At 68.5% G+C, this 56445-nt stretch carries 61 protein-coding genes and 2 pseudogenes (2 of these 63 running past the window's edge); 37 read left to right on the top strand and 26 right to left on the bottom strand.

Features of this window, described 5'->3' with window-relative positions:
* The 4 genes in view from FKR81_RS32335 to FKR81_RS32350 are tightly spaced (at most 12 nt apart) and all read right to left on the bottom strand, a layout consistent with a single transcriptional unit that may run on beyond the window.
* A protein-coding gene (locus tag FKR81_RS32335) for a hypothetical protein (RefSeq protein ID WP_146357828.1) crosses the window boundary here: on the bottom strand, positions 1–76 show its 5' end (the start). Its footprint begins 551 nt before the window's first position; the window shows 76 of its 627 coding nt (coding positions 1–76); the start codon lies at positions 74–76; the stop codon falls past the left edge of the window.
* Complete coding sequence (locus FKR81_RS32340; RefSeq protein WP_146357830.1) at positions 60–1217, bottom strand: MAB_1171c family putative transporter; 1158 nt, start codon at positions 1215–1217, stop codon at positions 60–62. Before FKR81_RS32340 ends, FKR81_RS32335 begins: the two co-directional genes overlap by 17 nt.
* Positions 1218–1229: 12 nt before the next feature.
* Positions 1230–1793 carry an ImmA/IrrE family metallo-endopeptidase gene (locus FKR81_RS32345; RefSeq protein ID WP_146357832.1) on the bottom strand — a complete coding sequence of 188 codons (564 nt, stop codon included), beginning with the start codon at positions 1791–1793 and terminating at the stop codon, positions 1230–1232.
* Between the two features lies 1 nt (position 1794).
* Positions 1795–2268 (bottom strand): hypothetical protein, encoded by a 474-nt coding sequence (locus FKR81_RS32350; RefSeq protein WP_146357834.1) that lies wholly within the window; start codon positions 2266–2268, stop codon positions 1795–1797.
* 357 nt (positions 2269–2625) lie between these two features.
* Here FKR81_RS32350 and FKR81_RS32355 point away from each other — a divergent pair, with 357 nt between their 5' ends.
* From FKR81_RS32355 to FKR81_RS32375, 5 genes are all read left to right on the top strand, one after another.
* The gene (locus FKR81_RS32355) at positions 2626–2946 is read left to right on the top strand and encodes a hypothetical protein (protein ID WP_146357836.1); all 321 of its coding nucleotides are present in this window, start codon (positions 2626–2628) and stop codon (positions 2944–2946) included.
* Complete coding sequence (locus FKR81_RS32360) at positions 2943–3431, top strand: hypothetical protein (RefSeq protein ID WP_146357838.1); 489 nt, start codon at positions 2943–2945, stop codon at positions 3429–3431. Before FKR81_RS32355 ends, FKR81_RS32360 begins: the two co-directional genes overlap by 4 nt.
* 81 nt (positions 3432–3512) lie before the next feature.
* The gene (locus FKR81_RS32365) at positions 3513–4727 is read left to right on the top strand and encodes a hypothetical protein (RefSeq protein ID WP_146357840.1); all 1215 of its coding nucleotides are present in this window, start codon (positions 3513–3515) and stop codon (positions 4725–4727) included.
* On the top strand, positions 4724–5326 hold the full coding sequence (locus tag FKR81_RS32370) for a zinc finger domain-containing protein (protein WP_146357842.1): 603 nt from the start codon (positions 4724–4726) through the stop codon (positions 5324–5326). The genes FKR81_RS32365 and FKR81_RS32370 overlap by 4 nt, the downstream gene beginning before the upstream one ends.
* Positions 5323–6036, top strand: a complete 714-nt coding sequence (locus tag FKR81_RS32375) for a DUF7341 domain-containing protein (protein WP_146357844.1) — start codon at positions 5323–5325, stop codon at positions 6034–6036. The genes FKR81_RS32370 and FKR81_RS32375 overlap by 4 nt, the downstream gene beginning before the upstream one ends.
* Before the next feature lie 243 nt (positions 6037–6279).
* Here FKR81_RS32375 and FKR81_RS32380 read toward each other — a convergent pair whose 3' ends face one another.
* Complete coding sequence (locus FKR81_RS32380; RefSeq protein WP_146357846.1) at positions 6280–6615, bottom strand: hypothetical protein; 336 nt, start codon at positions 6613–6615, stop codon at positions 6280–6282.
* Positions 6616–6930: 315 nt separating this feature from the next.
* Here FKR81_RS32380 and FKR81_RS32385 point away from each other — a divergent pair, with 315 nt between their 5' ends.
* The 7 genes from FKR81_RS32385 (at position 6931) to FKR81_RS43895 (ending at position 10999) form a co-directional block, all read left to right on the top strand.
* Positions 6931–7485, top strand: coding sequence for a hypothetical protein (locus FKR81_RS32385; protein ID WP_146357848.1), 555 nt, complete (start codon positions 6931–6933; stop codon positions 7483–7485).
* Positions 7486–7724: 239 nt separating this feature from the next.
* The gene (locus FKR81_RS32390) at positions 7725–8066 is read left to right on the top strand and encodes a hypothetical protein (RefSeq protein WP_146357850.1); all 342 of its coding nucleotides are present in this window, start codon (positions 7725–7727) and stop codon (positions 8064–8066) included.
* 200 nt (positions 8067–8266) lie between these two features.
* Positions 8267–8560, top strand: coding sequence for a hypothetical protein (locus FKR81_RS32395; RefSeq protein ID WP_146357852.1), 294 nt, complete (start codon positions 8267–8269; stop codon positions 8558–8560).
* Complete coding sequence (locus tag FKR81_RS32400; protein WP_146357854.1) at positions 8557–8994, top strand: hypothetical protein; 438 nt, start codon at positions 8557–8559, stop codon at positions 8992–8994. The genes FKR81_RS32395 and FKR81_RS32400 overlap by 4 nt, the downstream gene beginning before the upstream one ends.
* Positions 8995–9070: 76 nt before the next feature.
* Complete coding sequence (locus FKR81_RS32405) at positions 9071–9367, top strand: hypothetical protein (protein ID WP_146357857.1); 297 nt, start codon at positions 9071–9073, stop codon at positions 9365–9367.
* Between the two features lie 312 nt (positions 9368–9679).
* On the top strand, positions 9680–10840 hold the full coding sequence (locus tag FKR81_RS32410) for a DUF932 domain-containing protein (RefSeq protein ID WP_268891591.1): 1161 nt from the start codon (positions 9680–9682) through the stop codon (positions 10838–10840).
* 3 nt (positions 10841–10843) lie between these two features.
* Positions 10844–10999 carry a hypothetical protein gene (locus tag FKR81_RS43895; RefSeq protein ID WP_186763302.1) on the top strand — a complete coding sequence of 52 codons (156 nt, stop codon included), beginning with the start codon at positions 10844–10846 and terminating at the stop codon, positions 10997–10999.
* 627 nt (positions 11000–11626) lie between these two features.
* Here FKR81_RS43895 and FKR81_RS32420 read toward each other — a convergent pair.
* Positions 11627–11872 carry a hypothetical protein gene (locus FKR81_RS32420; protein ID WP_146357861.1) on the bottom strand — a complete coding sequence of 82 codons (246 nt, stop codon included), beginning with the start codon at positions 11870–11872 and terminating at the stop codon, positions 11627–11629.
* Positions 11873–11931: 59 nt separating this feature from the next.
* Here FKR81_RS32420 and FKR81_RS32425 point away from each other — a divergent pair, with 59 nt between their 5' ends.
* The 5 genes from FKR81_RS32425 (at position 11932) to FKR81_RS32445 (ending at position 18084) form a co-directional block, all read left to right on the top strand.
* A complete protein-coding gene (locus tag FKR81_RS32425) occupies positions 11932–12654 on the top strand; it encodes an adenine nucleotide alpha hydrolase family protein (protein ID WP_146357862.1) in 723 nt (240 codons plus the stop codon).
* Positions 12635–13420, top strand: coding sequence for a hypothetical protein (locus tag FKR81_RS32430; protein ID WP_146357863.1), 786 nt, complete (start codon positions 12635–12637; stop codon positions 13418–13420). Before FKR81_RS32425 ends, FKR81_RS32430 begins: the two co-directional genes overlap by 20 nt.
* A gap of 137 nt (positions 13421–13557) precedes the next feature.
* Positions 13558–14013: a phage terminase small subunit P27 family gene (locus FKR81_RS32435; RefSeq protein WP_146357864.1), complete on the top strand. Its 456-nt coding sequence runs from the start codon at positions 13558–13560 to the stop codon at positions 14011–14013.
* Positions 13979–15676: a terminase large subunit gene (locus tag FKR81_RS32440; RefSeq protein WP_235921883.1), complete on the top strand. Its 1698-nt coding sequence runs from the start codon at positions 13979–13981 to the stop codon at positions 15674–15676. Before FKR81_RS32435 ends, FKR81_RS32440 begins: the two co-directional genes overlap by 35 nt.
* Before the next feature lie 914 nt (positions 15677–16590).
* Positions 16591–18084 (top strand): phage portal protein, encoded by a 1494-nt coding sequence (locus tag FKR81_RS32445; protein ID WP_146357866.1) that lies wholly within the window; start codon positions 16591–16593, stop codon positions 18082–18084.
* Between the two features lie 38 nt (positions 18085–18122).
* Here FKR81_RS32445 and FKR81_RS32450 read toward each other — a convergent pair whose 3' ends face one another.
* Positions 18123–18701, bottom strand: coding sequence for a hypothetical protein (locus tag FKR81_RS32450; protein ID WP_146357886.1), 579 nt, complete (start codon positions 18699–18701; stop codon positions 18123–18125).
* Between the two features lie 65 nt (positions 18702–18766).
* On the opposite strand from FKR81_RS32450, the gene FKR81_RS32455 reads away from it, so the two are divergent.
* Entirely contained in the window at positions 18767–19807 is a 1041-nt protein-coding gene (locus FKR81_RS32455; RefSeq protein ID WP_456319423.1) for a VG15 protein, read from the top strand.
* On the opposite strand, the gene FKR81_RS32460 is transcribed toward FKR81_RS32455, so the two are convergent.
* Positions 19797–20183: a hypothetical protein gene (locus FKR81_RS32460; protein ID WP_146357890.1), complete on the bottom strand. Its 387-nt coding sequence runs from the start codon at positions 20181–20183 to the stop codon at positions 19797–19799. The two genes, FKR81_RS32455 and FKR81_RS32460, sit on opposite strands and share 11 nt — an antisense overlap.
* A 101-nt stretch (positions 20184–20284) precedes the next feature.
* Here FKR81_RS32460 and FKR81_RS32465 point away from each other — a divergent pair, with 101 nt between their 5' ends.
* From FKR81_RS32465 to FKR81_RS32480, 4 genes are all read left to right on the top strand, one after another.
* Positions 20285–20887 (top strand): hypothetical protein, encoded by a 603-nt coding sequence (locus FKR81_RS32465; protein ID WP_146357892.1) that lies wholly within the window; start codon positions 20285–20287, stop codon positions 20885–20887.
* Between the two features lie 32 nt (positions 20888–20919).
* Entirely contained in the window at positions 20920–21921 is a 1002-nt protein-coding gene (locus tag FKR81_RS32470; RefSeq protein ID WP_146357894.1) for an SU10 major capsid protein, read from the top strand.
* Positions 21918–22097 (top strand): hypothetical protein, encoded by a 180-nt coding sequence (locus FKR81_RS32475; protein WP_146357896.1) that lies wholly within the window; start codon positions 21918–21920, stop codon positions 22095–22097. The genes FKR81_RS32470 and FKR81_RS32475 overlap by 4 nt, the downstream gene beginning before the upstream one ends.
* Before the next feature lie 229 nt (positions 22098–22326).
* Positions 22327–22659, top strand: a complete 333-nt coding sequence (locus FKR81_RS32480) for a hypothetical protein (RefSeq protein WP_146357898.1) — start codon at positions 22327–22329, stop codon at positions 22657–22659.
* 510 nt (positions 22660–23169) lie between these two features.
* On the opposite strand, the gene FKR81_RS32485 is transcribed toward FKR81_RS32480, so the two are convergent.
* On the bottom strand, positions 23170–23430 hold the full coding sequence (locus FKR81_RS32485) for a hypothetical protein (protein ID WP_146357900.1): 261 nt from the start codon (positions 23428–23430) through the stop codon (positions 23170–23172).
* Between the two features lie 149 nt (positions 23431–23579).
* On the opposite strand from FKR81_RS32485, the gene FKR81_RS32490 reads away from it, so the two are divergent.
* The 10 genes from FKR81_RS32490 (at position 23580) to FKR81_RS45280 (ending at position 33162) form a co-directional block, all read left to right on the top strand.
* On the top strand, positions 23580–23837 hold the full coding sequence (locus tag FKR81_RS32490) for a hypothetical protein (RefSeq protein ID WP_146357902.1): 258 nt from the start codon (positions 23580–23582) through the stop codon (positions 23835–23837).
* Positions 23838–23840: 3 nt separating this feature from the next.
* Positions 23841–24161 carry a hypothetical protein gene (locus FKR81_RS32495; RefSeq protein ID WP_146357904.1) on the top strand — a complete coding sequence of 107 codons (321 nt, stop codon included), beginning with the start codon at positions 23841–23843 and terminating at the stop codon, positions 24159–24161.
* A complete protein-coding gene (locus FKR81_RS32500; RefSeq protein ID WP_146357906.1) occupies positions 24158–24583 on the top strand; it encodes a hypothetical protein in 426 nt (141 codons plus the stop codon). The genes FKR81_RS32495 and FKR81_RS32500 overlap by 4 nt, the downstream gene beginning before the upstream one ends.
* A gap of 100 nt (positions 24584–24683) precedes the next feature.
* Entirely contained in the window at positions 24684–25334 is a 651-nt protein-coding gene (locus FKR81_RS32505) for a phage tail tube protein (protein WP_146357908.1), read from the top strand.
* Positions 25331–25606 carry a hypothetical protein gene (locus FKR81_RS32510; RefSeq protein ID WP_186763303.1) on the top strand — a complete coding sequence of 92 codons (276 nt, stop codon included), beginning with the start codon at positions 25331–25333 and terminating at the stop codon, positions 25604–25606. The genes FKR81_RS32505 and FKR81_RS32510 overlap by 4 nt, the downstream gene beginning before the upstream one ends.
* 449 nt (positions 25607–26055) lie before the next feature.
* Entirely contained in the window at positions 26056–28947 is a 2892-nt protein-coding gene (locus FKR81_RS32520; RefSeq protein WP_146357910.1) for a phage tail protein, read from the top strand.
* Between the two features lie 5 nt (positions 28948–28952).
* Entirely contained in the window at positions 28953–29750 is a 798-nt protein-coding gene (locus FKR81_RS32525; protein WP_146357912.1) for a hypothetical protein, read from the top strand.
* Positions 29737–31944, top strand: coding sequence for a hypothetical protein (locus tag FKR81_RS32530; protein WP_146357914.1), 2208 nt, complete (start codon positions 29737–29739; stop codon positions 31942–31944). The genes FKR81_RS32525 and FKR81_RS32530 overlap by 14 nt, the downstream gene beginning before the upstream one ends.
* 79 nt (positions 31945–32023) lie before the next feature.
* On the top strand, positions 32024–32755 hold the full coding sequence (locus FKR81_RS32535; protein ID WP_146357916.1) for a peptidoglycan-binding domain-containing protein: 732 nt from the start codon (positions 32024–32026) through the stop codon (positions 32753–32755).
* Complete coding sequence (locus FKR81_RS45280) at positions 32752–33162, top strand: DUF389 domain-containing protein (RefSeq protein WP_235921884.1); 411 nt, start codon at positions 32752–32754, stop codon at positions 33160–33162. Before FKR81_RS32535 ends, FKR81_RS45280 begins: the two co-directional genes overlap by 4 nt.
* 373 nt (positions 33163–33535) lie before the next feature.
* Here the strand turns inward: FKR81_RS45280 and FKR81_RS32545 are convergent, their stop codons facing one another.
* The gene (locus FKR81_RS32545; protein ID WP_186763304.1) at positions 33536–34963 is read right to left on the bottom strand and encodes a recombinase family protein; all 1428 of its coding nucleotides are present in this window, start codon (positions 34961–34963) and stop codon (positions 33536–33538) included.
* A gap of 108 nt (positions 34964–35071) precedes the next feature.
* A pseudogene (locus FKR81_RS32550) lies at positions 35072–35245 on the bottom strand (nucleoside-diphosphate kinase); the annotation flags it as partial.
* Between the two features lie 269 nt (positions 35246–35514).
* On the opposite strand from FKR81_RS32550, the pseudogene FKR81_RS32555 reads away from it, so the two are divergent.
* A pseudogene (locus FKR81_RS32555) lies at positions 35515–35930 on the top strand (YciI family protein).
* Positions 35930–37144, top strand: coding sequence for an RNA polymerase sigma factor (locus FKR81_RS32560; RefSeq protein WP_146357922.1), 1215 nt, complete (start codon positions 35930–35932; stop codon positions 37142–37144). The pseudogene FKR81_RS32555 and the gene FKR81_RS32560 overlap by 1 nt, the downstream one beginning before the upstream one ends.
* Before the next feature lie 74 nt (positions 37145–37218).
* On the opposite strand, the gene FKR81_RS32565 is transcribed toward FKR81_RS32560, so the two are convergent.
* The gene (locus FKR81_RS32565; RefSeq protein WP_146357924.1) at positions 37219–37563 is read right to left on the bottom strand and encodes a hypothetical protein; all 345 of its coding nucleotides are present in this window, start codon (positions 37561–37563) and stop codon (positions 37219–37221) included.
* A gap of 83 nt (positions 37564–37646) precedes the next feature.
* Here FKR81_RS32565 and FKR81_RS32570 point away from each other — a divergent pair, with 83 nt between their 5' ends.
* A complete protein-coding gene (locus FKR81_RS32570) occupies positions 37647–38150 on the top strand; it encodes a SigE family RNA polymerase sigma factor (protein ID WP_146357998.1) in 504 nt (167 codons plus the stop codon).
* A gap of 4 nt (positions 38151–38154) precedes the next feature.
* On the top strand, positions 38155–38544 hold the full coding sequence (locus FKR81_RS32575) for a hypothetical protein (protein WP_146357926.1): 390 nt from the start codon (positions 38155–38157) through the stop codon (positions 38542–38544).
* Here FKR81_RS32575 and FKR81_RS32580 read toward each other — a convergent pair whose 3' ends face one another.
* Entirely contained in the window at positions 38545–39036 is a 492-nt protein-coding gene (locus tag FKR81_RS32580; protein WP_146357928.1) for a cupin domain-containing protein, read from the bottom strand.
* A gap of 25 nt (positions 39037–39061) precedes the next feature.
* Between FKR81_RS32580 and FKR81_RS32585 the strand changes: the two genes are divergently transcribed.
* A complete protein-coding gene (locus FKR81_RS32585) occupies positions 39062–39703 on the top strand; it encodes a hypothetical protein (RefSeq protein WP_235921885.1) in 642 nt (213 codons plus the stop codon).
* Here the strand turns inward: FKR81_RS32585 and FKR81_RS32590 are convergent.
* The 13 genes from FKR81_RS32590 to FKR81_RS32650 form a co-directional block, all read right to left on the bottom strand.
* Positions 39700–41133 carry a DHA2 family efflux MFS transporter permease subunit gene (locus FKR81_RS32590; protein WP_146357932.1) on the bottom strand — a complete coding sequence of 478 codons (1434 nt, stop codon included), beginning with the start codon at positions 41131–41133 and terminating at the stop codon, positions 39700–39702. The genes FKR81_RS32585 and FKR81_RS32590 overlap by 4 nt on opposite strands.
* Positions 41134–41201: 68 nt before the next feature.
* On the bottom strand, positions 41202–41684 hold the full coding sequence (locus FKR81_RS32595) for a MarR family winged helix-turn-helix transcriptional regulator (RefSeq protein WP_222598479.1): 483 nt from the start codon (positions 41682–41684) through the stop codon (positions 41202–41204).
* A 65-nt stretch (positions 41685–41749) separates the two neighbouring features.
* The gene (locus FKR81_RS32600) at positions 41750–42166 is read right to left on the bottom strand and encodes a type II toxin-antitoxin system VapC family toxin (RefSeq protein ID WP_146357934.1); all 417 of its coding nucleotides are present in this window, start codon (positions 42164–42166) and stop codon (positions 41750–41752) included.
* On the bottom strand, positions 42159–42401 hold the full coding sequence (locus tag FKR81_RS32605; protein WP_146357936.1) for an AbrB/MazE/SpoVT family DNA-binding domain-containing protein: 243 nt from the start codon (positions 42399–42401) through the stop codon (positions 42159–42161). Before FKR81_RS32605 ends, FKR81_RS32600 begins: the two co-directional genes overlap by 8 nt.
* A 32-nt stretch (positions 42402–42433) precedes the next feature.
* Positions 42434–47869 carry a pullulanase-type alpha-1,6-glucosidase gene (gene pulA, locus FKR81_RS32610; protein ID WP_146357938.1) on the bottom strand — a complete coding sequence of 1812 codons (5436 nt, stop codon included), beginning with the start codon at positions 47867–47869 and terminating at the stop codon, positions 42434–42436.
* An 84-nt stretch (positions 47870–47953) separates the two neighbouring features.
* The gene (locus tag FKR81_RS43900; RefSeq protein ID WP_186763305.1) at positions 47954–49711 is read right to left on the bottom strand and encodes a hypothetical protein; all 1758 of its coding nucleotides are present in this window, start codon (positions 49709–49711) and stop codon (positions 47954–47956) included.
* 22 nt (positions 49712–49733) lie between these two features.
* The gene (locus tag FKR81_RS32620; protein ID WP_146357939.1) at positions 49734–51242 is read right to left on the bottom strand and encodes an alkaline phosphatase D family protein; all 1509 of its coding nucleotides are present in this window, start codon (positions 51240–51242) and stop codon (positions 49734–49736) included.
* Between the two features lie 86 nt (positions 51243–51328).
* On the bottom strand, positions 51329–51715 hold the full coding sequence (locus FKR81_RS32625; protein ID WP_146357941.1) for a DUF4233 domain-containing protein: 387 nt from the start codon (positions 51713–51715) through the stop codon (positions 51329–51331).
* Complete coding sequence (folC, locus tag FKR81_RS32630) at positions 51712–53052, bottom strand: bifunctional tetrahydrofolate synthase/dihydrofolate synthase (protein ID WP_235921886.1); 1341 nt, start codon at positions 53050–53052, stop codon at positions 51712–51714. The genes FKR81_RS32625 and folC overlap by 4 nt, the downstream gene beginning before the upstream one ends.
* A 108-nt stretch (positions 53053–53160) precedes the next feature.
* On the bottom strand, positions 53161–54363 hold the full coding sequence (locus FKR81_RS32635) for an MAB_1171c family putative transporter (RefSeq protein ID WP_146357943.1): 1203 nt from the start codon (positions 54361–54363) through the stop codon (positions 53161–53163).
* The gene (locus tag FKR81_RS32640) at positions 54353–54883 is read right to left on the bottom strand and encodes an ImmA/IrrE family metallo-endopeptidase (protein ID WP_146357945.1); all 531 of its coding nucleotides are present in this window, start codon (positions 54881–54883) and stop codon (positions 54353–54355) included. The genes FKR81_RS32635 and FKR81_RS32640 overlap by 11 nt, the downstream gene beginning before the upstream one ends.
* Positions 54873–55310, bottom strand: a complete 438-nt coding sequence (locus tag FKR81_RS32645) for an XRE family transcriptional regulator (RefSeq protein ID WP_146357947.1) — start codon at positions 55308–55310, stop codon at positions 54873–54875. Before FKR81_RS32645 ends, FKR81_RS32640 begins: the two co-directional genes overlap by 11 nt.
* A 63-nt stretch (positions 55311–55373) precedes the next feature.
* On the bottom strand, positions 55374–56445 hold the 3' portion of the coding sequence (locus FKR81_RS32650; RefSeq protein WP_146357949.1) for an AfsR/SARP family transcriptional regulator. Its footprint extends 1850 nt past the window's final position; 1072 of the gene's 2922 nt are visible here — the last part of the coding sequence; the start codon falls outside the window, past its right edge — the gene reads right to left on this strand; its stop codon occupies positions 55374–55376.

The following is a 56445-nucleotide window of genomic DNA, read 5'->3' on the forward strand; positions in this document are numbered from 1 at the left end:
TCTCGGTAGCGAGGCGAGCAATTCGAGTTGCAGCCGTGCGGGTTGCGACGCTCTCCGTGTTACTTGGCGTGATCATGAAGGTTCAAGTACTCCTCGACGATGGCGGATACGAGCGGTGATTCGGTGAACGCCTGCGCGACGCGGACGAGCCGTTGTCCTTCGGAGGCGTCATCAAGATCGTCGTCGTTGCCGATGACAACTGGCGTGGACGTCAGCGGCGGCAACTCGAGTCGCGTGGCTTCCAGTGCGACTGCGATGACCGCGGCCTCTGCGACGGCACGGGCATCCTCACCAACGAGTCCGTCTTGCTCAGCCCGTTGTTGAGCGTGCTCAAGCACCAGCGGATCCAGATAGGCGTGTAATGGTCCAATCAGGACGTCCTGGATCTCGGTGATCTGCATCCGCAGTAGCGGTCCCCGGCGGCTGCCGAAAACCAGCTCGGGTGCGACGGCGGTGACGGCGCTCCACAACGGACGCACGACCGCCACGGCTTGTCGCGCTTCTCGTCGAGCGCCAAGCGGCGGGGCCATGACGCCGCTCATCAGGAACACGATGGCCAGCGTCACGAACCACAAGCTTGGTCCCAGCGGTCCGTTTTCGTCCCACGGCGGGACGATGCCGAAGGCGCGGGCGAACCCGTAGCCGAGCCTGTGGATCACGTAGAGCAGTCCGAAGATGCTTCCTATGCCGAGCAGTCGAAGTCCGATGCGCAGGAACCGACGAGGAACGTGGGAAGCAAGGCGGGACATCCACAGGGTGTCGAGCATCGCCAGACTCAGGTACCCGCCGTACATCGCCAGGTACTGAGGGACCCATGGTTGGTCACCGGCCGACGACGGTATGAACACCAGGTCTGATTGCAGAGGACCCAGTACGTAGAAGGTGCTGAGGCCGATCAGCGCGACGGCCAACGTGATGGCGCGTCGCCGCGTGAGGGGTGCCGTCTCGTCCGGGCGATGAGTGAGGTGCAGGCAGAACACCTGCAGCCAGTAGGCCGACGTGAGAACGCAAACGTGCTGAATGAACTGCGCGAGCCCAGGAACTCCGATGCCGGCTTCGACAGGTCCGCCCTTGACGCCGAGACACAGAGCGAGGTCGAGCAGGAGCAGTGACAGGCACATTGCCCGAACGCCGGGCTTGCGGCTCTGCTGATACGAGCGGACCCAGAACGTCAGCGCGGCCGTCACCGATAGCACGGTGGCGAAGAAGAAGATCATGACGTTGGGGAGTCACCCTTCGAGGATGGAGCCGTACCTGTCGACGGCTTCCTGGTAGTCGGGGTCTGCCGATCGGCGGTCGCCGAGAACCCGCATCGGTCCCATGCGGTCCTCAAGGGCGTAGGCAAACGCCTCCGCTGCCCGCTCTTGATCGTCTTCGTACAGGCTGCGGTGCGTCGCTTCTCGCACGACTTCGGCGGAAAGGTTCTCGCTGTCGACGACCGCACTGGACGCGATCACGTGCCGGGCACAGATGTGTCCGAGCTCGTGCAGGATCGAATGACGCTGGTGGGCCGGTGATGTGTCCTGTCGGTAGAACACGTAGATACGAGCCTGACCGCCGACGCACATTGCCGCAGGCAGGCTCTCACCTGCCGTCCTCCACGCGAGTACAACGTGCTCAAGGTATGGCCGGACCACGATCGGTACACCGGCGATCTTCTCGGCTTGCTCGAGGAGACCGCTGAGGTCGAACGGCTCGGTGACTGGCAGTCGGCGGGCGAGTTTTCGCGCAGCTCGTTCGGTCAGGACCGGGCCCGAGTTCTGACTTCGCTTTAAGCCGCAACGGAACTTCACGTCAGGCCCCGTCGCCGTTCTGCGCGCTGCCCTGCTCCAACACGCTCACCTGGTCGATCAATCCCTGTATGAGCGCCTGACTCTCGGGCGACATCTTGGCGACCTTGCGCAGCATGACCCGAGACGCGGCAGGCTGACTCGGAACGTCGACCTCTGCGTCGCCAGGCGCGTGCCGGTCGCGGGCGATCCGTCGCTCGACCTCCCAGTACACCTGCGGATCGATGAAGTACCCAGGTTGATAGCCGAAGAACTCGCCAATGATCTTGATGTGGCTGACCCGCGGGTCACTCGGTCTGCCGAGCTGACGGAGGTTCCAGACGTGCGTTTGCGACATCTCGATGCCCTGGCTGCGCGCCCAGGACGCGACGTCCTCGTTGCTGTACGCCTTCCTCTTGCCGTCCTTCGTGTGGCGTTGGAACAACGTGTTCAGGACCTCAGCCAGGCTCGGCATCCCATCTGAGCCGCGATCGCTCACCACTCACCCCCATCGTCTTCACGCCCGTGAAGAAAGTGAACAGATTTCACTATAGCCGTTGACAGCGCAACCATCTCGCACCCTATGCTGCCTCGCGGGTTGATCTCAACGCAGATGAAGAAGAGTCTTCACAGCAGTGGAGATCGAGGGGGGAATCGGTGCGGAGCACCGTCCGAGGGGGGACGTTGGCGCGCCGGGTGACAGGGCTCACTGCCACCCGGCCGCCACGTCGGGAGTCTCAAGCAATGCTGTCGAAGTGGCTCGCCGTGATAGCGAAGCCGGGCCTCCAAGGTTGGATGCCCGGCAAACCCAACTCCTTCTGTTCACTGGGTTTTCGCGGTCAGGGGGCCGCAAGCCATGTCCAACATCTACAGCACCACAGCCGTTGCCGACTCGATCTCGCTGGACGACCTGGCGTATAACGTCGAACTACTGCGCATCGTCGAAGATCAGATCGGCCGACTCACCGCCCTGAAGAACACCTTGCGGAGCACACTCAAGGTGCGCCTCGGCGAGCACGAGATCGGCACCGTCAACGGTGTGCCCGTCGTCAGCTACACGACGGAGCTACGGGTCATCACCGTGGTGAAGACGCTCAAGGAGAGGTATCCCGAGCAGGCCCGCGAGTGCGAGGACATCATCCCGGTGCGGAAGTTCCGGGTGCTGGACGCCGCATGACCCGCAGGACTGGGTCCGACCGGTCTCGGGGGACCGGTCGGACCCGATCTGATGGCGCCCCGGCCGCACTCGGCGAACTGTCCGCCGAGATCGCCCAACTGCTCGTCGGCCTGCCGTTGGACTACGGCACGACGGTGGAGCAGATCGCCGCGCTGCTCGCGGGCGAGCCGCGCAACACCTCGCACGTGTCCGCGGTGATCGCGGTGATCGTCCATGACGCACTCGCTGATCCGTTCCGCGAGACGACCAGCAACCGCTGGCGTGAGCACCTACCCGCGTGGCTGCGGCCGCAGATGGTCGGCGCGACCGTGCGCCGCCTGCTGTCCGCCGAGGTGCTGATACCGACTGGCCGCTACGTCCGGTCGACCGACACCCGTGGCGGTAACGGCGGGAAGTTGATGCCGGTCTACGCGCTCAATCTCGCCGCGCCCGCGCTGCTCGCGCGCCGGGACGCCGCTGCGTCCGGTCAGGCCGTCTCGGCCTGATCTTCGCCGTTGCCATCGCCGCGCACCGTCGCGCGGCCTGTTCGTGCTGTCCGCACATCGTCTTGTTGGGGGATCACTTCCGTGGCACGTGACCACGCCCGCTTCTACTTGAGCATCTGGTCCGATGAGGACTTCATCGCGCTGTCCGCGCTCGCCAAGATCGTGTACGTCCAGCTCTGCACTCAGCAGAAGCTGACCTACGCCGGAGTGCTGGACGTCTCGGTGAAGCGCTGGACTCGGGCGCACCCAGACCAGAACATCGACGCCGTCCGGGCCGCGCTCGCCGAGCTCGACGCCGCCCGCTTCGTCGTGATCGACCACGACACCGAAGAGCTGCTGGTCCGCTCGTTCATCCGGCGCGATGGGCTCTACAAGCAGCCCAACGTGTTGCGCGCCGCGCTGCGGTGCGCGTTCGAGCTCGAATCGCCGCTGCTGCGCAAGGCGTTGGCGGTCGAGCTGCGCCGCCTGCCCACCGAGATCACCGGCCCCGCCCCGGCCGTCGCCGCGACCGAGCTGGAGGCCGGGGCGCGGGAGCTGCCCGCGTCGGTGAAGGCCGCGATGACGATCCGTGGCACCGGCCGCCCCGCGCCCGCCGAGCAGGCCCCGGTGCCGCCCGCGCCCGCCACCACGACGGACGTGCAGGACGGGGGTCCGCCGAGCCCTTCCGCGAAGGCCCTGGGAGAAGGGAGTGGGGAGTTGGAGACTGGAGTAGTCCCTCCTGCGTTGGAAGAAACTCAAGTGGGTGTCCCCGCGCCTACGCCCGCGCACACGGGCGCCCGCCCGCGTACACGCGAGGCAGCCCCGGCCAGCCCGGCTGCTTTCGCCGGCGTGGACGACGAGCTCGAGCACGGCTCAGTCCGGCAGATGCGTCGAGCCGAGGCCGACAGGCTGGTCACCGCGTACTGCCCACAGCAGCCGGGCCGGGTCCTCGACCGGCTTCGCGGCGAGGTGATCGGCCTGCTGCGTGACGAGATCACCCCCGAGGTCATCGCGGCAGGGCTGCGGCAGTGGTCGGCCAAGACCCTGCCGGTGACGTTCCTGCCCGAGCTGGTCGGCGAGCTCATGCGCGCCGAGTCCGTGCCGGGCACGCCGCAGGATCGGCAGCGGGACCTGGCGGTGGTGCGCAACTTCGAGGCGATGCGCGCCGACGCCCTGGCTGAGGACGACACCACGCCGATCGGGCGGGCCGTGCGCGCCGAGCTGCCCGCGCACACCGACGCCGCGACGCTGCAAGCGATCCTCGACCGCGCGCTGGCCGAGACCATCGCCGCCTCCGGGCTGGAGGTCGCGGCATGAGCCCGCAGCCGCCGCTGACCCGCAGCGAGGTCCGCGGACTGCTGGCGCACTACCGCCTCGCTGGCGGGGACCAGGTCCCCGACGGCATGGTCACCGCCTGGCTGCGGGACCTGCGCGGCTACAGCGCCGGGGAATGCCACGCCGCGCTGTCCTCGTTGCCGCCCAACAGGGTCACCCGCACCACGGCCGTCGAGATCACCCGCCTGGTCGACCACGCCCGCTCGCACCCCGCAACCACCGGCACGCCCAGCTCCGCCCGCCCACCCGCGCCGCGCGACCAGGCCGCCGAGCAGGCCGCCGGAGCCGCTGCAGGAGCGCGCGGCATCCGCGATGTCTACGAGGCGATGGGCTGGACCTGGAACCCCGAGCACGTGCTCGCCCGCTCGGTGCGCTGCCCGTTCTGCCGCGCGCTGGCCGGTCAGGTCTGCGGCCCGCTGACCCGCAACCGCAACGGGAAGCGGGAGCTGCGCGACCCGATCACCCGGATGCACCCGTCCCGGCTGGAAGCCGCTCGCGCCAAGCAGAAGCAGGCCGCCGAGGACCACACCACTCGCGGCCCGGCCGCGTCCGCCGCCGTCCCGCAAGGAGCCCACGCATGATCGAGAACCCGCGTCCGGACCAGTCGGTCTCCGACCACGCCCGCCTGATGCTCGAAGTCGCCATCGACCAGCTCGTCCAGCCCGGCCACGTGCACGTCGAGCGCCAGGCCCCGGACGGCACCGCCCGCAACGAACTGGCCGAGGTGCTGCCGCTGCTCGACCAGGTCGCCGAGGCCGTGCACCCCGGCAGTGAACGCACCGGGAAGTCCGTGCACGGCTCACGCCCTCCGGCGTCGCTGGCGCCCCTCGCGCTGGTCTCCGAGATCCGCGGCGTGGTGCGGCAGGCGTGCCGTGGGCACGACCACGACCAGCCCGGCGAGCTGCGCGAACGGCTGGCGTTGTGGGCCAGACACGCCGAGCAGTGGCAGCTCACCGCCTTCGACTACCTCGCCTGGGCCGCCGACCGGGCCACCGAGTGGGTACGCGAAGCGAGGCTGCTGCTCGACCCGCCGCCGCGTTTCCCATTGCACGGCAAGGCTTGCCCGATGTGCCGGGCCACCGCCGTGCAGGTCTGGTCCGACGACGAGAACGACTACCTGCGCCGCCCCGCCCTCTCGATCGACCCCGAACGCGTCGAAGCGGTCTGCGCCGCCTGCGACGCACGCTGGGGCATGGACGTGTGGGGGCAGCTCGCCGCCGCGATCGATCAGCAACACCGCGAAACCCTCACTGTGACCGAGATCACGGCCAGTGCGGGCGAAAAGAGTTGACCTTCAGTCGCTTTAGCAGGCACTATGACAGGGCTGGGTACACGTATGCCCAGACCCCCCAACCTCTCGACGAAGCCCGCCACACCTCTCCCCGGTGTGGCGGGCTTCGTCGTTTCTGCGGGGTCCCAGAACACGAAGGCCGCGCCACCCGCCACCTGGCACGGTCTTCGTCCCCGCGGGCGGCGGCACACCGCAGCACGGCGCCCCACTGCCGAGCGCGACGCCGCCGCCCGCGACTCCACATCAGAACGGTGGCTCGACCTCCTTCGGCCCGCGCTTGCGCACAGCCTCGGCCGGGACGAAGTGGCGCACCGGTTCGGACCTGAGGCCCACGATGGGGACGGCATAGGTCACCAACCCGACCCACGCCCCGTTCCCGAACCGCACCCACTTGGACAGCTCGCCGATCACCAACCCGTCGGGCTTCATCGCCCGCTCCCGAACCCGCGCAGGCGGCAACGGTGACGGCGACACGCCAGGCACGTGCTTGTAGACCAGCGCGAGGTCGACCCACACCGGCTGAGGTTGCTCCAGCTCGCGCAGCAGCGGCGACGGCGGATCGTCCACGTGACCGAACATGTGTTCGATCCTGCGTCCGCAGGCCGCCGCCGCGCAACCTCCACCACAGAGCCGGTCACCGCCGTGACGCCCTGTCCGCTGCACGCTTGCCCGGCCTCGCCGTGCCATGCGCAAGGCCGCCGCCTGCCGAACCGCTCGAACAAGCCCGCGGGAGCGGCCAGCCCGCACCAGCCCAGTTCGCCGGCCTCGACCGAAGCACCTTCGCAGCCTGCGCCCACCCCTTTCCCTTTCGCTGAAATACATTCCAGAAAGGCGCGCTTGAATTACAAAAAGGCCGGACATTCAGCTTGCAAATGACCGGTGACATTGGGATGATTGAGGGGAATCAGAAAGCCACCTGGGGTGCTGATAACACTCCAGGGGCAGGCTGAAAGGACCCGAGTGTTCTCCTTTGGCAAAGACAAGTCACTGCCCCCTGAAGGTGTGCAGATTGGTTCCCGTTTCTGGGAGACCCGGCATATCTCACCAGGGCCGAAACTGGCCGCTCATCTCATCCCTGAGATCAAAGAAGAGCTGATGGTGGATGTTGCCGTCACCACCTACAGGGGCGCTGGTGGCAGGTGGTGGCTGGAGTTCGATGTCCGGTGCCCCGAGCTGCTTGTGACCAGCGGTTACGACGGTGCTGAGGTGGATCTTCAGCTCGACGTGGAGGATTTCGTCAACAGCTTCAACTGGATGGTTGATGACTCAGGGGGCTACTTCTACACCCACATCACCACTCGCCAGCCTTGGGAAAGCGAGCGCTGGAACTTCAAGTGGGGCACTGTGGAAGACCGAAGCAAGCTCTCGTGGAGGATTCCCAATCGAGTGGCCAGGCTTCGCAACATGGTTCTTCGCAGCAGGCCTGCCAAGTGGTTTGTGATGCTGTGATCTGCTGACCGGGGTTTCAGGGGCCGACTCCTGAAACCCCGGCACCCGTTCATTTCCCTGGCCATGCCGGGGTGTCTCCCCTTTTGCTTCCGGGCTTTTGGCTACCCGAAGACGAGGGTGCCTCGGCGGCTGCTGATAACAGCCCCGAGGCGTGGCCGGTGCCCGTCGGAGCGGACCCGTTAGACGGACTCCGAGAGGAACCGAACGTGACCAATGCTAGCCCACCCGATGAGAAGCCGATGAGTCCCGAGGAGGCGTTCGGGCAGTACCTGGAGGCGATGTCGCTGCGCGACCGCACTCGCGCGGAGAAGCTGGACAGCCTCTACCGCAGGCTGGCCGCCAACGTCGACGTGATGCGCCTGCTGCACTTCGTACACCTCAACCTCGGGCCGATCGTGCTCCGTGACCACGTCAACCCGGAGGCACACCTGGAGGCCCGCGCCCGTGGCTGGATCGAAGGTTCCGCTCCCCGGCTCACGCAGGACGGCCTGAACGCCTGGCTCGACTGGGTCGAGGAGATCACCCCGCACACCCGCCTTGCCCCGTTCCAGGAGCTGTGGAGGGTGGCGACGGGATGGTGAGGAAGCAAGGGGCGCGCGCCAACGCGCGCCCCGCGCCATGTGCCCGATGCGGAAAGACCGTCCCCGCAGGCGAAGGGATCGTGTCGTTCGGCCGGGACGGAGCGACCGTCAAACATCCGCGTCCACAGTGGATCGGCTCGCTGATCAGTGGCAGCTGGGCGGGTGGCTGCCCAACCGATCAGGTCGCCGTCGCAGACCCCATGGCCGAGCTGCTGGGCGAGCTGCTGCGCAACAGCCAGCTGCACCGCGTGTTGTGGGTCGTGGCCTCCGGCCGCAACCGGTACGACGACCTGATCCTGTTCTGCGACGCCAACGCCGTCGAGCAGGCCATCACCAGCGCGCTGATCGTCGAACCGCTCGACGACGACCTGCTCCCGCCCTACCACCTCACCGACGCAGGACGGAACCTGATCACCAGGTGGCGCAGAGAAGTCCAAGCGCGCCTTGACACAGAGGGCTTCCGGGCCGTCTGGGAGGCGGTGACAGCAGGATGACCAACGTCCCAAGGCCCGTGGCGGCCGAGGAACCTTGCCCGCTGAGCGGACGCCGTCAGGCCGCTGCGGCACTCAGCAACTCGCTCGCGCAGTTCGCCGAACTGGTCGAGCTGTACGAGGCCAAACCGGAGAAGCACGCGGCCACGCGGGTCCGACTGTTCGGCCTGCTCAGCGTCGGCAGCCGCGTGTACCGGGTGCTGTGGCTGGTCGCGACCGGGATCAACCGGCCGTTCCTGCTGGAGTGGCACGCCGAGCCCTGCGCGCTGGAACTGGCGATCGACGCCAGGCTGGTGGCCGCGCCGCTGTCCGAGGAATTTCCCTACCTGATCACCGACGCGGGCCGTCACACCATCAACTGGTGGTACCAGCTGATCAGCCCACGCCGCGAGCACCGCGACTTCAAACCGTTCTGGGAGGCGGTCACCCTGCGGTGACCCTGCCGCTCGGCGGCGCGCGTCGCCGCCGAGCGGTCCCACAGCTCTTGTTGCTGCCACACAAGGGGAATCGCTCATGCGACCAGGCGAGAACGAGCAGGACCGCGAACCGCGGGGCCACAACAGCGGCTCGATTCCCTCCGACACCGCGCGATCCGCGCCGACACCCGAGGAGGCGCGCGAGCTGCTGTACCGGCGGTACTTCGGGACGGGCGCGCTGCATCGGTGGCGCGAGCCGGGCACTGAACAGGGCCGCGCCCGGATGGACGCGGACGTGCTGCGCCTGCTGGAGATGACCTCCGCGGACCTCTACTGCGACGGCGACGCGGTCGCGGCGCTGCTGGAGATCGGCGACTTCCAGGAGTGGACCTGATCAGCACAGGGTCGCTCGACGGCCTGCGGGGCGATCGGGCAAGATGCTGCACGTCCTGTGGTTTTGGTTGACGCTAGATCACGTCGGACGGAAAAGGCTCGCAGCTTCACGCCGCGAGCCTTTTTCCATTTCACGCATGATCGCTTTCAATCGGCAAAACCGCACGTTAACCCATGCGGAGTCACTTTCGCAGAATTCTTTGAATCCGGTTTGACAAGATTACCGACACCGGTAATGTCTGTGGTGTCAACCAAAACCGCAAACACCGCACAGGGGCTACCCGTGCCGTGTACCGGACAAAGGATTCACACAATGGCTCATGAACTTGAGCAGCACAGTGATGGCCGCACCGCTTTTGTGGCCGGTAGGAACATAGCCGCTTGGCACCGACTGGGGACCGTGAAGCCCGGAAAGCTCACCGTGGATGAGGTGATGACCGATGGCCTGCTGGGTGGCTGGGATGTCCGCACCGAGCCCCTGCTGGCCAGCATTCCGGGCAAGCGTTGCATCGAGTGCGCCGCGAGCCTCAACACCCAACACGAGGACGTGTGCGGCACCGGGGATGAGGCCGAGGCCGAGGCCCGCCAGGAGGCCGGGGCGGAGGACTTCGACGCGGACAACCAGGGCCGCAACCCGTACCGCCTGGTGGTGCCGGATGATGCCGCCTTCCCCATGCCGATTCCGGGGCACTTCACCACCATCCGCAACCACCCGATCACCGGTGATCCGGAACCGCTGGGAGTGGTGCAGGGTGGCTACAAGCCGATCCAGAACGAGGAACTGGCGGAAATACTCTCCGCCATTGTGGATGAGACCGGGGCAGTGTTTGACACCGCCGGTTCTCTCCGGGGTGGCCGTGAGGTGTTCATGTCCCTCCAGTTGCCCGAAGGTATCCAGGTGGGTGGGTGTGATGCCCACAATCTGAACCTGGTGGGTCTCAACTCCCATGATGGTTCCAGGGCACTAGAAGGATTGATCACCTTTGTCCGGGTGGTATGTGCCAACACTCAGCACATGGCCCGACAGAACTTCACCACCCGGTTCAGCATCCGCCATGTGTCCGGGGCCAAAAACCGCATTGCCGAGGCCCGTGCACAACTGAAGCTCACCTTCAAGGCCTCTGAAGAGTTCCAGAAGGAAGCCGAAAAGCTCATCCGGGAAAAACTGACCGTGGATGAGTTCCAAAAGGTCTGTGAGGAGATCTGGCCCCGTACCGGGGACATGGGGACCGCCGCCCTGCATGAGCACCACCGCCGGGGGACTCACCTGGTGAAGCTGTTCAAGGAGGCCGATACCCAGGAGAACATCCGGGGTACCCGGTGGGCCGGTGTCCAGGCGATCGGTGAGTACGTGGACCACTTCATCCCGGTCCGCACCAAGAAGGATGAGGCTGTGGCCCGTGCCGACCGTGCCCTGTTTGGCAAGGGCTCCCAGATCAAGGCCAAGGCCTTCCAGCTCTTGCAGGTGGGGTGACCGATGGACCCGAACACCACCTTGCAGACCATCCGTGAGCTTCTGGAGTCCGTAGAGGCCGAGCTGCCCGTGGAAGGTGAAGACCTGGCAACCGAAGTGAGCAACCTCGTGGAGTGGCTGGACAAGGGTGGATTCCCGCCCGCCTGCTGGCAGAGGTGACCAGCCCGAAACCCCGTTTCACCGGTACCCCGGCACACACCCCCGTGTGCCGGGGTGCTGGCTGTTGCACCTGGAGGCCAGCGTGCCGACTCGTGCCGAACGCCCCTGCACCACCCCCGGTTGCCCCGAGCTCACCCGCCGGGGCGGCCGGTGCGACAGGTGTCGCAGCCGTACCGACCTCAGCCGGGGCACGGTCACTGAACGGGGTTACACCGGCCTGCACCGGTCCCGCTTCCGTGCGGGCGTGCTGGCCGCGCACCCGGTGTGCCGCTGTGCCCTCACCGTGTGCCCGCACCACCATGCCGGGCCGTGCCCCCGCCGGTCCGTGGTGGCCGATCACTGGCCACTCACCCGCAGACAGCTTGTGGCACAAGGGAAAGACCCCGATAACCCGAGCCATGGCCGGGGCCTGTGCCCCTCCTGCCATGGCCGCAACACCGCCACTGATCCCCGGACAAGGGGAGGATGGAACACCCCGTGAGAGCCGTTCTCAGAGCCGGGCCGGTGCCGCAGGCACCGACCGGCCGCAGGCCACGGCCGCCGACCGCGCCCGTCCCGCGCCGCCCAGGGGAGGGCCCCCTCCGGCCGCGCCGGGCGAACCCGCCACTGAGGGCCAGATGTCTGGGGTCAGGTTTCCGAAACCGCGTCCCGCACGTCGGGCTCGGCGCGCTTGCGCTCGATCGCCTTGGCCGCTCCGACATCGCTCATGTACGCGTGCGCGCCGATCTGCCGCGCCGAGACGCCGAGGCTCTTTGCCTTGAGCATCAAGGCTTCCTTGCGTTCCCGCCATGCGGCTTCCTGGCCCGCGGCTTCGGTCAGCTCGGTGAGCACCTGGGCGCGTGCACGGTCGGCCTGCTCGATCACGTCCCCCATGATCGGATGCTAACTCAGTTCGCATCCACGAACCCTGTTTGCGCGCGGGTGGTGGTCGCGTGACCTACCGCCCGACCGAGCTGGTGACGATCGAGGGCCGCCCGTCGTCGCTGGAGCTGCTGGACGAGCTGGCCGCCGAGGGCAAGCCGGTGCTGCTGGCGTTCTCGCGCGGCAAGGACTCCATTGCCTGCTGGCTCGCCATGCTGGACGCGGGGCTCGAGGTCGTGCCGTACTTCCTCTACCACGTGCCCGGCATGTCCTTCGTGGATGAGTCGCTGGCCTACTTCGAGGACTTCTTCGGCACGACGATCCACCGCTACCCGCACCCGGCGATGTTCCGGTGGCTCAACACCTTCACTCTCCAGGCTCCGCACCGGCTCGCGGTGATCGAGGCCGCGGATCTGCCGATGCCGTCCTACGAGGACGTGGCCGACCTGGTCCGCGAGGACCTGGGGCTGCCGGGTGCGTGGAACGCGCACGGTGTGCGCGCGGCCGACTCCCCGAACCGGCGGATGGCGATGACCACCCACGGCCCGCGCCGCGAGGAGATCCGTAAGGTCGCGGTCGTGTGGGACTGGAGAGTCCGGCACGTGCGCGAGGTCATCGCGCACCACGGCGTGACGCTGCCCGTCGACTACGAGTTGTTCGGCCGCTCCTGGGACGGGCTGGACCTGCGGTTCACCGAACCGCTGCGCAAGCGGTTCCCCGCCGACTACGAGCTGATCCGGCAGTGGTTCCCGCTGGTCGAACTGGAGGAGCTGCGTGCCCGCTACACCCGATGAGCCGGAGGACCTGCTCACGCGACTCCAGGGGATGGCACCGCCGGCCAGTTCGTCCGGACCGGCGGACCTGCTCGCCGCCCTGAACTCAGGCCCCACGCCGAAGCGCAAGGCCGCCGACGACGAGGAGGAGCTGGACGAGACGGTGACCGGGTTCCGGGCCAGGGCCAAGCGTGAGCAGGAGCGCTACCTGGCCGCGACCGATTCCGAGTACTGGTGCGCCCCGTGCTTCTGGACTGCGCAAGCGCACGCGGCGTTCGTCGCCGCCCTGCCAGTGCCCGCGGTCGACAGCCGGTGGATCGACGGCCTGGAGCTCGCCGCCGCGCTGGACATCCCCGTCGACCCCGAGCAAGCCGAACCTGAAGAGCCGGAAGAGGTCGATGTGCTGGCGGCGCTGCAAGCCCTCGCACCCACCTCGTCCGGGATGTCGTCCGAGGATCTGCTGGCCCAGCTGCAGGCCGACGCGCTGCCCGACCCGCTCGCCGGGATCGAGTACACCGGGAACCTCGCAGTCGACTCGCTCGCCGAGCTGACCACGCTGGCCGCCGCACTGCGGGCTGCCGACGAGCGGTGCGAGCGTGGCCGGTTGGTCACCGACTCCCCGTTCTGGGTGGTGCTGTGGTTCCCGCTGCGAGCGCACAAGGACGCCTTCCTGAAGGCGATCAACATGCTGGCGTTCGGGGACAAGTACATCGACGGCCACCGCCTGGCCGACGTGCTGGACATCGAGCTGCCTGCAGCACCTCCCGCCGACACCGAGGGGAGGTGAACCCCACTGCGCCGAGCATTCCAACGAGGCGTCGCGGCCATCCGCCGCCGCTTCAGTCGCAACGCCAACAGCGGCTCCAACACCGGCGGCAGCCCACCCGCCAGCTGACCTGATCCCAAGGTCGGGGGTGATCGCTGATGGGTAAGCGCGGACCTGCACCGAAACCCACTTCGCTCCGCATCCTCCACGGTGACCGCCCCGACCGGATCAACGCAGGCGAGCCGGTTCCGCCGACCGGAACCATCGAGCCCCCGGACTGGTTGTCCGACGACGCCCGCGCCGTGTGGGACCGGCTCGCCCCCGGCCTGATCGCCCGCAAGGTCCTCACCGTCTGGGACGCCGACGCCTTCGTCGTGCTCTGCCAGGCACTCGCGCGGTACAAGCAGGCGACTGCCCTGCTCAACGGCTCCCACCTGCTGGTGCAGGGCGCGGGCGGGCTGGTGAAGAACCCGGTCCTCGGCATCCAGGCCGAGGCCGAACGCACGTTCCTCACCTACGCCGCACGCTTCGGCATGACCCCGTCCGACCGCCAGTCGGTCAAGGCCGAGGTGGTCGCCGATGACAAGGGCGGCGCGGACAGGCTCCTCTCGTAAGAAGCCCGACACCCGCCCACCCGTGTGCGGCCGGACCTTCGATGGACGCCGCTGCCGCAAGCGCGGCACCCACTTCTGCACCCCGCGCGCCGACCACGCGCAGGCCTTCGCCGAAGAGATCTGCGTCCACACCAAGGACCGATGGGCGCGACGGCCGTTCATCCTCGCGCCGTGGCAGCGCGACGACATCGTCCGTCCACTGTTCGGCGAGGTCCGCTGGGACGACGAAGCCGAGTGCTACGTGCGCCGGTTCCGCATCGCGTGGATCGAGATCGCCCGCAAGAACGGCAAGTCCGAGCTGCTGGCGTTCGTCGCGCTCTACATGCTCGTCGGCGACTGCGTCGAGTCCGCCGAGATCTACGGCTGTGCCCGCGACACCGACCAGGCGAAGCTGGTGTTCAACGTCGCCGCCCGCATGGTCGCGTTGTCCCCGGTGTTGTCGCGGCGGCTGCGCGTGGTCGAGCACAGCGCCCGGATCATCGACGAGAAGACCAACGGCGTCTACGTCGTCGTGCCCGCCGACGCGCTCGGCAACCTCGGCTCCAACCCGTCTTGCGTGATCTTCGACGAGGTCCTGACCCAGCCCAACGGGGACTTCTGGACCACGATGCGCACCGGCATGGGCACCCGCCTTGAGCCGATGCTGATCGCCGCGACCACCGCGGGCAACGACCCCACCTCGTTCGCCAAGGCCGAGCACGACGAGTGCGTGAAGATCGCCGACGACCCGGCACGCGCACCGCACCGGTTCGTGTACTTGCGCAACCTGCCCGAGGACGCCGACCCGTGGGACGAGGCCAACTGGCACTTCTCCAACCCCGCGCTCGGCGACTTCCTCTCGCTCGCAGCGCTGCGGGAGGAAGCGCTCGAAGCCCGCAACGACCCGGCCCGCGAGAACGCGTTCCGCCAGTACCGGCTCAACCAGTGGGTCTCGCAGTCCTCGCGGTGGATGCCGATGCACCTCTACACCGCGTGCACCGGCACCGACACCACCCCTGCGGACCGCCTGCGCGAGCTCCATGCCGGTCGAACGGCATGGGGCGGTCTCGATCTCGCGTCCAAAATGGACATGACCGCCTGGTGCCTGATCATCCCCAACGGCATCGACGGCCACCCCTCCGCACTGTGGCGGTTCTGGCTGCCCGAGACTGCCGTCGGGTTCCTGGACGAACGCACCGAAGGACGGTTCGGCCGCTGGGCCGAACAGGGCTGGATCACGGTCACAGATGGCGAGGTCATCGACTACGACGTGATCGAGGACGACATCACGGCCGACACCGGCCTGATCCGCGTTGCGGACATCTCCTACGACGAGTGGTCAGGAGAGCCAGTCCGGCAGCGGCTCGAACGCCGCACCGGTGTGCCGATGTATCCGGTCGCACAGACCTACAAGGGCATGACCCACGGCATGACCGAACTCATGACCCTCACCCGATCACGCGGCTGGTCCCACCACGGCAACCCCGTCGCCGAGTTCTGCTTCGACGCCGTCGAAGTCCGCCACCCACCCGGCGAACCCGACCTCATCCGGCCAGACAAACCCGAACGCGGCAAGACCGGCACACGCATCGACGCCGTCCCCACTGCCGCGATGGCCGTAGGAGGCTGGAAGCTCCGCGGCGCGAAGGTCAAGAAGCCAAACCGGATGGTCGTGCTCGGCTAAGTGGCCTAAAGGCTAACCAAGCACCGACATATTGAGCTGATCAGCTCAATATGTCCGCGCGGAACTCCGCCAATACTTGCGGAACCAACTCGCGGGCTGATCTTCATGCAAGTAGTCCTGACCGCCTGCGCCTGCTCCTTCGAGATGTCTTCGACCTGCGAGGCGATCTGATCATGTACTTCGCCAACCTTCTTGTAAAGCTCGCTCACCGCAGCCAATGCACGGCCGACACCAGCCAACTCGATCTTGGCTAGCGTTTCGTCAAACTTATTCCTGGTGACCAATCAGTTCGAGCTTCTTGCCCCTGCCTGGCGGTACCCCCTTCGAGACACGCTGATCAAAACCTCGTCGAGTGAAGGCCATCGCATCAGTCACGGCCGAAACCGGCGCAGGTGGCCCCTAACAACGGCCGAGGCAGCGCGCTTGCCCCGGACCGTCAGATCCACCATCAGTCGTTGATCCAGTTCCACACAGCGCCGACGATCTCGCGTATGAGTGCTGCAAGGAACAGTCGGCCCAGCCAATGGTGCGGTGGGCTCCTATCATCGGCAGGCCGCGAGCCAGGCTCGCTTCCCTTGGTCGGCCGTTGCCACCAACTTCTGATCACGTTTTCACCTCCCTCCGGGCCTCGAAAATTAGGAGCTTCTTCAAGTTCACGGTCCCACCCCGTCCACCTTCCGCACCTGAAACGGACAATGCATGACCGTTGTACAACACTCCGTCAAGCGGTGGAAGATTTGTACCGGACATGAGGGAGCAGTCACCACCGCCTGACGCAGTGTGACGAGATAGGCCGTTCATATCGACGTGCCTGACGGAAATGAGCGACTACTGCTACGCGGTTAGGACTTGCTCGTCTAGGGGGGTGGGTTGAACTGATCACCTCGAAGTTCGAGCTATCTCCCGCGCAATGGGTGACCCGGTTAGCGCGGTTGCACAACGCGCAGCTGCCGGAGCTGGAGTTGCTGGACGCCTACTACGAGGGCGAGCAGCCGCTGTCCTATATGCATCCGGAGTTGTTGCGGCGCATGGACTCCCGGCTTCGGTCGGTGGTCGTCAACTGGCCGCAGCTCGTCGTGGACAGCCTGGACGAACGCCTGGATGTGACCGGGTTCCGGCTTGGCGGCGAGGCGGCTGCGGACCGGGAGCTGTGGCATGTCTGGCAGGCGAACCGCCTCGATCTACACTCCGAGCAGGCGCACATCGACGCGCTCGCGCTCGGCCGCGCCTACGCCATCGTCGGCACGAACGAGGACCGGCCGTCCACGCCGCTGGTGACAGTGGAGTCCCCGCTGGACGTCCACGTCGACCTGGACCCACGGACCCGCAAGGTCCGAGCGGCGCTGAAGCGGCAGTATGAAGACGACGGCCACGGCTACACCGAGGCCTATGCCACGCTCTACCTGCCCAACGAGACCGTCTGGTACTCCTCCGACAACGGCGGCGGCACATGGACCGAACTCGACCGCGACGAGCACGGTATGGGCGACGTGCCCGTGGTGCCGCTGGTCAACCGGCCGCGTATCCGACGCCGCCGCACCGCGCCCCCGCGCCTCGGGCGTTCCGAGCTGGTCAGCGTGCTCCCGCTGTCCGACGCCGCGTGCAAGATCGCGACGGACATGATGATCAGCGCGGAGTACCACGCGATGCCGCGCCGGTACGCGCTCGGCTTCGACCGCGACGACTTCGTGGACGCCAACGGCCGACCGCTCACCCCGTGGGAGTCCGTGGCCGGAGTCCTGTGGGCGTCACCCAAGTCCCCCAAGGAAGACGGCGTCGCAGTCGGTCAGTTCCCCGAGGCGAACCTCTCGAACTTCCACGACACCCTTAACGCCCTGGCCCGGCTCGTCGCCAGCTTGTCGGGCCTGCCGCCGCACTTCCTCGGTTACGCCACAGAGAACCCCGCCAGCGCGGACGGCATCCGCAGCTCCGAGTCCCGCCACATCAAGCGCGCCGAACGCCGACAGCGCAGCTTCGGCGACGGCTGGGAACAGGTCATGCGCGCCGTACTGATGGTGCGCGACGGCCGTGTCCCGAACGAGGCCCTGCGGATGGAGTCGCAGTGGGCCGACGCCGCCACGCCGACATTCGCCGCCCAGGCCGACGCCACGGTGAAGCTGTACTCGGCGGACCGGCTGCTGCCGCGCCGCTTCGCCCGCCGCGCCCTCGGCTACTCCGACACCGACATCCGCGACATGGAAGCCGAGGACAACGAGGCGTATTCCCGCATCGCGGGCGGCGATCAGGCCGCCGAGTTCGGCCCCAAGTCCATTCCCCAGCCTGGTCGACCGGAGCCCACAATGCCTTCGCCGCGTCATCCTGCCGCGCAGTTCGGCGGCAGCGTACTGCCGCCGCCTGCGGTGCAGTTCCAGGAACCGGTCTCCGCCAGGCGTCAGTGGTGGCCATAGCTGATCAGCATGGGCAGGGCATCGTTGGCACCTGTGTGCTACCTACCCACCTCGTCCTCACGTGCCTGAGCCTCGATCAAACGAAGTCGCGCCTCCATGCCCACGGCTTGGGGAAGGGCTTCGGAGATCCATCGGGTGATCTGGATCTGGGTACCGATGATCCCACTCGCCGTGTCGATCAGTTGGTCCAATGTGATCGGCTCAAGCGACAGGTCCTTGGTGCCGCGCTTGCTGCGCATCAACTCCGACTGGCCGTCGAGTCCACCGACCCATATGTCATGGACGAAGCGGTTGCGTCGCTCAGATCGTTGGTGAAGTTCGTTAAGCAGGCTCAGGATTCTGATCTTGCTCTCCGGCGTGAGGTCCAGTCGGACATTGATCAGTGCTCGACAATCTTTGATCAACTGACTCGTCATCTGCCCGGCAGCGATGACTACGGCGTAGGGGCTGCCGACCAGGGCGCAGTACAGCATTCGAAGCGTGTGGTCAGCTGCCGAGGCCGCCCGCACGACGGCGCCCAGGCCGATCAACATGCGTGCGTCTTCGTCGAGATCAGGTCCGTTCAGTTGGATTCCCATCGGGACCAGAGGCGGCCAGTACGGCCGTTCGTCAGGCATGTCGTCCAGTTTCGTTGAGGCCCAGACCAACCGGGCATGACACACCGGTCAACTAGGCCCGCCCTGTGCCTCAAGGGGGTGTCGATCTGACAACGGCCTCCGCTACCAGTGGCCGTCGTGTAGGAGCTGCTGGCCTCGCATACACGAGCTTCGACGCCGCGTACTACGTTGCGCAGCAGCGCATCGTGCGCGCCGCCGTCGACCAGGCCCAGGCCGCATGGCAGCAGCTCGGCAACGGCGACCTGTTCGCCGTGTGGACCGGTGAGGTCCGGCCGCAGGTCGTGGCGACGATCGACCAGGCCCAGGCCGAGACGGCGGCGTTAGCGCCGCTGTACGTCGCGGCCGTGCTCGCCACCGCGGGCTCGATCTCCGCGCCCGTCGCCGCGCTGGTGACGGTCGCGTTCGCCGGAGTTGCTGCGAACGGACTGCCGCTCGGGCTGGTGGTGGACTTCGCGTTCCGTCGCTACCAGCAGGCACTCGCCGCCGGGATGCCGCCGAGTGAGGCCCGCGCGATCGGGCTTGCCCGTCTGCTGACTTACGTCAGCACGGAGACCGCCGACGCCGGCCGTCTCGCCCATGCCGCCGCAGCACTCGCCGAGCCGGAGATCGCCGGGTACGAGCGGATCGTGGCGTTACCCGCGTGCGGGCGCTGCATCCTGCTGGCCGGGCGGCTCTACCTCTACAGCACCGGGTTTCTGCGGCATCCGCGCTGCGACTGCCAGATAAAGCCCGTCACCTGGAAGCAGTGGCGCGACGACCGCCCCCGCAACCACCCGCGTGCACTGTTCGACGCGATGACCCCAGCCCAGCAGAACAAGGCCTTCGGCGTTGGTGACGCCGAGGCGATCCGAGCCGGGGCGGACATCTCCCGCGTGGTCAACGCCCGCCGCAATGCGGTCTACGTCGCCGGGAGTCACGAATACACCCGCGAGGCCACCACCGTGCGCGGCATCGGCCACCAGCTCGGCGAACTCGGCAAGCAACCCGGCCGCCGCTACCAGTCCGCGCGCACGCCGCGCCCCACCGCCGCGCAGCTGGTGAACACCGCACGCGACCGCGACGAGCTGATCACCCAGCTCCGTCGATTCGGCTATCTCAAAGGCTGAACGCGTTCGTCAGGCTAGTGACTCGCGACTCACGGAGAAGCGTGGGTCGCGAGTCGCTCAGGGCTTTTTGAAGACGCGGATCGACTCGTTCAATGTCAACCATCGCACTTTTTTCGATCTGGCGATCTCGCCCTACATCCAGTTCCGAGGTTGTTTCGAAGCCGGTCCTATCCGAACGTATAGAATCCGAAGATTTTTTTTCGATGGATGCGGGAATGCTCAGTAGTCCCGCCGCGCCTGCTGCAGCAACCGTGACTAACAGCCAAGTAGCCAACCAGGGAGTAACGCCACCGTTCGCGCCAGCCACCACCTGGGCGCCAGCGGAGGAGGCAAGCAGCACCGCCACGCCAAGCGTGCGCATCGGTGGCTTCCTCATGCCGCGATCTTCTCACGTATTCCCGAAAGCCATACCACCCGAAAGGGGGTTTCGTCCTGCCCGAAAACCTGACCACCACGTCTACCAGCGGCGACGCCAACTTGTCCTCGACCGACGAATTAACCGTCGCATCCCCGACCACGGAGCTGGTCGAACAGACCGCCGACTCACCCTCCACCCTGGATTACAAGGCGCTCTACGAGCAGTCGCAGCAGAAGCTGACCAGGGCAGTTAACACCGCACGCGAGCACCGCGAGAAGGCCAAGCGGCTGGACGAGATCGAGGCCGCGCAGCAGACCGAGGCCGAGCGCGCCACCGCCCGCGCGACCGCTGCCGAACAGCAGCTCGTCGGGCTGCGCCGCACTGCCGTGGACGCAGAGATCCGCGCCGCCGCAACCGGCTGGGCCGACCCGACCGACGCCCCGCTCTACCTCGATGACCGGGACCGCTACATCGGCGAAGGCGGCGTGATCGACACCGCCACCATCGCCGCCGACCTCACCGCAGTCCTCACGCAGCGCCCACACCTCGCGAGAGCAGACGGGCCACGCCGCCCGGCGCCGGACCCCTCGCAAGGCCAGCGGCCGAACGGACCGTCCGGCATCACCGAGCAGATCCGCGAGGCCGAAGCCCGCGGCGACTGGGCCACGGCCATCAGCTTGAAGAACCAGCGACTCTCCGAGCAGGCACGTGAGCAGCCCTGACCGCCACTTCACTTGACACGTAAGGAGATTCTTTGCCTGGTGTAGCCGCTATCGCGAACACCTACAACAGCCCGAACTTCGTCGGCGAGCTCTTCGCCCTCACCCCGACCGACACACCGTTCCTGTCCGCCATCGGCGGTTTGACCGGTGGCAAGCGCGCGAACGGGATCGTGCACACGTGGTCGGTGTACGACCTGCGCCCGCCGGACCCGAACCGACAGCGCCTCGAAGGCGCGGACGCCCCCAGCGCGGAGACCCGTGTCCGGGGCCAGGACCGCAACGTCCTGGAGATCCACCAGGAAACCGTCGGCATCACCTACACCCGCCAAGCCACCCAGCAGATGTTCGCCGCCACCGGCTCCGCACACCCCAACGCACAAGCCCTCGGCGGCGCGACGAACGCCGTGGCGAACGAGATGGACTGGCAGACCCGCCAGGCACTCACCCAGATCGCCCGTGACGTCGAGCTCACGTTCCTCGTCGGCAAGTTCCAGGAACCGAGCACCGAGTCCACGGTGCGCAAGACGCGCGGCATCCTGGAGGCGACCAAGACCAACGTCATCACCAACGCCACCGCGAAGCCGCTCACCGAGGCGATGGTGCTCGATCTCCTCCAGAAGGTGTGGGAGTCCGGCGGCATCCAGGTCTCCGAGACCGCCACGCTGATGTGCGGCGCGGCTCAGAAGCGGGCGCTCACCAACGAGTTCGTGACCAAGAAGAACTACCGCGAGGAGACCCGCAACGTCGGCGGCGTCGCCGTCACCACCATCGAGACCGACTTCGGCCGCCTGTCGATCATGCTCAACCGGTACATGCCCGCCGACACCGTCCAGGTCGTCAGCCTCGACCAGTGCGCCCCAGTGCTGCTGGAGACGCCGGGTAAAGGCTTCCTGTTCTCGGAACCGTTGGCGCGCACCGGTTCCACGGACAAGGCGCAGATCTACGGCGAAATCTCGCTGGAGTACGGGCCGGAGATCGCCCACGGCAAGGTGACCGGCCTGACCACCACCGCACCGGCCGGAGGTGGCGCGTGAAGTTCGTCAGCACGATCTACAAGCAGCTCGTCGTCCACGACCTCGGCGTCACGTTCATCGACGGCGAGACCGAGGTAGTTGACAAAGCCACGGCCGAGGCGTTGCGCGGCCTGCCCGCCGAACTCGGCGTGCGCGCCGCAGGCGGGCGACCGCCGAAGGACACCGCGCAGACCTAGCGGTTTCGCGCGGGACATGCCAGACCAGCCCACGAAACAATGTGACCAAGAACACATAGCTAAATTCGGACAAATAGAAAGCGCAGGTCATCGCTATAAACGCTACGGCAAACGAGTGAATGTTGTAACGGGAGGGCTAGGCCACTTCAGTGAACATCTAGATGTTTGAGTCAGATAGCTGCTAGCGTTCGCCTTTGATTGGGCGACTTGTATCTACAAGACTGCGCGCGTGCTCTCAATCGTCGCCGGCGTCTGCGCCATCGTTATGGCAGTCCTGATCGGACTCTGCCCACTGCTCATGATCGTTCTTCGGGGTATTGATGGCGCGAAAGACCGGCAGCTCGTAATCCACGCGCTGTGCGAGCTGGTCGTGGGCGCGCTGACGGCCGTGGTGCAGCTTCCGGGCAAGCTCGCGCAGTCCTTTCTGGATGTCGTGCTTTCGGCGAGAGGCGCGGGCAACCCGGCTCCCCCGCCCGTCGAACCGAGCCCGGCCCCGCCAGTGATATCACCTGCACCGGCACTCGGAAACGAACAGACACCTCCCGCCGAACCACGTCCTTAGTAAATGACGTACCCCTGTCCGCTTCGGACCGCGAGCACGCCCGGTAAGCGGAACTCCGAGCCATAATCCGGCCAGATCGAGCACTGGCTCGGCTTACCTACCTTCGGCGATCTCTACCCGAGGCGGGCTTTTCCATACATCACGGCGCATCACTGGGCCGACACAGCGATCGGTGTCCCAGACTGAGCCAAGTAGTGCGCGTGGTCGAGGTCGCGGGGGGGGTTAGCGTGTCAACCCCTGTCCCGCTAGCGACTGCTGACGATGTCCAGGCTCGTACTGAGCAGCAGTTCACGCCGGCCGACCGCGCCCGCGTCACGATCCTGTGCGCGGATGCCTCGGCGATGGCTCGCAGCCTCGTTCCGACGATGCCCGTCCCGGCGCCCGCTACGGCGGTCGGGGTGGTGAGCGCGGTGGTCCTTCGCGCGCTAGCCACGCCGCCCGAGGGGCTGAAGAACGAGGCGATCGGCGGGCACGCGCGCACTCTCGCCCACGAGGGGGGCGGGTTGTACTTCACCCGTGACGAGCTGGAGTTGCTGCGGCCCCCGGCAACAGTTCCGCGGGGAGCATTCTCGATCTGGACGGTGTAGCCGCCGACGCCAGCCCGACCACCAGGGCGGCGACCACCGGCCAGCCCACACCGGGAACGAGCGGCCACAGGACCCACTCGGTGACCGCGAGCACCACGTTGACCACCCCGGCCGACAGCAGCGCGAGCACCGACAGACCGAGCGTCATCTGCGCACAGGCGCCCGTCAGGTTCCCTTCCGCCATCCCGGCTCCCTCCCCCGACTGCGCCTGGTGTGGATGTATCGCCCGCTGATTCGCCCCAGTTACCGAAGGAGGTTCGCCTGCAACTGCCGCACCGTCTTACCGTCGTAACCCCGACCGAGGCGCCCGACCCCTACGGCAACCCGACACCATTGCTCGAGTACGGCCCGGACTCGCCCCGGCGCGAGATCCGGGGCTACATGCAGCCGGTCACGTCGGACGAGCCTGTCGAGCCCGGCCGTCAGCCGGTCATCACGACGTGGCGGCTGTTCACCTTCTCTCCGGTCGGCGCCCGCGAACGCGTCGAGTGGAAGGCCCGGCCGTACCGGGTCGACGGCGAGCCCGAAGCGTGGGAGCCCCGGCCGGGCCGCGCCCGCTACTGGGTGCGGCTGATCGAAGTGGAGGGCTGAACCGTGTCGTCCATCCACGGGTTCCGCGTCGACCGCGACGGCGTCAACGAGCTGCTGCGCTCACCGGAGCTGGCCGAGCACGTCAAGGAGCTGGCCGAGACCATCGCCACGCTCGCCCGCACACAGGGCCGCCGCGTCGCCAACGGCGACCCGCTACCGATCGAAGTCCTGGACGATCCGGCACCCGATCGGTCCGGGTTCACCGTCGCCGTGCGACACCCTGCAGGGACCGGGATGGAGGCCAAGTACGGCGTGCTCACCCGCGCCGCCGAAGCCACCGGCCTGGAGGTCAACGGCCTCGACCCACCACCCGAGGTGACATGAACGCCCCGCTCCCGGTTCCGATCGACGTCCTCGAACTCGTGCTGTCCCTGCTGCGCCCGCTGCTCGCCGACCGGCCCGAACCAGTGCTCAAGGATGTACGAGTGGCCAGCGAGACTGGGCATGGCACGGAAGGCGGGCCGCCGTCGCTGCCGTGGCTGCGGCTCACCGAGGACGGCCACACCTGGACCTGGCCCGCCATTCAGCGCGTGGTGATCCGGCTGACCTGCTGGCACCGCACCGAACACGACGCCAAAGCCGCGGTCGGCCTGGCCCTCGCGGTGCTGTGCAACCTGCGCGGTGTGCGCGGGCTGATCTCCGCCGACCCGATCACCGGCCCGATCGCTGCACCCGATCCGCACACCACCCGGCCGCTCGCGACCGCCACGGTCGCCGTCCACGTCCGTACACCCGCACGACCCTGACCTGTTCCCGTCCGTACCCGGAGGCCGCCGCCTCCGGATCCCAACACGAGAACCCCCCTCCTGAGCGCGGCCCTCCCGCGCCTTCAGGAGGCCTCGCAGCTTGGCTCTGCACCCCACCCTCGTCCGAGTCCCCGGCACCGGGGAACTCTCCCTCGCCCCGCCCGGCACACCCGAACCACCCGACGCCACCACCGCGCTGCCCGCCCTCTGGGCCGGACTCGGCCTGTCCACAGAGGACGGCGTGACCATCCGGCGTGCTGTCGAGAAGTCCGGCACCACGCACTGGCAGCAGCTCACGCCCGCCCGCTACATCTACACCAGCCAGGAACTCACCGTCGCCAGCGTCTTTCAGGAGACGCGTGGTGTCGTGCTCGGTGCGTACTTCGGCGGCATGGTCTTCAGTGAGACCGCGACCGGCTCGAAGAAGTACCGCGCCGAGATCTCCGCTGTCCCCAGGGGCGACGAGCGCGCTCTGTGCGTGGACTGGGTCGACCAGATCAGCGCGACCCAGGTGTACAACCACCGCCTCTACATCCCCCGCGTCGAGGTCTCCGAGACCGCCGACTCGCAGTGGACCCGCACCCAGGAAGCCCGTTGGGGCCTCACCTTCGCGGCCCTGTCGCCCGCGTCCGGAACCACCCTCGCGGTCTGGCTGACCAACGACCCCGCCGTCCTGCTCGCCGTCCCCGCCGCCACCGCGCTCACCGCTGACACCGCTGACACCGACGCACCGAAGGAGAAGACGCCTTGAGCAACCGCCAGCGCCGCGAGGCAACCGGCCAGTCCGCGCCCGCGCCCACGGCCGCGGTGATGTGGCGCGGCAAGCGCTACAAGCTGCCCGCGCCCGAGGACTACCCGCTGGACGCGATCGAGGCCGAGGAACAGGGCCGGACGCTGACCGCGCTGCGGCTGATCCTCGGTGACACTCAGTACGACACCTTCCGCGCCGAGGCCAAGACCACCGGCGACGCCGAGGACTTCAGCAAGGCGATCATGCGGGAGTTGGGGCGGGGAAACCGGTAACCGTCGCCCGCCTGCTCGCGGACGACACCACCGCCCACGCCCTCGAAACCGATCTGCTCCGGTACGGGGTCGACCTGCTCGACCTCTACCGGGGCACCCTGACCTACCGCCGCGTCTGCGCCCTGGTCGCCAACCTCCCAGACGACGCAGCGGTCTGGCGCAGCCTGGGTCAAGACGCCGGCTGGCCTCGCTCGGATCTGCTGCTGGTCGCGCTGGAGCGCCGCACCACCTTGTTGTGGGCGACGGTCGCCACCGCGTTGGGGCAGAAGCTGACGGACGCCGACCTCGCTGGACCGCTCGACCTCGCCGCTACTACGTCTGCGCCTTCCTCGGCTTCACCCCGAGGAGGTGAGCCGGAGCCGGAAACCAAGTCCATGCGCGAGATCGCGCTGTGGATGCGAGGGGCGTGATCGCCCCTGACCACCGTCGGCCACGCCTACCTCAAGCTCATGCCCAGCCTGCAAGGGCTCGGACGTCACGTCCGCGAGGCGATCAACGAGGCCGAGCGCGGCGCACCGGACATCTCGTTGGGCGCGCAGATCCAGACCGCCCTGGTCCGCGCGCAGCTCCGCGCGCTCGCGGCTGAGGGCGACCAGACCGCGATCCAGCTCCTGGCCAAGCTCGACGCCGCTCCGGCCGAGCGTGAGGCCGCCGCGCTGCGGGAGCGGCTGAACAAGCACGTCGTGCGCATCGGCGTCGTGCTGGACAAGTCGTTCACCGGCAGCCTGCGCGGGCTCGCGCAGCTCGACCACGCGGTCACCCGCACCACCGGGGAGATCACCCGTCACACGGCGACCGTGGGCGCGGCCACCTTGAAGTACGCCGCGTTCGCCGGGGTCCTCGCGCAGGCGATCAGCCTGACCGGGGGCCTCGGCGCGGCGGCGGCCACCGCGTCCGGGTCGCTGCTCGTGCTGCCCGCGGTCGGCATCGCCGCCGCCGCCGCGCTCAACACCCTGCGCCTCGGGGTCGACGGCCTGTCCGACGCGCTGAAGGCCGAGACCACCACCGACTACGCCAAGGCCGTCGAGAAGTTCCCGCCCGCGATGCGGGAAACCACCGACGCTGTCCGCGCGTTGCGACCGCAACTCGACGGTCTTCAGCTCGATGTCCAGTCCCGGTTGTTCGCCGCGCTCGGCGGCGAGGTCACGCGCCTGGGCGGCACCTACCTGCCGGTGCTGCGGCACGGCCTGGCTGACGTCGCCGGAGGCTTCAACCACGCCGCGCACGAGGTCGCGCTGTTCGCCCGCGAGGGCCGCACGGTCGATGACGTCCGGCTGATCCTGGACAACACCGGCCAGTCCGTCCGCGCACTGTCGGGCGGTGCGGCGCCGCTGCTGCGCGCTCTGCGAGACATCGCCGCCGTCGGCTCGGACTTCCTTCCCGGCTTCGCGTCCGGATTCGCTGACGCCGCAACGTCGTTCGCCGAGTTCATCAGCCACGCCCGTGAGACCGGGCAACTGCGGGAGTGGCTGTCGGCCGGGCTGTCCGCGCTCAGCGACTTCTTCACCACCTTGGGCAACGTCGCCGGGATCGTGTTCACGGTCTTGCAGGCCGCGAACACCCACGGCGCGGGACTGCTCCAGACGCTGTCCGCGCTGACCGGATCGGTGCTGGCGTTCCTCCGCTCGACGGAGGGAACCGTCGCGCTGCAACAGTTCTTCACCGGACTCAGCGCCGCTGGGGCCGGGCTGCTCACCCTGCTCGGCGCGATCGGCCGCGCTGTCGCCGCCGACGTCGTCCCCGCGATCGGCCAGCTCGGTCCTGTCGTCGGGCAGGCCTTCGCGCTGCTCGCCGCCGGGGCCGAGCCAGCGGCCAAGATCCTCGCCGCGCTCGCTCCGCTGGCCGGGGTCGCCGCGCACGCACTCGCTGCACTGCTTGTTCCCGCGCTCGGCGCGGTGTCCGGCATGGTCGCTGAGCTCGCGCCGGTCGTGGGCCAGCTCGTCGCCGAGCTCGTCGGCGGCGCGCTCGCGGACACGATCCGCGAGCTGACCCCCGAGCTGATCGAGCTGGCCCGCGCCGCCGCGCCGCTGGTCGTCCAGATCGGCCGCCTGCTCGTGCAGGCCGTCCGGACAGCGACACCGGCCCTGGTCGAACTGCTCGGCGCGCTGGTGCCGATCGCGGCCGAGTTGGGTGGCGCGCTGCTCGAAGCGATCGCTGCGGTGCTGCCGCTGATCGCGCAGCTCGCCGGGGTCTGGACCGATGTCCTGCTGACCGCGTGGGAGGCGGCCCGCCCGGTGCTCCCGGTTCTCGTGGAGGCTGTGCGGGCGCTGGCCGAGGCTCTGTCCACCGGGCTCGCCGCTGCAACGCCGCAGCTTGTCCAGATTGGACAGTTGCTCGGCCAGACGCTGGCGACCGCTTTGACCGGGCTGCTGCCACTGTTGCCGCCGCTGGTCGAGGCGCTGGTGCGGTTCTGGGCCGAAGGCCTGCTGCCGATGACGCCGCTGCTGCTCCAGCTCGTCGCCGAGCTGCTGCCGTCGCTGATCCCGCTGCTGGTCGAGCTGCTTCCCGTTGTGCTGCAAGCGATCCAGATCATGACCGTGTGGAATGCCGGGCTGCTCAAGCTCGCCGCGATCTTCACCGATCACGTCATCCCGGTCCTGCGGTACTGGCTGGACGAGGTCGTCCGCCCGGTCTTCCGCAACGTCGTCGACGTCGTATCGGGTGCGCTGCGGATCGTCCAAGGCGTGATCAACTTCGCGCTCGGCGCGATCACCGGCAACTGGGACCGCGCCTGGTCCGGACTGCGCGAGGCCGTGTCGGGTGCCTGGTCGTTCGTCCGCTCCGGCGTCGAACTCGGCGTCCGGTCGCTGCTCGGGTTCCTCGGCGGCCTGCCGGGGCAGATGCTCGGCGCGCTCGGCGATCTCGGATCGCTGCTGCTGGAGGCGGGCAAGAATGTGATCCGCGGCCTGCTGCGCGGGATCGAGTCCATGATCGGCTCCGTCCGCTCGAAGCTGTCCGAGCTGACCGACCTGCTGCCCGACTGGAAAGGCCCGCCCACACGGGACGCGAAGCTGTTGCACGCCAACGGTGTGCTCATCATGCGCTCGCTCGTGGACGGGTTCGAGTCCGAGGAACCGGCCGTGCGCCGCTACCTCACGGACTTGATCGGCCGTCTCCCCGCGCTCGTCGCTCCTGCCAGTGCGGTCCAACCGGATTCCGTTGTGCCACACCGGTTCAACCCATCTACGTCCCAAGGTGTCCGGTCAACCACGTCCGAGGACGTGGCGGCGCTGGTGGACGCGGTGCGGGAACTCGCCGCCCGCCCGGTCGTGGTGCAGGTCGGCGCGACCGAGATCGCCCGCGCCACCGCCGAGGGAACCCAGGTGTTGTCGCGGAGGTGACCCCCATGCCGGTGACCTCGCTGTGGATCGGGCCGCCCGGTCGGCTCCGCGTGCTGCTCGACGCGGCCACCGACTACGACCGCACCGCCGACATCGGCGTCACCGAGTTCCGCTCGCTCGCGGGCGGCATCACCACGACCAGCCTGGCCACCCCGCCGCGCCGCCTCACCCTGGCCTTCACCGGCCTGCGCGAGGCAGAGGCGCGGTGGCTGGACGCGCTGGCGCGCCGGGTGTTCGGGCCGGTGTCGCTCGCGGTGCTGGAACCCGGCATCGCCAACGTGCTCGACGCCGCGCAGTCGCAAGGCGCGGGACCGCTGTCTGGGTATCAGCTCATCGGCAGTGGGCAGCTCACGCAGTCGAGTTCCCGCACGGTCGCGGTCACCGGCACCGCGTCGGGGTCGACGTTGCGGTGGCGGCACCCGCAGTTTCCCGGCTGGCCCGTCACGCCTGGGCTGCGCGTCGGGTTCACGTCCAGCCTGGCCCCGAGCGCCGGCCTGTGCGTACTGGACTATCTCAACGCGGCCGGGCTGCCCCTCGGGTCGTCGGCCGCCGCGCCCGTCGTGTTCGAGCTGCCGCCGCCGAACACGATCTACGTGCGCCCCGCCGTGCAGCTCCAAGCACTCGCCAACCCCGTCCAGCTCGGCGCGGCGTGGCTCAGCCTCGACACCCCCGTGCTGCCCGGTGCTGTGCCGATCGGCGAGGGCTGCCCCGCGATGACCGTGACCTCCTACAGCGACAAGCCGCGGTTCGGCCACCGCGACATGACGGTGAGCCTGGCGGAGGTGCGCAGTGCAACAGGCTGACCCCGAACTCATCGCCGCCCTCAACGAGCCCGAACGCCAGAACACCACCCTGACCCGGCTCGGCGGCAAGGACGTCACCAGCCAGGTCACCGCCTGGTCGCTCGATCGCGCCTACGACACCGACCTGCCCACGCCGATGCGCGCGATCAACGGCTCCGCCTCCGCCGAACTGCGCATCACGCTGTCCGGCACCAACGCCCAGACCGCAGCACAGCTCTACAGCCCCTACGCCCCGCACAACAGCGCCGACATCGCCCGACCCCGACAGTCCGCCCTGCACAGCTGGGGCGTCGCCGACGACGCACTCCCGTCGTTCCGCGGGTCGGTCCGCGACCGGGTCGCCGACAGCGGCGCCGGGACCCTCGCGTTGTCCGCGCTCGACGGAGCCGAACGCCTGCGCGACGCCGCGCGCCTCCCGGCCGCGGTGACCACCGGGGCGACGCCGATCAGCTCCGGGGTGTGGATCGTGGATCACCTGCTGCGCGACGCGGGCATCCACACCGCGCCACCACCCCGGCCGGGCTGCATCCTCTACGCCTCCATGCACGGCGGCCTCACCCCCGATATCGGGTTCTACCGCGACCACATCAGCAACTTCATGGACTACCGCCGCGACCGCGCCCCGTGGGAGATCGCCCCCTCCGCTGGCTTCGCTCCGTACACGGCGCGCTGGGACCCACGCACCCGCACCACCGTGCCCGGCCGCCCGCTGCTCGCCGAGTTCTGGGTAGACAACACCGACCTCGGCTCGGCCGGGGGCTCGGTCAAGCTCACCATGTTCTTCCAGGCCGACGGCGCGACCAACGACGTCCGGTTCATCGTGAACTTCGCCGACGACACGGTGAAGCTCGGCACCGACAACACCAACAAGACCCTCACCCTCAACAGGCTGTTCGCGCGCGGCCGGTGGCACTGCGCGGTGTACTGGGTCTTCCAGTTCAACGGCGTACCCCGTGGCTTCTTCTTCCTCTCCGGCCCCAACGCCCCCGACCCGTTCCTCGTCGAGGACCTGGGCAACTTCCCGACCATGCCCGCGACCCAGCTCAACTACATCGAACTGGTCAGCGGCCTGCCGGTCGAAGCCGTGCAGGTATCCGCACTGGACAACGCGCCCACCGACAAGACGACCTTCGAACCGCCCTGGCAGCGCGGCGCGGTGCTCGACGACGTCGGGTCACAACTGCTCGCGATCCCACCCACCCAAGGCTCCGCATGGGAGGTGATCACCTCCGTCGCCCGCGCCGAACAGGCCACCGCCGAGTTCGACGAACTCGGCGTGTTCCGCTGGCGCAGCAACCGCCGGTTCACCGCCCCTGGCCTCGCGATCGCGAGCGTTACCAGCGCACGCGAGATCGCCAGCCTGCGGGTCTCCGAGGCGATCGACTCCGTGCGCAACGTCATCGACGTCCCGTACTCCACCTACACGGCGGGGCCATCCAGCACCCGGTTCACCGACACCGAGCTGCAATGGATTCCACCGTTCGGCACGCTGAAGCTGAGCTACGACTACGACACCTCGGAGTACGACAGCCCGCCGCCGATCGTCTACGTCGCCACCCCGCCCGCGAACACCAGCCGCGTGCGGTTCTCGTTCCAGTCCAACGGCGGCAACGGCGTGCACGGCGCGGTGGAGTCCACCACCGAACGCGACGGCGACCAGATGATCATCACCTTCCGCAACCGCACCGGCAACGACCTGTTCCTCGTCACCTCGACCGGCACGCCGTCGGTGTCCATCGCCTCGATCAAGCTCGCATCCGGTAGCCCACAACGGTTCTCCCTCCGCCGCTACCACCAGACCAGCCGCGACCGATACGGCTCCCAGGTCTACCAAGTCCCCGCCACGCCGTGGCTGCAAAGCCAGAGCGCCGCTGAACGCGTCGCGGACTACCTGCTCGCCGTGGCCGCCGCACCGCTGCCCATCCTCGGCGACGTCGAGATCCTGCCCGACCCACGATTGCAGCTCGGCGACCTCGTGCTCGTCGTCGATACCGTCGGGGCAGCGCTGTCCACACCAGCATGGATCGTCGGCAACAAGACCAGCGGCGACGACACCGGCCGCATCCGCCAAGTCCTCACCCTGCGCGCCACCACCAGCCCCGGCCCACCCGTCGACGCAGGCCTGTCACCTGACCCACCACTCGACCCCACCGCACGCGCCGTGCTGCTGCGCGAAGGAATCCGCACGCCCTGACATCCCACACACGAACGGCCGCCACCCATCGGGTGACGGCCGTTTTTCGATACCCTCCAAGAGAAAGAGGTACCCCGCATTGGCGTGGCGTGTTGCCAACTCGCTGCTGACGCTGCGAGACCAGATCGACCGTCGCTTCCCCGGACGCAACCGGGTCAGCGACGGCTACATCGGTGATTCCAACCACCAGAACACCGACAGCGACCACAACCCCTGGTACGGCCCCGGCATCGTCACCGCCGCCGACTGGACCCACGACCCCGGCGCCGGATTCGACATCGACCGCTTCACCGACGAGCTCGCGGCGTCTCGTGATCCGAGGATCAAGTACATCATCGCCAACGGCCTCATCCTCGACTCGCGACCGCAGTTCAACCCGTGGAAGTGGATGCCCTACACGGGCAGCAATCCGCACCGCTCGCACGTCCACCTGTCCGTCGTGGCCTCCCCGGCCAGCGACGACACCCGGCCGTGGAACATCCCGATGCTCGGCGGCGCGCCGAACCCGGACCCGTCTCGGCCGCCGAACGTCCCGGCGTGGCCGCTGCCCCAGGACCACTACTTCGGCCTGATCAGCGGCCCCGAACAGAGCCACGGCGGCTTCTACGAGGGCGAACGCAAGTGGGTCAAACTGATCCAGCAGGCGTTGCAGCGCAAGGGATTCGCCCCCACCGATCCACGCTGGGCCGACGGCCTCTACGAACAGCCCACCGCCGACTCCGTCGCCGCATGGCAGCGGGCACACATGCCCGGCACCACCCGCTACGGCGAGGTCTGGTCCGACGACTGGCCCATCCTGCTCCGCGGATGACACCTCACGACGAGCCGCCCGGCATCGAACCGGGCGGCTCGCTCGTCATGTCCGCCGCACTACTGCTGTGGCTGCTGCTCAAAGCAAGCCGCGCCTTCGTCCTGTGGCTCGAACGCCACGATGACACCCAACCCACCAAGGAGAAACACCCCTTGCTCGAAACCCGTCCCCGCCCGCTGCGCACCGCCGCCTCCTGGGTCGGCCTGATCACCGCCCTGGTCGCCGGCCTCGTCGGCTCCGGCCTGCTCACCAGCGGCCAGGGCGACGCCGTCAGCGGTGTCGCAACCGCGGTCCTCGCGCTGCTCGGCGCGTTCGGCGTCGCCCTCGTCGGCGAGCGCAAGGTCACCCCGACCTTCGACCCGCGCGACGACGCAGGCCGCCCGCTCGTGCCGCTCGACACCGACTAACCAGAAGGGACCCATCTCACGCCCCGCAACCCCAGGCGCAAGCCCGAACGCATGATCACGCAGAACTCGGACCTGCGGCGCTACGGCAAACCACCAACAACCGGACCGCCCTTGGCTTGGCCGAGTGGCGAACCCTTCGTGACTCGATCGCCAAGGAGACCGTGTGACCAACCGCGTGCAAAACCCCAGGTCGGTGCTCTCGGAGGCTGATCTGGAAGCAGCAAGGGCCGCAGGCCGACGATTCCGACCCTCCGCCGCTCAGAAGGACCGCCTTCGCGACATCTTCCGTCTTGCTGTGATCGAGCTCGCCAGCACGACGAGCAGCTGAGACGCTGATGGGGCATGGACGCGACATCCATGCCCCATCAGTGCGTTAGCTTGCGACAGCCTCCGGCCGTCCGAAGAAGTTCGGCTCGACGCCCAGCAGTCCCTTCACATGTCCGCCTCGCCCTACAGGCATGATCCGTGGCTGCATCACTGCACGGATGGCGGCGCGCCTTTGCACGAGCGTCAGGGCTGCCCACACCTGCCGCGCATTCGGGCCGACCATTCCCGCCAGAACCGCAGGCACCGAAGCCTGCTCAAGCTTCTCCTCGGCCTTCTGCACCAAGGGCAGCAACTCGGCTTCGATCGCCGCGAGCCCGGTCTCGCTGAGCTTCCCCAGGGCAGCCTGCCTGTAGAATGACTCCAGGCGTGCGCGCAGCTCCTTGGCCTCGTCAAGCGCAGACGCGACATCGTCCTGTTGATCGACTTGGAATAGGTCCGCCGACGCCGGGTCCTCCAGCGCGGTAAGCAGGGCCTCTTGCACGAACGCGTCTACCCGCGTCTGCAGGCGCACGACATGCCGGTTCTTACGACACGCGTAGGCCTCGAACCCGTCGGCTCGGATGCGGCCGACCGGTGACCCGCACTGTCCGCACGTCGCGATGCCGGACAGCAGGTGCTTGACGCGCGTGCCGTCCTTGTTTGTCCTGCGCGACGGGTGCGTTAGCAACGCAGTCAAGGCCGCGTGCTCCGTTGGCGTCACGATCGCGGGCCACTGTCCGTCGCCAATGACCTCCCCCTTGTGCACGCGCTTGCCTGCGACCACCTTGTTCAGGGCGAGGTGTCGGATCTTGCTGGCGCCCCAGATGCCCCGTCGCGGGCAGGGCACTCCTCGTTCGTTGAGATCGTTGACGATCGACGTCACGGAGTCCCCTGCAAGCAGGCGGTCCACAATCTGGCGAACCACCGCACTGGTCACCGGATCGACAACCTGTCGCAGGACAGTTCCGGTGTCTGGGTCGTACTCCCGCTTGTAGCCGTACTGCAACGCCCCGTGCCACAGCCCCTTCTTGGCGCGACGCCGGACACCGCGCGCGACGCGCGTGGAGATGCCATCCGACTCCGACTCCGAGCGGACCGCGTCCTGGGCTGTCGCCTGGCGGTCTGCCGGATCGTGCATGTCGTAGACCTCACCGCCGTAGGCCCACAGGACGTTGAACTCCTCGCAGATCTGGCGAAGCTCGACGTAGACCGCAAGATCGCGGTGAGCTCGGCTGTTCTCCCACGTGACCAGGACGTCGACCTGTCCCGCCCTCATCGCTGCGAGGACCTTCTTGAACTCCGGTCGTTCCTTCGTTGCGTAGCGCGATGCGCTCCGCTCATTCTCGCGAAGTACCTTGATGACCTCGAATTGCTCTTCCTCGCAGAATTCGAGGCATTCATCAGCCTGATCCTCGACTGACTTTTCCTTGTCAGCGGAGGCTCGCGCGTAGACCAGCGCGCGAAGTGGATTCCCCTCAGTGATGGCTCGAAGCATTCGAGCCCTAGCCATTCTCCCCATACTGCACAACCTACTTCACCAATAGGCTTCCAGTAACCTGTTTCAGCAGGTCAACCGGCTTGTGCAGCAGAACCTAAGTCAGCAGAAAGGATTGCCGTCGTGCTCGGCGTAGTGCTGCTCGGCGGTCGCGCGGTCGACGGTGCGCAGCTCGAGCGCGGCCAGGGTCAGGCCCTTGCGCTCGATGCGGGCGATCACCTCACCGACCAGGCCACGGCTGACGCCATCGGGCTTGACCAGAACCAGGGTGCGCTCAGACACGACGGTCACGTACTCCTTCTTGCGGGGATAACGGAGGCCCCGTCGTTCCACGGGTATGCCGCACAGAGTAGCGATGGGCCTGACCGGTCAGCGATGAACCCGGTCGTAGCTGCTCGGGACCGGAGATGGCTGTCAGGGTTCCGAAGGTGCGACGATCGGCTGCGTCGCGGCGGCAGAAGATTTCTCCGGGGCCGTGTCGATCCGCGGGTCGCTCGTTCGACCTGAGGGTGCGCGAGCCGAGAGGCGGCCCGCCGAACGAGGAGAACGCGATGTCGAAGTACCTGCTGATCATGCGAGGCACCGACGAGTCGAACGCGGCCATGATGGCCAACATCGAGGAGATGATGGTCACGACCCGCCAGTTCATCGAGGAGACGGTCAAGGCCGGTGTTCTCCTCGCGGCGGAAGGGCTCGACGATCCCGGCAAGGGCGTCGTGGTCGACTTCAGCGGCGAGACCCCGGTGGTCACGGACGGGCCGTACGGCGAGACCAAGGAACTGTTCGGTGGCTTCTTCATGCTCGACGTCGCCTCGAAGCAGGAGGCGGTCGAGTGGGCCAAGCGGGTCCCGGCAGCCCCTGGGTCCAAGATCGAGGTCCGGCGGGTGCCGGAGAGCGACGAGGTCCCGCAGGTCGACGCGTGATCGTCGAGGACCGGGCCGGGCGCGAGAGCAACGGCCGGCTCTGATGGACACGGCCGATGTCGAGGCCGTCTGGCGGATCGAGTCGGCGCGGATCGTCGCCGCGCTGACCCGGTTCACCGGCGACTTCGGGCTGGCTGAGGACGCGGCCCAGGAGGCGGTGGCCGAGGCGCTGGTGTCGTGGCCGCTCGCCTCTCCGGCGAATCCGTCCGGCTGGCTGATGGCCACGGCCCGGCGGCGGGCGATCGACGCGATCCGCCGCCGGGCCGCACTCAAGGACCGCTACGCCCTGCTGGCGGCCGACCCCGCCGTCGACCAGGAAGTCGACCCCGACAGGATCGACGACGACGTCCTGGCGCTGATGTTCGTCAGCTGCCACCCGGTGCTCTCCCGCGAGGCGCAGGTGGCGCTGACCCTGCGCGTCGTCGGCGGCCTCTCCAGCGAGGAGATCGCCCGCGCGTTCCTGGTGTCCGTGCCGACCGTGCAGGCCCGCATCACCAGGGGCAAGAAGACGATCGCGGCGGCCGGGGTGCCGTTCGAGCTGCCGCCGGCCGGCGAGCGCGGGGAACGGCTGGGCGGCGTGCTCAGCGTCCTCTACGTGATCTTCACCGAGGGGTCGACGGCCACGTCGGGCGACCGGCTGCTGCGCCCCGACGTCGCGTACGAGGCGATCAGGCTGGCCCGCACGCTGGCCGCGCTGCAGCCGGACGAGCCGGAGGTGCACGGCCTGCTCGCGTTGTGCGAGCTGACGGCCGCGCGCTTCCCGGCCAGGACCAGCCAGGACGGCACGCCGATCCTGCTCGAGGACCAGGACCGGCGGCTGTGGGACTTCTCGGCGATCCGCCGAGGGCTGGCCGCGCTGACCAGGGCGTCGACCCGCGGCCTCGGCCCCTACGGCCTGCAGGCCGCGATCGCCGCCGCCCACGCGTCAGCGCCTTCGGTCGAGGCGACCGACTGGGACCGGATCGTGCTGCTCTACGAGGCGCTCGGCCGGGTCGCGCCCTCGCCGGTGGTCGAGCTCAACCGGGCCGTTGCCGTGGCCATGGCCTCGGGTCCGGTGCAGGCCCTCGCGATCGTGGACGAGCTGATCGCCTCGGACCGGCTCGCCGGCTCGCATCTGGTTCCGACCGTGCGCGGGGAGCTGCTGGCCCGCCTCGGCAGGCGCCCGGAGGCGCGCGCCGAGCTGGAGTTGGCGGCCCGGCTGTGCACCAACCAGCGCGAACGATCAGTCCTGCTGCGCAAGGCGGCCGCGCTGAGCTGACTTCGCCAGTTCGGCCGCGCGAAAACTGCGTGCAACCGTCCCTGCGGCCAACCGCATGGAGAGGGGTGAGGGCGTCACCGGACGTCCCCGAGAGGAGCAGCAGTGCGCAAGCGTCTCGCAGTGGCCGCCGGAGCCGTCGTGGTGGGTGGGCTGATCGCCGCCGTCGTACCCGCCTTCGCGGGCGGAGGCGACCCGGCACCAGCACCGCCGACCACCTCCGCGCCCCCGGCGCCGAACACGACCGCACCGGGCGAGCCTTCGTCGTCGGTCCCGCCTCGCCCGAACACGACCGCGCCGGGTGAGCCTTCGTCGTCGGCACCGGCAACGGCGCCTTCGACGCCGGTCCCGACGCAGGACCCCTCGACGAAACCAAGCGTGCCGGCGACGGCCCCGGAGACGACACCGCCGATCCCCAACACGCCTCCGTATCCTCCGACCTCGTACCCGGCACCGGCGCCGCCGACCACGAAGTAATCGGAGAGACCTTTCCCGCGTGACCGACCTGACCTGGAACGCCGAGTTCACCGACCACTTCGACCGGTGCGCCGACTCGATGCGCTTCACCGCGTTCTTGTTGTGCGGCAACTGGCACGAGGCGGAGGACGTGGTGCAGGCGGCGTTCCTGAAGCTGTACCTCGCCGGGCCGAAGCTGGCCCGGCGAGACGGCCTCGGCGCCTACCTGCGCCAGATCGTGGTGCGCACGTTCCTCGCCGAACGCCGGAAAGTCCGCTGGCGCAGGGAGAAGCTGACCGACGACCTGCCCGAGGTGCCGGACGGTCACGCGTTCAGCGAGGAGCGGCTGGTCGTGTGGCAGGCACTGAGCGGCGTGCCAGCGAAGCAGCGTGCGGTGCTCGTGCTGCGGTACTGGAACGATCTGAGCGTCGAGGAGACCGCGCAGGCGCTCGGGTGCTCGACGGGCAACGTGAAGAGCCAGGCCAGCCGCGGTCTCGCGGCGTTGCGACGCAAGCTGGGACCGGAGTTCGGCGAGCTGCGGATGGAGGTGTGACGTGGTGCGCGAGGACGACCTGAGGGCGACGTTCGACGCCCTGCACGCCAAGGGGACGCCCGCCCGTCCCTTCGAGGCCGCCGACATCATCCGCGAGGGCGGCCGGCAACGCCGTGCTCACCGCACCTGGGCGGTCATCGGCACGGGTCTCGCCACCGCGGCCGCCGTGGTCGCGGCGCTGTTGCTGCTCCCCAGCGCACCCGCCCCCGAGCCGGTGCTGCCCGCGGACCCGCCCACGCCCTCGTCCTCGTTCACGGTGCCGCCCACGCCCACGGCGCCCCCTGCGCCCAACTCGTCCCAGGTCGTGCCGTCCGGCACGCCACCGGGCAGCCACCCGGCGCCGAACACGACCGCTCCGCAGCAGCCGCCGACGAGCATCCCCGCGACGTTCTGATCAGGTCCAGAACGTGTCGTGGCGGAGGTAGAACTCCATCATCTCCTCGTCGGACGGCTTGCGGCCGGTGGCGCCGATCTCGGCGAGGCCTTCGAAGTAGCCCTCACGGGGTGCACCCGGCGTGAAGAGGATGAGCATCGACACCGGCTCGCCGGACTCGTTGCGGAACGCGTGGATCCCGCCTTCCGGAACGAACAGGAAGTCGCCCGCTTTGCCGTCGATCCACTTGGTCCCGTTGTAGAGGCGCATGGTCCCGGAGATCACGAAGAACGACTCGGTGATCGACCGGTGGAAGTGCGGTTTCGGACCGGTCGGCTGCGGACCGGTGTCCCAGCGGTACAGACCGAAGTGGCCGTTCGTCGACTTTCCCGTCGCCAGGTAGTGGGTTTCGACGCCGGAGACGGTGCGGAGCTCCGGTTCGTGGTGCACCGGCCGGAAGGTCGCGGTGACCTCGCCACCGTCGCCGAGGTACACGGGTTCCGGATAGGACATGGTTCCCCCTGCCATAGTTCTGCCCGTGAGCAACGAGCATGCCCCAACGCACGCCGGTTCCGCACTGACCGTCGCGGCTGTCCTCTTCGTGCTCCTGCGCCTGCTCGCGGTGGCGCACTACGACTGGCACGTCGCGTTCGCGTTGCTGCACACGCTGGAGCTGGACGACGCCCCCGGCCTGTTCCTCGGCACGTTCATGGCGGACTCGCGGATCAGCAGCGCGCTGCTGATGATCCTCACGCCGCTCACGCTGTTCTTCTACTTCAACACCCGCAACGATCCCGGCCGTGCCCGCGCGGGCACCCTGCTGGCGCTCGTGGTGCTGCTCGCGATGATCGTGTCGCACACGCTGACCTACCACCGCTGGTGGGTTCCGGTCGGCGCGATCGGGCTCGGGGCCGTGTTGTTGTTCGTCAAACGCGCACCCGTGCGGTTCGTGCTGCGCTGGTTCACCTGGCTGATCGCGGGCGCGGCACTGGTCGTGGCCGCGGTCGTCGCGACGCCGTGGGTGCCGTTGGAGCGCATCGAGATCTCCGACGGCACCGGCGAGTACTACGTGATGGAGACCAGCCCCGGCTTCCTGAAGGTCCTCGACGCGCGGGATCACGAGTTCAGGATCCTGCGCGCCGAGGACGTCCGTTCACGGACGGAGCTCGCCGACCACTAGTGCACGAGCACCGGCTGGGGGTCGTCGGCCCGCACCTCGACCGGGCGGATGACCGTGACGGCCAGCACCAGTGCGATCGCGACCAGCGCCGAGCTGATCCAGAACGCCAGGTGGAAGCCGGACAGCAGCGCCTCCGCCGTCGGGACGCCCGCCGCGACCTGCGACACCGTGCGCGACGTCGACGTCGTCACCAGCACCGCGAGGCCCAGCGCGCCACCCACCTGCGCGGTGGTCTGCGCCAGGCCGCCGGCGAGACCGGCGTCGTCCGCCGTCGCGCCGGACATGACCAGCGTCATCAGCGCCGGGAAGCACAGGCCCATGCCGACGCCGAGCAGCAGCATCACCGGCAGCAGGTTCACCAGGTAGGTGCCGTCGACCGGCGCCTGGGTGAACCACAGCAACCCGGCCAGCGCGAGCAGCATGCCGGTGACCAGCATGTTGCGCTCGCCGAACCGCGTGTTCAGCTTGGCCGCGAGGCTGAACGAGAACGCACCGATCGTCACCGCGACCGGCAGGAACGCGAGGCCGATCTGCAGTGCGTCGTACTGCAGCACCTTCTGCATGTAGAGCGTGCCGAGGAAGAACATGCCGAACATGCCCGCGACCATCAGGATCTGCACGATGTTCGAGCCGGTCACGTTGCGGGACTTGAAGACCCGCAACGGGAGCAGCGGCTTGGCCGCCTTGCGCTGCCGCACGACGAACGCCACGAGCAGCGCGACGGCGACCGCGCCGAGTCCCAGCGTGTGCGCGGAGACCCAGCCGTGCTCCTCCGCCTTGACGATCGTGTAGACGCCGAGCATCACCGACGACACGATCAGGCCGGCGCCGAGCACGTCCGCGCCTTCGGTGAGGCCGAGTCCGTCGCTGTCGGGCACGAGCTTGATGGCGGCGATCACCGCGACCACGCCGATCGGGACGTTCACGAAGAAGATCCAGTGCCAGCTGATCGCCTGCGTCAGCACGCCACCGAGCAGCAGTCCGATCGACGCGCCCGCGGCGGCGACGAAGCTGAAGATGCCGATCGCCCTGCGCTGTTCCTCCTGCTTCGGGAACATCGTGAAGATCATGCCCAGGGTCACGGCGGTCGACATCGCGCCACCGGCGCCCTGGATGAACCGTGACGCGATGAGCATCGCGGGACTGAACGAGATGCCGCACAGCAGTGAGGCCAGCGTGAACACCGTGAGACCGATCAGGAACACGCGCTTGTGCCCGATCAGGTCGCCGAGCCGCCCGGCGAGCAGCAGCAGGCCGCCGTACGCGATCAGGTACGCGTTCACGACCCAGGCCAGACCGGCCGGCGTGAACTCGAGGTCGGTCTGGATCGCGGGCAGCGCCACGTTCACGATCGTCTGGTCCAAGACGATCATCAACATTCCCGCGCACAGCACGACCAGCGCGTACCAGCGCGAGTCGATCTTCGTCATCGGTCCCCCATGGTCGTGGTCGAGTACCAAGTGAGACCGTAGCAGATAGTTTTGTACGAGACTATCTATTAACCAACCGCTTGCCGAAGTGCCCTCCGCCTCGGCGGGCGGTCGCACTCGACGGGCTCGCCCAAACGACCTTCGATCAGCCTGGTCAACGCACCGAGCAGTCCCTCTCGCTCCCCCTCGGGCAGCGAACCCAGTACGTCCTCGTAGACGTCGGCCACAACGCGATCAGCTCGCGCCAGCAGCTCCCGACCGGCTTCGGTGACCTCGATGATCCGCGCGCGCCGGTCCGTCGGCGACAACTTCCGCTCGGCCAGGCCGGCCTTTTCGAGCGCGTCCATGGTCACGACCATGGTCGTCTTGTCCATGTTGGAGAGCTCGGCGAGCTCGGTCTGCGTCCGACCGGCGTCCACCGCGCTCGACAGTACGCATCGCCCTCGCGGAGTCATACCGATTTCCGCGAGCTTGGCTGTCAGCTCTGTCTCCAGCACGTAGGCGGCCTGATGCAGCAGCATCATGAGGTCGGTGCACTTCGGCGTGCTCATGACGGCCACTGTACCGATTAGTCCGCTACGAAACTATTTGTAAACGGAACGATCAGCCCGTTGGACTACGGAACGATCAGCTCGACCGTGGGGAAGTAGGTGCGGTAGCGAGCATCGTCCCTGGTCAGCAGGCGCAGCTTCATCGTGGCCGCGTGCGCCCCGATGAAGAAGTCCGGCAGTGGTGACGTCCGCACGCCACCACGTCGGCGGTACTCGACGTGGCACTTGCCCGCGAGGAACGCCACCGACCACGAGAACGGCGACCGCACGAAGCCGACGTCCTCCAGCAGCTCGTCGAACTCCTCGATCGAGGCGTACCGCACCGAGGCCTCCGCGTAGATGATCTGGTTGATCACCAGCGGGCCCTCGTCCGCGGCCGCCGCGAGCGCCGCCGCCGACCTGCTGAACCACTTCTCGTCCTGAGTGACCACGTCGAGCAGCACGCACGTGTCGACCAGCGTGCCGGCGACGCGCTCATTCACCGCGCATCAACGCCATGATCTCGTCCGTGCTCAGCTCCAGGTTCGCCGATCCGGAGCCGCGCAGCCGCTCCACGACCCGCCTGCCGTGGGTCATGGCGCTGGGTTCGATCTTCACGAGGTGAGCGGTGTGCGTGACGACGTCGAAGTGGAACTGCACCTCGTCACCAGGGCGGATGCCCATCTGCTCCCGCACCTCGATCGGGATCGTCACCTGCCCTTTCGTCGTCACTCTCACGCCGGTAAGAGTAAGGCAGGTATTACTCTTACTCAACGCTCGAGCACCACCACGGACCTGGATTCACCCGGACGTGTCGCCTTGGTCAGCGGGCGCCACCCGTCGCCGGGCAGCGTGACCTGCTTGTCCGTCGGATAGGGGTTGATGACCACCAGCACGCCGCGCCGGGCGGGGTCGGCATCCGGCCCGACGGTGTCGTCGACGTGCATGACGATCACCCCCGGCTCGGCGGCCGGGAACGACACCTTCTGCTGCACCAGGTCGAGCGACCCCAGCGAGAACAGCGGCGACGACCTGCGGATCCGCAGCAGCTCCAGCGTTCCGTCCAACGACGTGCGCATGTCAGAAGAAGAAGAAGGACGAGCCGTCCCGAGCAACGGCCGCGCGTACGGCCACTTCGACTGGTTGTCCGCGGCGGGCGGCAGGCCGCGGCCGAACCCGTTGTCGCGCAACGACGGGTCGTAGGGGTTGAACCAGTCGCCGGAGTCGAAGCTGTTGCGGTCCAGCGACTTCGACCGCAGGAACTCGGTGCCCGCGTGCACGAACGGACGTCCCTGCCCGAGCAGCACCGGCGCCAGCGCCACCTGCTGCATCCGCACCCGGTCCGCAACCGATGTACCGGGCGGCAGCTTGTACATGAGCGCGTCGAACAGCGTCTCGTTGTCGTGCGCGTCGGCGTAGGTGATCGCCTCGCCCGGTGCGCCCGTGTACCCGGCGGGCGCACCGTTGTAGGGCACGTCCCGACCGGACACCACGGGTCCCGCGGTCGACTGGAACCGGTACGCGGCCATGTTGCCCGCCATGCCCAGCTTCACCAGGTCGCTGTAGTTCGACAGCCGCGCGGCCACATCGCCGTTCGCCGGTGACCCGTTCAGGTCACCCGCGAGACCGGAGCCGATGCCCTGCACGCGCGGGTCGTCGTCGAACGGGCCACCGCCGCGCACCGCGTCGCGCAGCCGGTCCGAGAACGTGCCGACGCCGGTGCCCGCCATGTTCGCCTGCGTGGCCTGCTCGAATCGCGCATTGCCCGCGACCTCGCCGAAGTCCCAGCCCTCGCCGTAGATGCCGATCTTGCGGCCGTCGACGCCGTCGCGTGCGACGGTCAGCGCGTCCAGCGCCGCCCGCACGGCCAGGATGTTCGCCTTCGGGTGATGCCCCATCAGGTCGAACCGGAACCCGTCGACCTTGTACGTGCGCGCCCACCGCACCACGGAGTCCACGACGAGCTTGCCCATCATGGCGTTCTCGGTGGCCGTGTTCGAGCAGCACGTGGAGTTGGCGACCGAGCCGTCGAGGTTCAGCCGTTGGTAGTAGCCGGGCACGACCTTGTCCAGCACGGACGTCGGCGCGTCACCATGCGCCGCGGTGTGGTTGTAGACGACGTCCACCACCACGCGGTTGCCGTTGTCGTGCAACGACTTCACCATCTCGCGGTACTCGCGCGACCGGGCCCAGCCGTCCTGCGCCACCGCGTACGAGCCCTCGGGCACGTCGTAGTGGAACGGGTCGTAGCCCCAGTTGAAGCCGTCCTTCGCGGCCACGGCGCCCACGCAGGCCTGCTGCTGCTCGGAGTCCGCGGGCAGCGACGGCAGGTCGCACGCGGGCGTCGCCTGGTCGGAGCGCTTCTCCGGGATCGTCGCGATGTCGAACGTCGGCAGCAGGTGCACCGTGTCCATGCCCGCCTTGGCGAGCTCGGCGAGGTGCCTCATGCCGACGGAGTCCTTGTGGGTGAAGGCCTTGTACGTGCCGCGCTCACCCGCGGGGACGCTCTGGTCGTTGATCGAGAAGTCGCGCACGTGCAGCTCGGTGATCGCGCCACCGATGCCGCGCGCGACGTCACCCGACCAGCCGCCGGGCATGGTCCGGCCGTCACCCAGATCAGCGAACTGCGAGTGCGTCGAGTTCACCGCCAGCGCCACGGAGTACGGGTCGGTGACCACGATCGAGCGCTGCCAGTTGGTCACCTCGAACTGGTAGTACTCGTCCTTCCAGTTCCCCGATGCCGACCACGAACCAGACGCGTCGTCGCGCTTGAGCTCGACGACCTTCACGGGTTCCCCGGACGGCTTGTCGAACAGCCGCAGCTTCACCGTCCTGGCCGTCGGCGCCCACAGGCGGACCGACGCGCGACCGTGGTCGAACGACGGCCCGTAGGTCAGCTTCGTCGCTGCCGCCGCATAACGGTCGTCGAGCACACCGGCGATCTGCACGCCCGTGCGGTGCCGGATCGCGCCACTCGAATCGGTGTGCACCGCGGCGAGTTTCTCGCGCAGCGCGCCATCTGCGTATCCGCGCACCTGGAACACGGGTTTGCCGCGCAGGTGCGGGAAGCGGTCCGGCACCGGCGAGGTCGACGGCACGAGCCTCAGCACTCGCCCGCCGTACTCGATGCGGTACCCGTCGGACGCGATCACGGGCACGTCCCACACGACCAGGTCCTTGGCCACCCAGATCGCCTTGGACTTCGTCAGGTCGTCGTCCGCTGCCGGGCCGGAGGACGGCGGGAGCAGGTACTTCTCGTTGCCGGACAACTGCCACACCTCGTTCCCCTTCTCGGCGAGGGTGAGGAACTGGTCGACGCCGGGGTCCTTCGCGTCACCCCGGTGGACTATGTAGCTCAGACCGGGCGCGCCCGGCGCGAGCGGCACCGACCAGTACGCGCCGAACGCGTCCCTGCCGTCCGGCTGCCGCGACTGGTTCCAGCCCGGCGACGGCTCCAGGGAGCCCGTCCAGTGGTACATCGTCCAGTCGGTGTAGTCGCCGTCCGGACGGAAGTAGTGGATGACCGCGCGGTTCTCCGCGGCGGCGCGGGACGCGTGCACGCGATCGTCCTTCACCCACGCGGACGCACTGGTGAACTTGCCGGACGCGACGATGTTTCCGCCGCGCACCAAGGAGAAGTCCGTGGTCGGCGGCAGGTCGGCGTACGCGCCGAACGAGTCGGTGCCGGTGAACGGCGCGTCCGCGCGGCCGGGAACGCGCACGGCGACGTTCGTCGCGTCGCCCGCGTAGTGCACGGTCGCCTTGCCGGTCGCGGCCTGCTCGCTCGGGTGCACGGGCTCCTGCCCCTGCTCGAGCCACACCTCCGGCGTGACGCTCGGGTCGACGAACCGGTCGATTGCGGTGTCCTTCTCGTCACCCTTGTGAGCGATGATCCCGACCTGCTTCGCGCCGGGCTTCAGCTTCACCCACGCGAACCGGCCGTACGGGGTCTCCCCCGCGAACGGAAGCGGCTGGGACCACTCGGTCGGCGTCTCCGCGTCACCCCAGACGTGCAGTCCCCAGCCGTCGTAGTTGTCGCGCTGGTAGTGCACGACCAGCCAGTCGGGTGACTTAGTGCCCGGCGGCTGCACCGGCGGCGCGGGCACCAGCGTGACGAACGCGCCGTCCGCGCCGATCGCGCCCGATCGTGCGACGACACGCAGTTCGACGCGCTTGCCGGCTTTCGCGCCGGGCAACGACGCCAGGTCGGCGAACACGCGGTACGGCGCGGAGTCGTCGGTGCCGAGCACCGTCCACTCCGAACCGCCCTCGACGCGTGCCGCGAACGTGGCCTGCGCGTTGGCCGCGCCGATGCCGTCCGCGCGCAGCTCAACCCTCTTGTCCAACACCGTTCCCTGCGCTGGCGCGACGAGCACCGGGGCGGGCGCGATCGTCGGGATCGGCGCGGAACCCTTGAGCACCAAGGTGGACAGCGGCGGCACCTCGACGGTCACCTTCCCGTTCGAGGCCTGATGGCCGCCGTCGAACTTCGCGGAGCTCACCGGAACGCTCACCGTCGCCTTGGTGGTTCCGGCATTCGCGACCACGAGATGCTCACGTTCACCCATCCTGCTGAACGCGACCACATCACCATCGGAGTAGCGCAGCACCTGGTTTCCCTTGCGCCATACCGAATCCGTGTCGACGAACTTCGCCAGATCCTGCAGTTGGCGATACAACGGGTGATCTGTGTTGAAGTTGTCCACAGCCCCGGTGCGATCCGATCCGATCAGCTTCTCCCCGGCGTACTCTGGGGTCCTGCTGGCGAACAAGTCCTGTCGCGCCAGCTTGTCCCCGCCCCCACCGGCGAAGCCCTGCTCATCGCCGTAGTACACCACCGGATTGCCCCGCCACAGGTACATCAGCGAGTTGCCCAGCTTCAGGCGCGCCAGCAGCTCGTCGTCGGAGATGCCCGGCTTGTTCTGCCGGATCATCCACGCGATGCGACCCATGTCGTGGTTGCCGAGGAAGGTAGGTAGCGAAGAAGCATTCGAGTCGGCATCGGTGTAGCGGTCGTCGTCGACCAGCACCTCACCGAGCCGTGCGGAACCCTTCCCCGAGAGGAAGCCGGCCGCAGCACCCTGGAAGGGGAAGTCCAGCGTCGCCTGCATCCGGCCGGTGGTCGTGTACTTCGACGTGTTCTCCGGGTTGCCGTCGAACACCTCGCCGAACACGAAGAAGTCCTTCTTGCCCTTCTTGCGCGCGTACTCCTTGACGTGCGGGGCGAGAGCCTGCCAGAACTCGACGTTGACGTGCTTCACCGTGTCGACGCGGTAGCCGTCGATGTCGAGCGTGTCGATCCAGCTGGTGAAGATGTCCTTCATGCCGTTCACCACGCGCGGGTGCTCGGTCATGAGGTCGTCCAGCCCGCTGAAGTCGCCCTGTTCGCTCGACTCTCCGCTGAACGTCGAGTCGCCGCGGTTGTGGTACAGGGTGACGTCGTTGAGCCACAACGGATGCTTCGTCGGTCCACTGCGGACCGGCGTGTACGGGAAGGAGGTTTTGGCGTCCAGCTTCGGGAAGTCCGCGCGTCCCGCGTGCTCGCCGATGTCGAACGGCTTGCCGGATGCGTCCAGGTACGGCTGCGCGCCCGTGCTGACGTACCCGGTGCGGCCCTCGGTGTAGGAGATCACGTCGGCCGTGTGGTTGGCGACGATGTCGAAGAACACCTTCATGCCGCGCTGGTGCGCGTCCCTGATCAGGTCGCGCATCTCCCGCGTGGTGCCGAAGTGCGGGTCAAGCTTGGTGAAGTCGGTCGTCCAGTAGCCGTGGTAGGCCGCTGAGGCGTCGGCGCCCGAGCCCTGCACCCACTGGTTCTGGAACATCGGCGTCATCCAGATGGCGGTGATGCCCATGCCGTCGAGGTAGTCGAGCTTGCCCTGGAGGCCCTTGAGGTCGCCCCCGTGGTAGAAGCCCTTGTCGGTGGGGTCGAAGCCGTGCTTCAACCGGTCCGTCTCGCGTGAGCCGCCCCGGTCGTTGCGCGGGTCGCCGTTGGCGAAGCGGTCGGGCATCACGAAGTAGAACCGCTCACCGGCGAGGTCGGTGCGCACCGCGTCCTTGGCGAGCCGGGAGTCGCCGTCCCGCACTCCGGGCGCGATGTCCACCACCTCGCCCACAGCGAGCCGTTCCTTCGCCGGCGCGGCGTGCGCGAGCGGCGTGAACGGCACCAGAACGAATGCAGCGAGCGCGGCGACGACCCGGCGCATCGCGACCTCCTTGTCGCAACTTCTTGCAGAGTTGCTGCACGAAACCACGAGATCGGAGGCCCAACAAGAGTCAGACGACTGCAACTATTTGCGAGATGGCCCGAACGAGAGCGCCAGCTGGAACCAGTGCAGGTCCCACGTCGTGATCGCGTAGAGCGCCAGCACGCCACCAGCGACGACGGCGTCGTGCGAGGCGGGTCCGCTCAGCATCTGGCCGTCGGTGTCCGCACCCGTCTGCTGGTCGCGCCAGATCGGCGCGTCCTTCGGCAGCGGCGCGGTCTCGACGAGCGAGAGCCACTGGCCGTTGATCTCGCGCACGATCATCAGCACGTACGGCTTCTCCCGGTAGGTGACGCCACCGGGCTCGACGCACACGTACTCACCACGTTCCGCCGCGGCGTAGGAGGCCCGGCCGACCCAGTCGAACGCCTCCTTGATCGCGTCGGTGGTGAGTGCCGCGTACGCCTCCTCGGCGGTCACCCGGACCAACGACGTCATCTCGGCGGCGACCCCGCCGTCGTCGTTGCGGTAGCGGCCGGTGAGCATGATCGTCGCGGTGTCGGCGTCCAGCGCCACGATGTCGCGGAACCTGCTCTCCAGGATGGGGAACCGCGCCAGCACGCCCTGGGCGAGCCTGCCGAGCACGAGGTCGGGCTGCGTCATGCGCCAGTAGCTGACGTCGTCGTCACCCAGCCACAGCGGCAGGATCCCGCCGATCGGGATGCCTGGGACGACCGTGGTGAGCGTCGTGCCGACCGCCGGCACGGGCGGCTGCGGCGCGTCGGTTGGCGGGGTGTGCGGTGCCGGCTGCCCTGAGTCCGTTGGGGCGGGCGGCGGGGCTGACGGCAGTGCAGCCTGGGCCGAGACGGGCGATGCCGCAGCCTGCGGTGTGCCGGCCGCAGGCGGAGCCTGCCCTGCATCCGTTGCCTGCGCGGGCGACGGGGCGTGGGCAGAACTGGCCATGGGCGGCGCGGCCTGGGCCGGGTCGATCGCAGGCGAAGCCTGCGCCGTGGCCTCAGCGTGCGTGGGCAGCACGGCCTGAGCCATCGGCGCGTGCTGTGCCGGGAAAGCCTGGGCGGGCGGCGCGACCTGGGCCAGGCCAGCCGCGGGCGAAGCCTGCCCTGCGTCCGTTGCGTGCACGGGCAGCGCGGCCTGAGCCAGGCCGGCCGCTGGCGAAGCGTGCCCTGAAACGACCGGCTGCCCTGAAGGCGGAGTCTGGACCGAGTCCGACAACGTGTAGCCCACCGCTGAAGCAGGCTGCTGAAAACCGGGCAACGAGGCGAACCGCGGGTCGACCTGGGCAGTGCGAGCGATGTGGTGTGCCCAAGCGCGCACCCGGCTGAGCGGGTGGTCGGCGAACTGAGGGTCGAAGCGCGGGTCATCGCCCACGTGGAACGGCAGCCTGCCCTGCATCTCGGGCGCGTACGGGTGGGCGACGACCCACTTGTCGAACCCGATCTGCGACACCAGCACCGCCTCGCGCACGCCGGTCATGCCGCTCTCGACGGCCTGCACCTTGAGCACGGCGCTGCAGGTCGCCTTGGGCAGCGTGAAGGAGGCGATGAAGGCCTGGCCCGTCGGCTGGTTCGGGATGGGCAGCTTGACGATCTGGAACAGTGCCGGCACGCCACCGAGGTGCACGACGTGCGCCTCGATGAGGCAGCCGACCTCGCCGGTGATGACGGCGAGGTCGTGCCGCAGCCTCTCGGGATCTTCCAGTGGCGCGGGCAGGTCAGGCACCTGGTCGAAGTACGTCAGGCTGACCTGGTCGCCGTTGGCCGGGTTGAACCAGTTGCTCTGGTCGTGCTGCTGGAAGCCGGTGGTGTCGAATGCGATGGGCACTCGACAACCATATTTGGTTCGCCTATCTAGCTTTCAGGGTTTTGGTCCAGAGCGAAGCGCCTGTCGCGTCGCGCAGCCACACCGTCAGCGAGCCGGCGCGGTCCACCTCGATCTCACCGAAGTGCTGGAAGCCGTCCAGTGGCGTGGTGTTCGCCGCGGGTGGGGCGTGGACGAACACGGCCTCGGGGCCGAACGTCGGGTCGAGGGTGTTCGGGCCGAACGCTCCCGCGTGCAGCGGGCCGGACACGAACTCCCAGAACGGGTCGAAGTCGCCGACCGTGGCGCGGTCGGGCGAGTAGTGGTGGGCGGCGGTGTAGTGGACGTCCGCGGTGAGCCACACGGTGTTGCGCACGCGGCGCTTGCGCAGTTCGCGGAGCACCCACGCGAGCTCGTGCTCGCGGCCGTTCGGTGCGCCGGGCAGGCCGTTGGCCACGCCCTCGATGTCCGTGCCGTCCGGGACGGTCAGGCCGATCGGCAGGTCCGCCGCGATGATCTTCCACGTGGCGGTGCTGCGGGAGAGCGCGTCGACGAGCCAACGGGCCTGCGAGGCGCCGAGCACGACGCCGGGCTTGTCGCGCGGGGACGTGTTGGCGTCCTTGTAGGTGCGCATGTCGAGCACGAACACCTCGACGTGCCTGCCGTACGGGAACTTGCGGTACACGCGGCCGTCGACGGCGCGGCGGCGGTCCAGTGGCATCCACTCGTGGAACGCCTGGAAGGCGCGGGCGGCTAGGACGTCGACGCGCTTCTCGGTGTACTGCGGCAGGGTCAGGATCTCGCCGGGGTACCAGTTGTTGACGACCTCGTGGTCGTCCCACTGCACGTACGACGGCACGTGCGCGGCGAACGACTTGTACTGCGAGTCCAGCAGGTTGTAGGCGAACTGGCCTCGATATTCGTCCAGCGTCTCGGCGACCTTGAGCTTCTCGGGGACGACGACGTTGCGCCAGATCCGGCCGTCGGGCAGCGTCACCTTCTCCTGCAACGGGTTGTCGGAGTACACGCTGTCGCCGCTGTGGATGAAGAAGTCCGGCTTGCGCGCGGCCATCGCGCCGAAGATCGGCATGCCGCCGATGTCCGGGTTGATGCCCCAGCCCTGCCCGGCGACGTCGCCGGACCACACGAACCGCACTTCGTCGCGGCCGATCGGCGCGGTGCGGAAGCTGCCGGTGACGGGCTCGCTGCACGTGCGGCCGTCGAGGTCCTCGGCCACGACCCGGTAGTACGCGCGGCGGCCGGGCGGCAGGTGGTTCACCCGCACCCGGCCGGTGCCGCCGGTCTCCGGGGTGAGCAACGGGCCGCGGATCCGGCGGGTCAGCCGGAAGTGCGGGTCGGTGGAGACCTCGACGATCATGCGCGACGGCTTGTCGGCGCGGGTCCACACCAGCCCGCCGTCCCACGTCACGTCGCCTGACTGCACGCCGTGCGTGAGCACCGGACGGTCCGTCCTGGCGAGGCCGACGCCGGGCACGAATGCCGCGGCCGTTCCGATCGCTCCAGCTCTGAGCAGTGTGCGCCGGTCAAAGGTCATGGGCGGTTTCTAGTCGCCTTCATCATCCAGCGGTAGAACCGAAGGGGGCCAGTGGATGAACACCCGTCCATCGGAGATGAGGTTGCCTACTTCGCCTGCTGACTCGGAAGCCTGCCTTCGGCCATCCGCTTCAGCAGGTCTCGCCGCAGCCACAGCAGGTACGTCCACACCAGCGAGAAGATCACGCCGATCACGCCGAGCGGCGGCAGCAGGATCCACGACGCGACCAGCAGCACGTGCAGCCCGATGATCGCCCCGATGCTCCACCGGTGCTTCAGCAGTGCGCACATGACGATGAACGCCACGATGAACCCGAAGACCACGAGACCGGCGGACGTGCCGATGCCACCACGCAGCTTGGCGACGATGGGCAGCGCCAGTGCGACGACGATGACCTCGAGGATCAGGGTGCCGGCCATGATGCCGCGGAACCCCTTCATCGGGTCCTTCTTGGGAGCGGCCGGCGTCGTCATGCGGGCTCCTTGCCGAACAGCGCACGAGCCTCGCCCGCGGTGACCACGGATCCGGTGACGATCACGCCACCACCGGACAGCTCCTCCTCAGTCAGCCTGATGGCTTCCTCGATGGCGTCGTCCAGCCGGGGCTGCACGACGATGCGGTCCTCGCCGAAGATCGGGATCGCGATGCCGGCCAGCACATCGGGGTCCATCGCGCGCGGAGACGAGTTGGTGGTGAGCACGACCTCGTGCACGACCGGTTCCAGCGCGGCGAGGATGCCCTCGGCGTCCTTCTCCGCCATGACGCCGACCACGGCGACGAGCTTGCGGAAGCCGAACTCGGAGTCCAGCGCCGAGGCCAGCGCCCGTGCGCCGGCCGGGTTGTGCGCGGCGTCGACGAAGACGTTCGGCGTCGAGCGGACGCGTTCCAGCCTGCCCGGCGACGTGACCAGCGCGAAGCCCTCGCGGATCGCGTCGACGTCCAGCTTGCGGTCGGCACCGGCACCGAAGAACGCCTCGACGGCGGCCAGCGCGAGAGCGGCGTTGGCGGCCTGGTGGGCGCCGTGCAGCGGCAGGAAGATCTCGTCGTAGATGCCGCCGAGGCCCTGCAACGTCAGCAGCTGGCCGCCGACCGCCACGTCCCGGCGCACGACGCCGAACTCCTGGCCGAAGCGCGCGACCATGGCGTCGACCTCAGCAACGCGCTCCAGCAGCACCTTCATCGCCTCGGCGGGCTGCTCGGCGATCAACGCCACGGAGCCGGCCTTGATGATCCCGGCCTTCTCGCCCGCGATGCCCGCGAGGTCGCCACCGAGGTACTCGACGTGGTCGATGCCGATCGGCGTGATGACGGCGATGCGGCCGTCGGCGATGTTGGTCGCGTCCCAGGTGCCGCCCATGCCGGTCTCGACGACGGCGACGTCGACCGGCGCGTCGGCGAACGCGGCGAACGCCATGCCGGTGAGCACCTCGAACTTGCTCATCGGCACGTCGTGCTTGGCGTCGACCATGCCGACGAAGGGCTCGATGTCGCGGTACAGCTCGACGTACCGCTCAGGGTCGATCGGCGCGCCGTCCACGCTGATGCGCTCGGTGGCGAGCTGCAGGTGCGGACTGGTGTAGCGGCCGGTGCGCAGGCCGATTCGGGTGAACAGCGCGTCGATCATGCGGGACGTCGACGTCTTGCCGTTCGTGCCCGCGACGTGCACCACCGGGTAAGTCGTGTGCGGGTCGCCGAGCACGTGGGTGAGCATCTCGATCCGCTCGACCGAAGGCGCGATCTTCGTCTCCGGCCATCGGGTGTTGAGCTCGGCCTCGACCTCGCGCAGTGCGTCCAGCGGTTCCACGTTCACCCGGAGAGTCTACGAGGAGCGCCGACTCGGGCTGCGTGGGCACCGGGTCGTCCGCACCGGTGCGGACCGGCGGCCGGAACGGCGACGGGCCGTCTTGCGGCAGATCGCTCATGTCGTCTCCATCACCGGGGTGTTCCTGACGATCTCCGACCGGCCGAACGCGGCCGCGACCCGCTCGAGCCACGCCACCTCGGCGGCCAGGTCGGACCCGCCGGGCAGGCGCGGCGCGTAGTCCGCGTCGTCGCCGTCCCTGCCGTGCACGCGGGCACGCAGGCCGTCCGCGATGCTCGCCGCCTCGGCGACGACGGTGACGTCGTCCGCCGCGAGACCGGCGGCACGCGCCGCGGACTCAGCGGACTCCCGCCGCGCGCGGCTGGTGAACTGCCGCAACGCGCGGCGCGCGTCCCAGATCTCGATCACCCGCCGGTAGAGGAAGTACCTGAGGTCGTCGAGCCGGTAGCCGTCGCGGCCGAACCGGTACGGCTCCTCCAGCCGCACCTCGGGGAACGCGTCGACCAGCGCCGTCCACAGTGGATCGAGCCGGCGGTAGGAGCGGTAGTGCAGCACCCACTGCCGCACCGCGCTGAGCCACGGGCCCCACTTCGGCAGCATCGAGCCCGCACCGACCAGCGTCATGCCCGCCAGCGCCGGGTAGAAGCTCACCTGGAACTCCGACCACGGCGGCGAGTGGCCGAGGAACACCGCCGACACGTAGCCGACCTTGTGCACGGGGAACAACGTCGAGATGGCCGCACCGACCGCGATCAGTCGCAGGCCGCGCCGCAGCCACACCCGGTCCGCGATCTTCGACCAGGTCCACGACATCCGGGCGACGGTCCACATCACGAGCCCGACGTAGGCCACGAAGACGAGGTTCATGACCGCGGACAGCGGCGCGTGCGCGAAGTCGTGCCGCAGCAGGGCCGCGAAGTCTCCACTGAGGACAGCGGGCACGTACACGGCCGTGATGGCCACCTGGCCCGCCAGGTAGACGACCGCCCAGCGACGCACCCGTCGATGCGCGACAGGACGTTCCTCGATCGAGTAGAGGAAGAACGCCTGCAACGCGAGGCCGCTGCCGCACAACAGCACGTGCTGCAGCCACCACGGGCTCGCGGGCACCACCCGGTCCATCGCCTTGAACACCGGGTCGATGCCGATCGCGAGACCGAGACCGAACCCGGCGGTCGCGCTCCACAGCCCCCACATCGCCGGGTTGGTCGGCTTGCGCACGAGGTCGACGAACTTGTACGCGACCAGCACGAGGAACACGACCGACGTCGCCACGTGCAGTGAGAAGTCAACGAGCATCGGGCTGCCCCAGCACTTCGCCGAACCGGTCGACGGCGGCCGCCGCGCTCGGCTCCAGCTCACGGTCCGCGATCAGCCGCCTGCCGATCAGGTCCCACAGCGCCGCGGCACCCAGCTCGGCCTCCTGCTCCTGCACCCGCGTGTAGGCCGAGCGCCCGAACACCTCGCGCACCGCCTGCGGGTCGAGGTCCGGGAAGAACAGCCTGGCCTGCGCCTCGTCGAGGTGCCCGTTGCCGCTGTGGTCGAGCAGCAGGTGCGCGATCTCGTGCAGGATCGTGTTCTCCTGGTGCAGGCGGGACGTGCCGACCTCGTGGAAGACGTAGTCCTCGGTGCCGGTCGCCATCCAGAGCCCGCGCACGCCGCTCGCCGGGCTGAGCTCCACCGGCAGCAGGTGGATCGGCCTGCCGCGGTGCCTGCTCAACCGCCGCACGAACTCGCCGATGTCGAACGGGCGGGGTATCTCGACCCCTTCGATCGCCGAGGCGACCCTGCCGCGGACCGCCCTCCGGTCAACCCTCATCGCGGCCCCCGTCACGATGCAGCCCCAGCGCCAGGTTGATCAGCTGGGCGATCCGGTCGCGCACCTCGGGCTCGGCGTCGTTCAGCTCCAGCACCCGCGCCTGCAACGCGTCGACCTTCGTGGTCTTCATCGCCTGGAGCGCCTGCACCTGGTTGCGCACTCGGGCGAGGTACTCCTCGTCATCGGCGAAGAAGTACGCGGGCGTCACGCCGAAGGCGCTGCTGAGCACCTCGATGTGCTGCTTGGTCGGGTTGTCCCGCTCGCCGGAGCGCAGCTGCCACAGGTACGTGTGCGAGATCTTGACGTCGAACCGCTCCTGGATGTGCGCGGCGAGCGTCCGGGGCGTGAACAGCTCGCCGGTCGGCGACAGCACGGTGCCGAACAAGAAGCTGATCTTGCTGGCGAGACTCTTCTGGTCCTCGGACACGCGAAACACCTCCCCCTGAGCGTGCTCGCTCAGGTTGGCACAATGGAACTCCTAGCGTCAACGTCAGTTAACGGGCACCAGCGCTCGGGCGATGCGGGCCAGCACCGTGAAGCCCGCTTCCGTCGCGCCTCGGACGACATCGTCCAGCAGGTCCTGGGCGGCCCCGGTGTCGCCCAGCACCAGGTCCGCCTGGGCGGTGCCCAGCATCGACTCCAGCCGCTGCAGCCGGACGCCGGTGCGCTGCGCCAGCGCGAGCGCGTTCTCGTGGTGCGCCAACGCCTCTCGCGACCGCCCGGCGGACCGCTCGATCGAGCCGAGCGTGTTGAGCGCGTCGGTCTCGGCCCGCAGGTCCGCGAGCTGCCACGCCAGGTCGGCCGACCGCCGCGCGGTCCGCCGCGCGTCGTCGAGCTCGCCCGTGTCCCGCTGCACCCGCGCGAGCGTGTCGAGCGCATGCGCCTCGACACCCCGGTCGAACCGCTCGCAGAGCGACAACGCCTGCGAGACGTGCTCCAGCGCCGGGCCCAGCCTGCCGTTCTCCTGGTGGAGCAGCGCCAGCATGTTGTACGCGCTGGCGGCCAGCAGCGGGTCCACCTCGCCGTACAGGGCCAGTGCCCGCTGGTAGTGGCGCGCCGCCTGGTCGTGCTCACCGGTGAGCTGGCGGATGTAGCCGAGGTTGCCGGTGGCGCCCGCCTCCATCAGCCGGTCGGACGTGCTCCGCGCGATGTAGAGGCAGTCGTGGAAGTGGTAGTCCGCCACGGAGAGGTCACCGCGGTCCTGCTGCACCAGGCCGAGGAACATCAGGTTCGCCGCCTCGGCCTCGCGCCAGCCGCTGTCCCGCGCGAGTGCCAGCGCGGACTCCAGGTGCCACACGGCCTGCTCGTTGTCGCCCGTGCAGTGCCGGGCCTCACCGAGCAGGCGCCGCGCCGAGGCGAGTGCGCGCTGGTCGCCGGTCCGCTCGGCGTTCGCCTCGGCGATCGTGGCGAGCTTCAACCAGTCCGACACGGGCCTGCTGAGCCAGAAGTAGCCGCTGAGGCATTCGGCGATGCGCCGCGCTCCGTCGGGATGGCCCGCGTGCGAGGCCTGCTCGGCGATGACGACGAGGTTCGCCAGCTCACCGTCGATCCACGCCGTCGCC

This window comes from Lentzea tibetensis, from assembly GCF_007845675.1.
Taxonomy (GTDB): domain Bacteria; phylum Actinomycetota; class Actinomycetes; order Mycobacteriales; family Pseudonocardiaceae; genus Lentzea; species Lentzea tibetensis.

Coding starts and splice junctions, on each gene's coding strand:
- FKR81_RS32340 (WP_146357830.1), bottom strand. CDS start 1,217: ATGATCTTCTTCTTCGCCACCGTGCTATCGGTGACGGCCGCGCTGACG.
- FKR81_RS32355 (WP_146357836.1), top strand. CDS start 2,626: ATGTCCAACATCTACAGCACCACAGCCGTTGCCGACTCGATCTCGCTG.
- FKR81_RS32360 (WP_146357838.1), top strand. CDS start 2,943: ATGACCCGCAGGACTGGGTCCGACCGGTCTCGGGGGACCGGTCGGACC.
- FKR81_RS32370 (WP_146357842.1), top strand. CDS start 4,724: ATGAGCCCGCAGCCGCCGCTGACCCGCAGCGAGGTCCGCGGACTGCTG.
- FKR81_RS32375 (WP_146357844.1), top strand. CDS start 5,323: ATGATCGAGAACCCGCGTCCGGACCAGTCGGTCTCCGACCACGCCCGC.
- FKR81_RS32380 (WP_146357846.1), bottom strand. CDS start 6,615: ATGTTCGGTCACGTGGACGATCCGCCGTCGCCGCTGCTGCGCGAGCTG.
- FKR81_RS32390 (WP_146357850.1), top strand. CDS start 7,725: ATGAGTCCCGAGGAGGCGTTCGGGCAGTACCTGGAGGCGATGTCGCTG.
- FKR81_RS32395 (WP_146357852.1), top strand. CDS start 8,267: ATGGCCGAGCTGCTGGGCGAGCTGCTGCGCAACAGCCAGCTGCACCGC.
- FKR81_RS32400 (WP_146357854.1), top strand. CDS start 8,557: ATGACCAACGTCCCAAGGCCCGTGGCGGCCGAGGAACCTTGCCCGCTG.
- FKR81_RS32405 (WP_146357857.1), top strand. CDS start 9,071: ATGCGACCAGGCGAGAACGAGCAGGACCGCGAACCGCGGGGCCACAAC.
- FKR81_RS32410 (WP_268891591.1), top strand. CDS start 9,680: ATGGCTCATGAACTTGAGCAGCACAGTGATGGCCGCACCGCTTTTGTG.
- FKR81_RS43895 (WP_186763302.1), top strand. CDS start 10,844: ATGGACCCGAACACCACCTTGCAGACCATCCGTGAGCTTCTGGAGTCC.
- FKR81_RS32420 (WP_146357861.1), bottom strand. CDS start 11,872: ATGGGGGACGTGATCGAGCAGGCCGACCGTGCACGCGCCCAGGTGCTC.
- FKR81_RS32435 (WP_146357864.1), top strand. CDS start 13,558: ATGGGTAAGCGCGGACCTGCACCGAAACCCACTTCGCTCCGCATCCTC.
- FKR81_RS32440 (WP_235921883.1), top strand. CDS start 13,979: ATGACAAGGGCGGCGCGGACAGGCTCCTCTCGTAAGAAGCCCGACACC.
- FKR81_RS32450 (WP_146357886.1), bottom strand. CDS start 18,701: ATGCCTGACGAACGGCCGTACTGGCCGCCTCTGGTCCCGATGGGAATC.
- FKR81_RS32460 (WP_146357890.1), bottom strand. CDS start 20,183: ATGAGGAAGCCACCGATGCGCACGCTTGGCGTGGCGGTGCTGCTTGCC.
- FKR81_RS32485 (WP_146357900.1), bottom strand. CDS start 23,430: ATGGCGGAAGGGAACCTGACGGGCGCCTGTGCGCAGATGACGCTCGGT.
- FKR81_RS32500 (WP_146357906.1), top strand. CDS start 24,158: ATGAACGCCCCGCTCCCGGTTCCGATCGACGTCCTCGAACTCGTGCTG.
- FKR81_RS32520 (WP_146357910.1), top strand. CDS start 26,056: ATGCCCAGCCTGCAAGGGCTCGGACGTCACGTCCGCGAGGCGATCAAC.
- FKR81_RS32525 (WP_146357912.1), top strand. CDS start 28,953: ATGCCGGTGACCTCGCTGTGGATCGGGCCGCCCGGTCGGCTCCGCGTG.
- FKR81_RS45280 (WP_235921884.1), top strand. CDS start 32,752: ATGACACCTCACGACGAGCCGCCCGGCATCGAACCGGGCGGCTCGCTC.
- FKR81_RS32545 (WP_186763304.1), bottom strand. CDS start 34,963: ATGCTTCGAGCCATCACTGAGGGGAATCCACTTCGCGCGCTGGTCTAC.
- FKR81_RS32560 (WP_146357922.1), top strand. CDS start 35,930: ATGGACACGGCCGATGTCGAGGCCGTCTGGCGGATCGAGTCGGCGCGG.
- FKR81_RS32580 (WP_146357928.1), bottom strand. CDS start 39,036: ATGTCCTATCCGGAACCCGTGTACCTCGGCGACGGTGGCGAGGTCACC.
- FKR81_RS32590 (WP_146357932.1), bottom strand. CDS start 41,133: ATGACGAAGATCGACTCGCGCTGGTACGCGCTGGTCGTGCTGTGCGCG.
- FKR81_RS32595 (WP_222598479.1), bottom strand. CDS start 41,684: ATGAGCACGCCGAAGTGCACCGACCTCATGATGCTGCTGCATCAGGCC.
- pulA (WP_146357938.1), bottom strand. CDS start 47,869: ATGCGCCGGGTCGTCGCCGCGCTCGCTGCATTCGTTCTGGTGCCGTTC.
- FKR81_RS32620 (WP_146357939.1), bottom strand. CDS start 51,242: ATGACCTTTGACCGGCGCACACTGCTCAGAGCTGGAGCGATCGGAACG.
- FKR81_RS32625 (WP_146357941.1), bottom strand. CDS start 51,715: ATGACGACGCCGGCCGCTCCCAAGAAGGACCCGATGAAGGGGTTCCGC.
- FKR81_RS32635 (WP_146357943.1), bottom strand. CDS start 54,363: ATGCTCGTTGACTTCTCACTGCACGTGGCGACGTCGGTCGTGTTCCTC.
- FKR81_RS32640 (WP_146357945.1), bottom strand. CDS start 54,883: ATGAGGGTTGACCGGAGGGCGGTCCGCGGCAGGGTCGCCTCGGCGATC.